The organism is Mycobacterium sp. NPDC050041 (genome assembly GCF_049541695.1).
Taxonomy (GTDB): domain Bacteria; phylum Actinomycetota; class Actinomycetes; order Mycobacteriales; family Mycobacteriaceae; genus Mycobacterium.
On the sequence record NZ_JBMVDG010000014.1, the window covers coordinates 1 to 56,134 of the forward strand.

Consider the following 56,134-nt stretch of genomic DNA (forward strand, 5'->3'; position numbering starts at 1 on the left):
CCTCCCACATCTGTGGCTCTACCGGCCAGGACCCACTTCCTGTCGGCAACCCACGTTCACATGTGAGCGAGGCCCCAGCCCCCCATACCGTCTAGTGGTCCTCGCCGCGCGGGGGTGCGTCGAGGACGCTGTGCTCGTCGACCACCTTCTGCAGCGCGCTCACCCAGTGGTCGTAGTACTGCCACTCGCCGCGTTGGCCGTCGGGGGCGTTCTCCCAGCGGCCGATGGTCTCGATCAGGCTCTGCTGGAAGTCGCTCCAGTCGTAGTGGCCGAATTCCGACAGCGCCAGCGCCAGGCCGAAGGCTCGGCGCTGCCACTCGTGGTCGAACTGCGGGGCTGCGGCGTCCGTGGTGCAGGTGTCGTGAAGCCTCATGACGCCGGTCCCGCGAGTCCCACACCCATCATCGACTCCGTCGTGACAAGGTCCATCAGCATCTCGTCGGTGAAATCGTCGGTGCCCGCCGGTCGTTCGGGTATCACGAACCAGCGTGAATGGCCGCTGCTGTCCCACACCTTGATCTCGGTGTCCGCGGGCAGGTCGACGCCGACCTCGCTGAGCACCTTGCGCGGCTCGCGCGCGGCCCGCGAGCGGAACACCGGATCCTTGTACCAGTAGGGCGGCAGGCCGAGCACCGGCCACGGGAAGCACGAGCAGAGCGTGCAGATCACCAGATTGTGCACACCGGGGGAGTTGGCCACCGCCTGCAGATGCTCACCCTCGGCGCCTGCCATCCCGTCGGGCAGGTCGAGTTCCTCGATGGCCGACGGGGTGTCGTCGACGATGCGGGCCGCGAAATCCGGGTCCGTCCAAGCCTTCACGACGATCTTGCGGCCATTGAGCGGTGTCATCTCCGACTCGAAGTAGGCCAGCACCTTGTCCACCGTCTGCGGGGTGATGATGCCCTTCTCGACCAGTAGCGACTCCAGTGCGGCGACCTTCGCCGCACTGGTCCTCACGGTCGTCGGGGTAGGAGAACTGCCCGCTCATCCGGCTCCTTCCAGGTAGGCCTCGAACAATTCGGCGTAGAACGTCTGTAGTCCCGGTTCGGCGCGCGGACCGAACATCTCCTCGGGTGTGAAGGCGACGATGTAGATCGGCATCGGGTCCCCGATGCCGTCGCCGGTGTGGGTGAAATAGCCGTAGTCGCCCTCGAAGACGCGCTCGACCGTGCCGAGCCGTCCGCGCAGATGGCCGGGTAGGCGGGTGTGCGCGCCGGCCGGGACGTTGGTGATCCGCACCTGGTCGCCGACGGCGAACTTCGGGTGGGCGACGTCGCGCCGCGGGCTGTCGCCCTGGCGCAGGTATGCCACCACCTGCTCGTCGATGGCCGGCTCGGCCGGTGAAGCATCCTGCGCTGCAACGTTTTCGGATTCGGCCTGGCGTGCTGTCAGTTCGTCTTCGGCGAGGTAGCCCTTGTCGAGGAAGAACTGCGTGATGCCGCCCAGCCATTTCTCGTAGTAGCGGAACTTGAAGTAGTCGAACGGGTTCATCGCCTCGGCGCCGGTGCGCAGATCCGCCCATGTCCACTCGTCCTTGAACGCGGTCGGCACTTCGTCGATCGGATACTGCGGCAACGCCGACCCCAGGTGGTTGGACAATCCCATCATCGCGACGTGGATGCCGAAGATCCGTTTCTCCCACTCCTCGACGAACACCCGCTTCTCGAAGTTCAGCGGCTCCGGCAGTCCTTCGAGACCGCCGAGATTGTGCTGCAGTTTCATTGTGCCGGACTACCTTCCGTTGTCGGCTCCACCGCGCTGTCGCGGGTGAGCAGCGTCGCCACATATTCCGAGAGCAACCCGAAGGACGCGCCGAGCACACATGCCGTCGCGGCCACCAGACCGGGATGGCTGATGGTCGTCACGGTGACGGCGTTACCGGTGCCCGCGACCGTCGACACGGTGGCCGCGAAGCCGATCACCACGGCCGGAGTGGTCGACAGCAGCGGCACCCAGGAGGCCTGCACCATCACCGCGCTGCCGACCCCCACCGCCAGCGCGACGGCGAACACGCTGCCGCCCAGCAGATGCCCGGCGAACAGGCTGGCCGAGGCGATCACGACGCCGACGAGGTTGCTCGACAGCGAACGCACCCAGCCGGCGACACCGCCGCCGACGAAGAAGAACGACGCCCACGTGAGGAACACCACCCAGATCGGGACGGTGATCACCTCGGCGGTCAGCGCCACCGCCACACCGCCGAGCACGCCGATACTCAGGGTGAGCGCTGATCGCGAGTCCATGCATGGACTGTGCCGCCGGTGTGTTTCCTGGCCGTGACGGCGGTTTTGCGATTGTGGTCGACCGCCCGCGAGCACTTGGATGTCGGTGCCCGCCGCCGTCGGCTACGCGCCGTGGATCGGCGAATTACGTCCGGGAAACCCGACGTGGGAAGATAGGACGCGTGTTGCGTTGGACCACTGCCGGGGAATCGCACGGCCGCGCCCTGGTGGCCATGCTCGAGGGCATGGTCGCCGGTGTGCATGTCACTTCCGAGGACATCGGCACCCAGTTGAAGCGCCGCCGCCTCGGCTACGGCCGCGGCGCCCGGATGAAGTTCGAGCAGGACCAGGTGACGGTGCTGGCCGGCGTCCGGCACGGGCTCACCCTCGGCGGGCCGATCGCCATCGAGATCGGCAACACCGAGTGGCCGAAGTGGGAGGCGGTGATGGCCGCCGACCCCGTCGACCCCGCCGAACTGGCCGACATCGCACGCAACGCGCCGCTGACCCGGCCGCGGCCCGGCCACGCCGACTACGCCGGCATGCTCAAGTACGGCTTCGACGACGCCCGCCCGGTGCTCGAACGCGCCAGCGCCCGCGAGACGGCTGCCCGGGTCGCCGCGGGCACCATCGCACGCGGCTTCCTGCGCGAGGCCCTCGGCGTCGAGGTGCTGTCCCACGTCATCTCCATCGGCGCGAGCAAGCCCTACGACGGCCCGCCGCCGCAGCCCGGCGACTTGACCGCGATCGACGACAGCCCGGTCCGGGCGTTCGACAAGGACGCCGAGGATTCGATGATCGCCGAGATCGAGGCGGCCAAGCGCGACGGCGACACCCTCGGTGGCGTCGTCGAGGTGGTGGTGTCCGGGCTGCCGGTCGGTCTCGGCTCGTTCACCAGCGGCGACAACCGCCTCGACAGCCAGCTGGCCGCCGCGGTGATGGGCATCCAGGCGATCAAGGGCGTCGAGATCGGCGACGGATTCGAGACCGCGCGCCGCCGCGGCAGCGTGGCGCACGACGAGATGTATCCCGGCCCCGACGGTGTGTTGCGCTCGACCAACCGCGCAGGCGGACTCGAGGGCGGCATGACCAACGGCCAGGCGCTGCGCGTGCGGGCCGCGATGAAGCCGATCTCCACGGTGCCCCGGGCGCTCGCCACGGTCGACATGGCCACCGGCGACGAGGCCGTCGCCATCCACCAGCGCTCCGACGTGTGCGCCGTCCCGGCCGCGGGCGTGGTCGTCGAGACGATGGTCGCGCTCGTCGTCGCGCGTGCCGCGCTGCAGAAGTTCGGCGGCGATTCGCTTTCCGAGACCCGGTCCAACATCGACTCCTACCTGCGAGCGGTCGCCGAGCGTGCGCCCTCCGATCACGCGGCGCAGGCGTCGGGCTGATGGCGCCCAAGGCGGTCCTCGTCGGCCTGCCCGGCTCGGGTAAGTCGACCATCGGACGCCGACTGGCCAAGGCGATCGGCCTGGCCCTGCTCGACACCGACACCGCGATCGAGCAGACCACCGGCCGCACCATCGCCGACATCTTCAGCACCGACGGCGAGCAGGAGTTCCGCCGCATCGAGGAGCAGGTCGTGCGCTCGGCGCTGCAGACCCACGACGGCGTGCTGTCACTCGGCGGCGGCGCCGTCACCACACCCGGGGTTCGCGAGGCGCTGGCCGGCCACACCGTCATCTATCTCGAGATCAGCGCCGCCGAGGGGGTGCGCCGCACCGGCGGCAGCACCGTGCGGCCGCTCCTGGCCGGGCCCGACAGGGCGGAGAAGTTCCGCGAGCTGATGGCCGCCCGGGCACCGCTGTACCGCCGGGTGGCCACCATGCGGATCAACACCAACCGGCGCAACCCCGGGGCGGTCGTGCGCCACATCGTGGCCCGGCTCGACGCCGCGCCCGCACCCGCCCCGTCCGGCAAGCCGGTGGCCCGCCCCCGCAGGCGCCGCCGACCGCCGTGGCGGCGCGGCCCCGCCGGGCAGCAGCAGAGCGACACCCCGCCCACCCCCGCGGTCATGGCCGCACGGCACCCGGAGCGAAGGAATGACTGACCCGGTCGTCGTCGACGTGCTCGTCGACAGGCCCTACCCCGTGATCATCGGCACCGGCCTGCTCGGCGAGCTGGGCCGCACACTGGCGGGCAGGCACAAGGTCGCGGTGCTGCACCAGCCCACGCTCGCCCAGACCGCCGAGACTATCCGGCACCACCTGGCCGAGCAGGGCATCGACGCCCACCGCATCGAGATCCCCGACGCCGAGGCCGGCAAGGAGCTGCCGGTGGTCGGCTTCATCTGGGAGGTGCTGGGCCGCATCGGCATCGGCCGCAAGGACGCCGTCGTCAGCCTGGGCGGGGGAGCGGCCACCGACGTGGCCGGCTTCGCCGCGGCCACCTGGCTGCGCGGGGTCGACATCGTCCACGTGCCCACCACGCTGCTGGCGATGGTCGACGCCGCCGTGGGCGGGAAGACCGGCATCAACACCGACGCGGGCAAGAACCTCGTCGGCGCCTTCCACCAGCCGGCCGCGGTGCTGGTCGACCTCGCCACCCTGGCGACCCTGCCCCGCAACGAGATCGTCGCGGGGATGGCCGAGATCGTGAAGGCCGGCTTCATCGCCGACCCGGTGATCCTCGACCTCATCGAGGCCGACCCGGAGGCGGCCCTGGATCCCACCAAGGACGTGCTGCCCGAGCTGATCCGGCGCTCGGTCACCGTCAAGGCCGAGGTGGTCGCCGCCGACGAGAAGGAGTCGGCGCTGCGGGAGATCCTCAACTACGGCCACACGCTGGCGCACGCCATCGAGCGGCGCGAGCGCTACCAGTGGCGCCACGGCGCGGCGGTCTCGGTGGGACTGGTGTTCGCCGCCGAACTGGGCCGGCTGGCAGGCCGCCTCGACGACGACACCGCCGCACGGCACCGCCGGGTGCTCACCGCGCTGGGCCTGCCGGTGCACTACGACGCCGACGCGCTGCCGCAACTGGTGGAGTTCATGGCCGGCGACAAGAAGACCCGCTCCGGGGTGCTGCGCTTCGTGGTGCTCGACGGGCTGGCCAAGCCGGGCCGGCTGGAAGGCCCGGACCCCGCGCTGCTGGCCGCCGCCTACGCCGAGATCGGAGCCGGATCGTGACGACCGTACGGGTGCTCAACGGACCCAACCTCGGCCGGCTGGGCCGCCGCGAGCCCGCGGTCTACGGCAGCACCACCCATGACGACCTGGTCGCGCTGATCGAACGGGAGGCCGCCGAGCTGGGGCTCGAGGTGTCGGTCCGGCAGAGCGACAGCGAGGCCGACCTGCTGGGCTGGGTGCACGACGCCGCCGATGCGGGGGAGGCCGTGGTGCTCAATGCCGGCGCGTTCACCCACACCTCGATCGCGCTGCGCGACGCGTGCGCCGAACTGAGCGCCCCGCTGATCGAGGTGCACATCTCCAACGTGCACCGGCGCGAGCAGTTCCGGCACCACTCGTACCTGAGCGAGGTCGCGACCGGCGTGATCGTCGGACTTGGCGTGCAGGGCTACGTCGCGGCGCTGCGCTACCTGGCGACGCTCGACTAGGGCTGCTGCTGCTGGCGCGGGGTGGTCGGCTCGTCGACCGCCGTCGCCGTCTGGTGCGGGGTCGTCTGCTGTCCATCGGCGTATTGCGCGTTGGACCCGTCGTCCTGCCGGTCGTCCTGCCGGTCGCCGCTGCGCACCGCGGCGAACACGTCGGTGTCGGCCCGGTCGTCGTCCGTGCCCTCACGGCGGCGGGTCTGCTCCGGCGCCTTGCGGTCCACCAGCCAGCGGCCGATGGTGGCGCCGAGGATGGCGAACAGGAACGTCATCAGCGCGGTGAAGGCCGCGAACGTGGTGAGCTCGTTCAGCAACCCCTCGACGTACAGGCTCTTGTAGAAGATCCCGATGAACCACGCGACGAAGCCGCTGACCACCCCGGCGAACAGCCCGGCCAACAGCCACACGATCGCGAGGTCGGAACGCCGCTCGGGATCGGGGTTGCTGCGTGCGTCGGCCCGGCCGTCGATCAGCCCCCAGGCGAACACGGCGATGATGAAGAGAACGACGAGGACGACGCTGATGAGGGTGGCCTTGGTCTCCCACACATTGATCGCCGCTCCCTGCACCAATCGGACGATCACCATCAGGGCAGCGAAGACCAGTCCGCGCACTAACCACTTGCTCATGAGGGCACAGCGTAGCGAGTACCGTCAGCGGCTGTGACTCATTCCCAGCGTAGAGATCGGTTGCGCGCCCGGCTCGAGGCCGCCGACCTGGCTGCCATGCTGGTCACCGACCTGGTCAACGTGCGTTATCTGTCCGGTTTCACCGGCTCGAACGCCGCGCTGCTGATTCTCACCGACACGCCGGCCGCCGTGCTGGCCACCGACGGGCGGTACCGCACGCAGGCCGCGCAGCAGGCGCCCGACGTGGAGGTGGTGATCGACCGGGCGGTGGGGCCGTGCCTGGTGGCGCGGGCCGGGGCCGCACGGATCGGCCGACTGGGCTTCGAGAGTCACGTGGTCACCGTCGACGGTCACCGCGGGCTGCTCGAGGCGGCGACGGACATCGAACTGGTCCGCGCGCCGCGGACGGTCGAAGCGCTGCGTGAGGTCAAGGACGCCGGCGAGATCGCGCTGCTGCGGCTCGCCTGCGAGGCCGCCGACGCCGCGCTGACCGACCTGGTGGACCGGGGCGGGTTGCGGCCGGGCCGTACCGAGAAGGAAGTCGGCCGGGAGCTCGAGTCGTTGATGCTGGACCGCGGCGCCGACGGCGTGTCGTTCGAGACCATTGTGGCGGCAGGCGCCAACTCGGCGATACCGCATCACCGGCCGACCGACGCGGTGCTCGCCACCGGCGACTTCGTCAAGATCGACTTCGGTGCGCTGGTGGCCGGCTACCACTCCGACATGACCCGCACCTTCGTGCTCGGCCGTGCCGAGCAGTGGCAGCGCGACATCTACACCCTGGTGTCCGACGCGCAGCGCGCCGGCCGTGAGGCGCTCGCAGCCGGGGTGACCCTCAAGGGTGTGGACGCCGCCTCCCGGCAGGTGATCGTCGACGCCGGCCACGGCGAGAACTTCGGCCACGGCCTCGGTCACGGGGTGGGTCTGCAGATCCACGAAGCGCCGGGAATCAACTCCGCAGCCGCCGGTACACTGCTTGCTGGCTCCGCGGTCACCGTGGAACCCGGTGTCTACCTACCCGGCCGCGGCGGCGTCCGCATCGAGGACACGCTGGTCGTCAGTGAGGAATCAGACACCCCCGACTTACTCACCCGGTTCCCCAAGGAACTGGCCATCCTCTGACACAGAGAGCTAGGAGCAGTACCGACCGTGGCATCGACCGCCGACTTCAAGAACGGGCTCGTCCTCAACATCGACGGCCAGCTGTGGCAGATCACCGAATTCCAGCACGTCAAGCCCGGCAAGGGGCCCGCCTTCGTGCGCACCAAGCTCAAGAACGTGCTGTCGGGCAAGGTCGTCGACAAGACCTACAACGCCGGGGTGAAGGTGGAGACGGCGACCGTGGACCGCCGCGACGCCACCTACCTGTACCGCGACGGGTCGGACTTCGTGTTCATGGACTCCGAGGACTACGAGCAGCACCCGCTGCCCGAGGCGTTGGTGGGCCGTGCCGCGGGCTTCCTGCTGGAGGGCATGGCGGTGCAGATCGCGTTCCACGACGGGGCGCCGCTGTACCTGGAGCTGCCGGTGACCGTCGAACTCCTGGTCGCCTCCACCGAGCCGGGGCTGCAGGGCGACCGCTCCAGCGCGGGCACCAAGCCGGCGACGCTTGAGACCGGCGCCGAGATCCAGGTCCCGCTGTTCATCAACACCGGCGACAAGCTCAAAGTGGACTCCCGCGACGGCAACTATCTCGGCCGGGTCAATGCCTGACCGCACCGGAGCCCGGATCGATGCCTGACCGGCCGGACAAGGGCCGGCATCAGGCCCGCAAGCGGGCGGTCGACCTGCTGTTCGAGGCCGAGGCCAGGGGCATCAGCCCGGCCGAGGTCGCCGAGGCCAGAACGGCGCTGTCGCACACCCAGGCCGACATGTTCACACTCAACCCCTACACGGTCACGGTGGCGCACGGCGTCACCGAGCACGGCGCCCACATCGACGACCTGATCTCGGCGCACCTGCAGGGCTGGACGCTGGAGCGGCTGCCTGCGGTGGACCGGGCCATTCTGCGGGTCGCGGTGTGGGAGCTTCTGCACGCCGACGACGTGCCCGCACCGGTGGCCGTCGACGAGGCCGTCGAACTCGCCAAGCAGCTGTCCACCGACGATTCGCCGAGCTTCGTCAACGGTGTGCTGGGCCAGGTGATGCTGGTGACACCACAGATCCGAGCCGCCTCCCAGGCGGTACGGGAAGCGGTGCGGGGCACCCCGGAGGGCTGAAAGGACCTCGCGCGGCGCGGCTTTTCGCTCACCGCGATTGCAATACTCCGGCTCCGCCCAGAGGTGGCGCAATGGCCGGAGGAACGGCTGATTCACCAGGTCGGCGGTGGTGTGCGACGGCGCAATGCACGGCCGCACCACGGGGTGGCCGCGCGCAGCGGGAAGGTCTTGCGGATCGCGCCCTAACGTGATTCGCGTGTCGCACGCCCCAGCCGGTCACGAAGCCGGCCACGAAGCGGAAGCCGTACCGCTGCCGGACCGGCGTGCGCGCGCGGACCGGGCCCGGCAGGTGGCCGATGTGCTGCGCCACCAGATCCACGCCGGCGCCTACGCCGACGGACTTCCCGCCGAGCAGGATCTCGCCGCCGAATTCTTCGTCTCCCGCAACACCGTTCGCGAGGCGCTCGCCGTGCTGAAGAACGAGGGCCTCATCGACCGCGGCCCACGGGTCGGCACCCACGTCGCGGTCCGCAAGTACGACCACGGACTCGACGCGCTGGCCGGCCTCAAGGAGACGTTCAAGGGCTACGGCGAGGTGCGCAACGAGGTACGGGCGGCGATGCGGCTGGCCGCCCCGCCCGCGGTGGCGCGCCGGCTGCAACTGCCGCCCGGTGCGCAGGTGGTGTTCGTGGAGCGGCTGCGCTATCTCGGCGACCTCCCGCTGTCCCTCGACCTGACCTACCTCGCCCCCGACATCGGTGAGCAGGTGCTCGAACACCGGTTGGAGAACAACGACGTGTTCGCCCTCATCGAACAGGTCAGTGGGCAGCGTCTCGGTGCGGCGACGCTGGCGCTCGAAGCGGTGTCGGCCGACCCTCATTCGGCGGCGACGCTGCAGGTGCCCGACGGCGCCGCACTGCTGATGCTCGAACGCCTCGCCAGTCTCGACGACGGCAGGCCCGTCGACCTGGAGTACATCCGCATGCGTGGCGACCGGATCACCATGCGCGGCAACCTGATCAGGAGTGACTCATGACGCTGGTGAACAACCAACGCGCCGACGTTCCGGTGACGATCGACGAATCGCTGTGCATCGAGGGCTGCACCCTGTGCGTCGACGTGTGCCCGCTCGACTCGCTGGCCATCAACCCGGAGAACGGCAAGGCGTTCATGCACGTCGACGAATGCTGGTACTGCGGCCCGTGCGCGGCCCGCTGTCCCACCGGCGCCGTCACCGTCAACATGCCCTACCTGATCCGCTAGTCCGGCTCGTCAGCCCCGACCTCCCAGGACACCGCACATGAAACGCACCATCGCCGTGGCGCTCGCCGCCGCCATCGTCGGCTCGCTGGCCGCCTGCTCGCTCGATTCGCAGTCACAATCCGACGGCACCGTCAACGTGGTCATCGGCTACCAGTCCAAGACCATCAACACCGTCACCGCCGGAACCCTGTTGAAGGCCAAGGGTTTCCTGGAACAGCGGCTCGCCGACGCCGGCGAGTCCACCGGCGTCGACTACAACGTCCAATGGCAGGACTACGACACCGGCGCGCCGATCACCGCGCAGATGGTCGCCGAGAAGATCGACATCGGCTCCATGGGCGACTATCCGCTGCTCATCAACGGCTCCAAGACCCAGGCCAACGAGCGGGCGCGCACCGAGTTCGTCTCCGTCACCGGCTACAGCCCCACCGGGTCGCTGAACATGATCGTGGTGCCGCCGGATTCGCCGATCAGGTCGGTCACCGACCTGCGCGGTGAGAAGGTCTCGGCCAGTGTGGGTTCGGCCGGCCACGGCACCCTGGTCCGGGCGCTCGACAACGCCGGCATCGACCCCAAGAGCGGCGTCGAGGTGCTCAACCAGCAGCCACAGGTCGGCGCGTCGGCCCTGGAATCGGGTCAGGCGCAGGCACTCTCGCAGTTCGTCGCCTGGCCGGGACTGCTGGTCTTCCAGGACAAGGCGAAGCTGCTCTACGACGGCGCCGAGGGCGACTATCCGACCTTCCACGGCGTCGTCGTCCGCCGTGGCTACGCCGACAGCCACCCCGAGGTGCTCGACGCGTTCCTGCAGGCTCAACTCGACGCCACCGACTTCCTCAACGAGAAGCCGCTGGAATCGGCGAAACTCGTCGCCGAGGGCAGCGGACTGCCCGAGGAGGTCGTCTACCTCTACAACGGCCCGGGCGGCACCAGCTTCGACACCACCCTCAAGCCGTCGCTGATCGAGGCCTTCAAGGGTGACGTGCCCTACCTGAAGTCCATCGGCGACTTCGCCGACCTCGACATCGACGGGTTCGTCTCCGACGAGGCCATCCGCAAGGCCTTCGCCGAACGCGGCGTGGACTACGACGCCGCCCGCGCCAGCACCGCCAACCCGTCGGTGATCCGCGGCCAGGACCCCGTGTGCAATGCCGCGGTCACCGATCCCCGCCTGGCGGGCGAACTCTGGCTCGACGGCCGCGACGCCACCCAGCCTGCGGCGAACCCGGGATGCCTGCTGCGTGCCGTGCGTGAGGCCACCGCCCGCGGCGAGAAGGTCCGTGCGGCATATGTGTCCGACACCGAGTACGGCACCCGCTGGTTCGCCGACAAGTCGGTCTGGGTGCGCTCCGGCGACCAACGGAGCCCGCAGTACCTGCCGTTCGGTACCCTCGCCGGCGCCCAGCGCTACACCGGAAGCCACCCCGGGTCGACGGTCGTGGACTACCAGCAGGCGCTGGCGGGTGCGGTGTGACCGCCCCGCCCGCGGTGCTCACCGCCGACGAACCCGCCGTCGCCGTACCGGCGGCACCGTCCCGCCCCGCGGCGCGACGCCGGCCGTTGGCCTCGTGGGCGGTGCGCATCGCCTCGGTGGCAGCCGCCATCGCACTCTGGCAGCTGTTGACCGCCAACGACGTCCGGCTGTGGCTGCGCTTCGACACCCTGCCGACCGTCACCGAGGTGATCGCCGCGTTCGACGCCCGCCTCGGCACCCCGGACTACTGGCTCGACCTGGGCCAGTCCCTGATCCGGATCCTCACCGGCTTCGCACTCGCGGCGGTCGCCGGCGTCGTCACCGGCATCATGCTCGGTCGTTCGCCGAGGTTCGCCAATGTGTTCGGCCCGCTGACCGAACTCGCCCGGCCCATCCCCGCCATTGCGATCGTGCCCGTGGCGATCCTGCTGTTCCCCACCGACGAAGCCGGGATCGTGTTCATCACCTTCCTGGCCGCGTACTTCCCGATCATGGTCAGCACCCGGCATGCGGTGCGCGCGCTGCCCACCCTGTGGGAGGACTCGGTGCGCACCCTCGGTGGCAACCGCTGGGACGTCCTCACCCGGGTCGTGCTGCCGGGCATCCTGCCCGGCGTGTTCGGCGGCCTGTCGGTCGGCATCGGCGTCGCCTGGATCTGCGTCATCTCCGCCGAGATGATCTCGGGCCGGCTCGGCGTGGGATACCGCACCTGGCAGGCCTACACCGTGCTGGCCTACCCCCAGGTGTTCGTCGGCATCATCACCATCGGTGTGCTCGGGTTCGCCACCTCGGCCGCCGTCGAGCTGATCGGCCGCCGCGTCACCCGCTGGCTGCCCCGCGGCGAGGGGGGTGCCCGATGAGCGGAATGAACCTCACACTGCGGGATCTGGTGCTCAGCTACGGCGGCGCGCCGGTGATCGACGGCCTGTCCCTCGACGTGCGGCCGGGCGAGATCCTGGTGCTCACCGGCCCGTCGGGATGCGGGAAGTCGACGGTGCTGCGGGCGCTGGCCGGGCTGCTGACACCGGACTCCGGGGAGGTGCTCGCCGACGGCCGGCCCGTCACCACGACGTCGCGGGACCGGGCGATGGTGTTCCAGGACAACGCGCTGCTGCCGTGGCGCACCGTGCAGTCGAATGTCGAACTGGCGCTCAAGCTCGCCGGCCGCCCGAGGCAGGGCCGCCGCGAGGAGGCGCTGAAGTGGATCGCCGACGTCGGCCTCACCGGCTTCGAGCGCTACCTGCCGAAGAGTCTGTCCGGGGGGATGCGCCAGCGGGTGCAACTGGCCCGCGGTCTCGCCGGCGAACCGCGCGCGGTGATGATGGACGAACCGTTCGGTGCCCTGGACGCCCAGACCCGAACCACCATGCAGGAGTTGCTGATCGACACCTGGCGCGCGCACCCCACCACCGTGGTGTTCGTCACCCATGACGTCGACGAGGCCCTGCTGATCGGCGACCGCATCGCCGTGCTCGGACGGGCCGGGCAACCGCTGCGCGCGCTGCTAGACGTCCCCACCCCACGCGACCACACCGTCGATCGCACCGCGCTGCGCGCCGAGGCGATCTCGAACCTGGGCACCGCCCCCGACCAGTCGGAGCTCGTCAGTTGATGGACATTCCCACCCTCGCCCCCGAGCCCACCCGGCTGGACTGCGACGTGCTGGTCATCGGTGGCGGCACCGCGGGAACGATGGCCGCGCTGTCGGCCGCCGAGCACGGCGCCCGGGTGCTGTTGCTGGAGAAGGCGCACGTCCGGCACTCCGGTGCGCTGGCCATGGGCATGGACGGCGTCAACAACGCCGTCATCCCCGGCAAGGCGACGCCGGAGGACTACGTCGCCGAGATCACCCGCGCCAACGACGGAATCGTCAACCAGCGCACCATCTATCAGACCGCGACCCGCGGCTTCGCCATGGTGCAGCGGCTGGAGCGCTACGGCGTGAAGTTCGAGAAGGACGAGCACGGCGAGTACGCCGTACGCCGCGTGCACCGGTCCGGTTCCTACGTGCTGCCGATGCCGGAGGGTAAGGACGTCAAGAAGGCGCTCTACCGGGTGCTGCGGCAACGGTCGATGCGCGAGAAGATCCAGATCGAGAACCGGCTGATGCCGGTCCGGGTGCTCACCGATGAGGGGAGGGCCGTCGGCGCCGCCGCGTTCAACACCCGCACCGGTGAGTTCGTGACGGTCGCGGCCAAGGCCGTGGTGCTCGCGACCGGGGCGTGTGGACGGCTGGGGCTGCCGGCGTCGGGATACCTCTACGGCACCTACGAGAACCCGACGAACGCAGGCGACGGCTACTCGATGGCCTTCCACGCCGGCGCCGAACTGTCCGGAATCGAGTGCTTCCAGGTCAACCCGCTGATCAAGGACTACAACGGCCCCGCATGTGCCTATGTCGCGAACCCGTTCGGCGGCTACCAGGTGAATGCCCTCGGCGAACGCTTCGTCGACTCCGACTACTGGTCGGGGCAGATGATGGCGGAGGTCAAAGAGGAGATCGAGTCCGCCCGCGGACCGATCTACCTCAAGGTGTCGCACCTGCCCGACGAGACGCTGTCGGCGCTGGAGAACATCCTGCACACCACGGAGCGGCCGACCCGTGGCACCTTCCACGCCAACCGCGGCCACGACTACCGCACCCACGACATCGAGATGCACATCTCCGAGATCGGGCTGTGCAGCGGCCATTCCGCGTCCGGTGTCTGGGTGGACGAGCATGCCCGCACGACGGTTCCCGGACTGTACGCGGCGGGCGACCTGGCGTGCGTGCCGCACAACTACATGATCGGCGCGTTCGTCTACGGCGATCTGGCGGGATCGCACGCCGCGGGCACGTTAGCGGATGTGCCGGTGCCGGCCGACCTGCCCCGCGACCAGTTGCAGGAGGCGCACGACCTCATCTACCGGCCGCTGCTGCATCCGGCCGGTCCGCCCCAGCCCCAGGTCGAGTACAAGCTGCGCCGGTTCGTCAACGATTATGTCGCGCCGCCGAAATCGGCCACCAAGTTGTCGATCGCCGTGCAGACCTTCGAGCGGATGCGCACCGAGATCGCCGGGATGGGCGCCACCACTCCGCACGAGTTGATGCGCGCGGTGGAGGTGTCGTTCATCCGCGACTGCGCGGAGATGGCCGCCAGGTCGTCGCTGACCCGCACCGAATCGCGCTGGGGGCTCTACCACGACCGTGCCGACCTGCCCGGCCGCGACGACGAGAACTGGCGCTACCACCTGAATCTGCGCAAGACCGCTGACGGGTCGATGGAGTTCCTGAAGCGGCCCGTGGCAGCGTATTTCGTGCCGGTGCCGGGTCTGGATCATCTGCCGTCGGACGCCCCGGTGACCACGGTGGCGCAGCCGGAGCTGGTCGGGGGTCGCGCCCCGCTGGACGAGAAGATCCGGCCGCGCGCTGTGGCCGCCGAACCGCCGTCCCCGCGCATCGCCGCGGTGCTCGCGCTGGAGGAGCCTTCGATGGCCGACCTCGCCGGGTATCTCGACGACCCCGATCCGGGAGTGCGGCGCACGGCGGTGGCCACGCTGGTCGAGGTACTGCCGGACGGCTACGCCGACGGGCTGTTCCGCGCACTGGGCGACGAGGCGCCCGAGGTGCGTGCCGTCGCAGCCGACGGCGTCCGCGAGCTCGTCGAGGTGCTACCCACCCCGGAAAAGATTGCCGTGCATCGGGTCTCGCCGGACGCCGTGGTGCGCGCCGTCGCCCTCTATCTGCTCAGCTCGCGGCGGGTGGATGCGGCGGACGCCTACCGCGAGGCGCTTTCCGACGTCGACCACCGGGTGCGCATCGAGGCGGTGCGGGCGCTGGTGTCGGTCGACGACGTCGACGGGGTGGCGGCGGGTGCCGCGGACGACAACCGCGAGGTCCGCATCGCCGTCGCCAACGGGCTGGGCACCCTCGGGGCGGGCGCCGACACCGTGCGCGCCCTGATCGACGACGCCGACCCGCTGGTGCGCGCCGCCGCGCTGGCCGCTATGGGAGCGATCGGGTGGGGCGCCGACGACGGACCGACCGTCGAGGGCGCACTGGCCGCGTCGGCCTGGCAGATCCGCCAGGGCGCGGCCAGGGCGCTGGCCGGGGCGCCGTCCCCGTCGACGGCGGTGCCGCCGCTGTCCCGGGCGTTGGCCGACCCACACCTTGACGTCCGCAAGGCCGCGGTGCTCAGCCTCACCCGGTGGGCGTCCTCGGAGCAGGCCGCCCGGGATGCCCTCGGATTGGCGCTGGACGACGGGGACGCCGACGTCCGTGCCTACGCCCGCCGGGCGCTGGCCGGCTGAGGACTCACAGGCCGAGCGCCTGATACGTCTGCCGGACGAACTTCGGTTGCACGGACTGCAGGGTGAGCAGCGACGTGTTGCCTGCCACGGCGGCCGCGGCGTCGGCGCCGAAGTTGGGCAGGTTCTGGATCAGGTAGATCAGGATCATGTCGGCGGCGGGGTCGGCCTGCCACCACGTCCCGTAGGCGCCCGGCCAGCCGAAGGTGCCCACCCCGCCGGGCCCGAACAGCTGCCGTGACTTGGCCGGGTCGGTGACCACCGACAGGTTCAGGCCGAAGCCGCGGCCGATCCAGAACGGCATGCCCAGGAACGGGTGGCTCTTCTGCTCGGGGGTCAGCCGGTCGGTGCGCATCGACCGCACCGAGTCCTCGGAGAGCACCCGCACCCCGTCCACCGTGCCGCCCTCCAGCAGCATGCGGGCGAAGCGCAGGTAGTCGTCGGCGGTGGAGAACAGATTCGCCCCACCCATGCAGAACGGCGGCGGCGTGGTGGTCGGCGGCCCCATCGCGTCGTGGCTGAGCGTCTCGTCGTCGGTGAGCTTGTACATCGTCGCGACCCGGCCCCGGTTGCGCGGATCCACGAAGAACCCGGTGTCCACCATGCCGAGCGGCCCGAGGACCCGCTCGGTCAGCACGTCGTGCAGCGTCGCGCCCTCGATGCGTTCGAGCAGCACGCCGAGCACGTCGGTGGCGTTGCTGTAGGTCATCCGGTCGCCGGGCTGATGCTGCAGCGGCAGGGCGGCGATCTCGGCGAGCCAGGCGTCCGGCGACTGCTTGGCCGAGATGCGGCCGTACGCGCGGGCCAGCGGCCCGGTGACCGAGAAGAAGTACGCGAGCCCGCTGCGGTGGGTCATCAGGTCGTCGACGGTGATCGGCCGGCGGGCCGGGTGCGTGCGGTCCAGCGGCCCGCCCGGGGTGTCCAGCACCCGCAGGTCGGCCAGTTCGGGCAGCCACTTGGTCACCGGGTCGGTCAGGGCGAGCTTGCCCTCTTCGGCGAGGGCCATGGCCGCCGCCACCGTCACCGGTTTGGTCATCGAGGCGATGCGGAACACCGTGTCGCGCCGCATCGGCAGACCGGCCTCGATGTCGCGGTGGCCGATCTCGTTGACCTGTTCGATCCGTCCGCCGCGCCACACCAGGGTGACCGCGCCGGCCAGCACCCCGGCGTCGACTGCGTCCCGGATGGAGGCCTGATTGCCACTGAGATTCACCTAGCCAGGCTAGCCAGCGCGGGCGGGGCGCCGCCGCGGTGGTAGGCTCCGCGGCAGTTTGACATCCTTTAACGATCCGTCCGGCGAGGCGGAGAAGGAGGTCTGGATCGCGCGTGGGCAGTCCTGACAACCCCGACCGGGAATTGATGACGGCGGCGGACGTGGGCCGCACCATTTCCCGTATCGCGCATCAGATCATCGAGAAGACCGCCCTCGACGGCGGCGCCGACGCGCCCCGCGTGGTGCTCCTCGGAATCCCCACCCGCGGCGTCACGCTCGCGACCCGGCTGGCAGCCAACATCAGCGAGTTCTCCGGCGTGGCCGTCGGGCACGGCGCGCTGGACATCACGCTGTACCGCGACGACCTGGCGGGCAAGCCGCCACGCCCGCTCGAGGAGACCTCGATCCCCGCGGGCGGCATCGACGGTGCGCTGGTGATCCTGGTCGACGACGTCCTCTACACCGGGCGTTCGGTGCGCTCGGCGCTGGACGCGCTGCGTGACATCGGCCGGCCGCGGATCGTGCAACTCGCGGTGCTGGTGGACCGCGGGCACCGCGAACTGCCGCTGCGCGCCGATTACGTCGGCAAGAACGTGCCCACCTCGCGTAGCGAGAACGTCAAGGTGCGGCTGGTGGAGAACGACGGCGGACGCGACGGCGTGTCCATCGCACCCCAGGGAGGGCCGAAAAGGTGAAGCATCTGCTCTCTGCCGCCGACCTGAGCCGCGACGAGGCCACGGCGATCCTGGACGACGCCGACCGGTTCAGCCAGGCGCTGCTCGGCCGCGAGGTCAAGAAGCTGCCGACGCTGCGCGGCCGCACGGTGATCACGATGTTCTACGAGAACTCGACCCGCACCCGGGTGTCGTTCGAGGTGGCGGGCAAGTGGATGAGCGCCGACGTGATCAACGTCAGCGCATCGGGGTCCTCGGTCGCCAAGGGGGAGTCGCTGCGCGACACCGCGCTGACACTGCGGGCCGCGGGCGCCGACGCTCTCATCATTCGTCATCCCGCATCCGGTGCGGCGCAACAGCTCTCGGAGTGGACGGCGGAGCCCAACGGTGGCCCGAGCGTGATCAACGCCGGTGACGGCACCCACGAGCACCCGACGCAGGCGCTGCTCGACGCGCTGACCATCCGGCAGCGGCTCGGCGGCATCGAGGGCAGGCGGGTGGTGATCGTCGGCGACGTCCTGCACAGCCGGGTCGCCCGTTCCAACGTGTCGCTGCTGCACACCCTCGGCGCCGAGGTGGTGCTCGTGGCGCCGCCCACGCTGCTGCCCGTCGGCGCGAGCGAGTGGCCGGTCACGGTGTCGCACCACCTGGACGCCGAACTGCCCGGCGCCGACGCGGTGCTGATGCTGCGGGTGCAGGCCGAACGGATGAACGGCGGCTTCTTCCCGTCGAGTCGGGAGTACTCGGTGCGCTACGGCCTGTCGCAGCAGCGTCAGGCGCTGCTGCCGGGCAACGCCGTCGTCCTGCATCCCGGTCCGATGCTGCGCGGGATGGAGATCGCCTCCTCGGTGGCCGACTCGTCGCAATCCGCCGTGCTGCAACAGGTCTCCAACGGGGTGCACGTCCGGATGGCCGTGCTCTTCCATCTGCTTGTCGGCGCCGAAAAGGAGGCGATCAGCGCATGAGTGCCAGTGTCCTGATCCGGGGTGTGCGCCTCTACGGCGAGGGTGATCCGGTCGACGTGCTGGTCGATGACGGCCAGATCGGCGAGATCGGCGCCGGCCTCGCCGTTCCGGACGACGCCGACGTGATCGACGCCAACGGGCAGATCCTGCTGCCGGGATTCGTCGACCTGCACACCCATCTGCGCGAACCCGGCCGCGAGTACGCCGAGGACATCGAAACCGGTTCGGCCGCAGCGGCACTGGGCGGATTCACCGCGGTCTTCGCGATGGCCAACACCGATCCCGTCGCCGACAGCGTGGTGGTCACCGACCATGTCTGGCACCGCGGGCAGCAGGTCGGGCTGGTGGACGTGCACCCGGTCGGCGCGGTCACCGTCGGCCTGGCCGGTACCCAGCTCACCGAGATGGGCATGATGGCGGCCGGGGCCGGGCAGGTCCGGATGTTCTCCGACGACGGCATCTGCGTGCACGACCCGTTGATGATGCGGCGTGCACTGGAGTACGCCACCGGTCTGGGTGCGCTGATCGCCCAGCACGCCGAAGAGCCCAGGCTCACCGTCGGCGCCGTCGCCCACGAGGGTCCCACTGCCGCGCGGCTCGGACTCGCCGGCTGGCCGCGCGCCGCCGAGGAGTCGATCGTCGCGCGCGACGCGCTGCTGGCCCGCGACGCCGGCGCGCGCGTGCACATCTGTCATGCGTCGACCGCGGGCACCGTCGAACTCGTCCGGTGGGCCAAGGAGCAGGGCATCGCGATCACCGCCGAGGTGACCCCGCACCACCTGCTGCTCGACGACAGCCGGCTGGCCGACTACGACGGACGCAACCGGGTGAACCCGCCGCTGCGGGAGGCCGGTGACGCCGAGGCGCTGCGACAGGCCCTGGCAGACGGCGTCATCGACTGTGTCGCCACCGACCACGCCCCGCACGCCGAGCACGAGAAGATGTGCGAGTTCGCCCATGCCCGCCCGGGCATGCTGGGCCTGCAGACCGCGTTGTCGGTGGTGGTCGAGACGATGGTGCGGTCGGGCCTGCTGACGTGGCGGGACGTGGCCCGGGTGATGAGTGAGAATCCCGCGCGCATCGTCGGGCTGCCGGATCAGGGCCGCCCGCTGGAGGTCGGTGAGCCGGCCAACCTGACCGTCGTCGACCCCGACACCACCTGGACCGTGGCGGGCTCGGATCTCGCCAGCCGCTCGGACAACACGCCTTACGAGCAGATGACGCTGCCCGCGGTCGTCACGCTGACGATGTTGCGCGGCAGGATCACGGCGCGGGACGGAAAGAGCCCAATCTCATGAACACCCCGACGCTGATCGCCTCGCTGATCATGGCGGCACTGCTGGTGCTGCTGATCGCGTTCTTCATCCGGCAGATGCTGCGCGGCTGGATGCGTCGCGCGCAACGGCAGGCCGAGCTGATCGGCAGGCTTCCGGCACTGCCCGACATGGTGGGCTCCGCGACGATCACCGCCACCCCCGGCCTGTACGTCGGCACCACACTGGCGCCGAGCTGGCAGGACCGCGTCGCCGCCGCCGACCTCGGATTCCGGGCCAAGGCCGTGCTCACCCGCTACCCGGAGGGAATCATGGTGCAGCGCACCGGCGCCGGGCCGATCTGGATCCCCGAGGACACGATCGTGGCGATCCGCACGGAGATGGGTATCGCCGGCAAGGTGATCCCGCACCGCGGGGCGGACCGTGGTGACGGCGTGCTGGCGATCCGGTGGCGGCTGCCGTCCGGAGTCGAGATCGACACCGGCTTCCGGGCCGACGACCGGCGCCGCTACGCCGAATGGGTTCAGACGCCCCCGACCGACAGCGTCGGCGACAACGTGGAAGGCAAGACAGCGTGACATCTGTAGCTCTACTGGTGCTCGAGGACGGGCGGACGTTCACCGGGACGGAGTTCGGCGCCGTCGGCCAGACGCTGGGGGAGGCGGTGTTCTCCACCGGCATGTCGGGCTACCAGGAGACGCTCACCGACCCGAGCTACCACGGACAGATCGTGGTGGCCACCGCGCCGCAGATCGGCAACACCGGCTGGAACCACGAGGACGCCGAGAGTCGCGGCGACAAGATCTGGGTGGCCGGCTACGCGGTGCGCGATCCGTCGCCGCGCCCGTCGAATTGGCGGGCCACCGGCACGCTGGACGCCGAACTGGTGGCGCAGGGCATCGTCGGGATCGCCGGCATCGACACCCGGGCGCTGGTGCGGCACCTGCGCAGTCGCGGATCGATGAAGGCGGGAATCTTCTCCGGTGACGCGCTGTCCGGCACCGACGAGCTGGTGGAACGGGTGCGCAACCAGCCTGCGATGCTCGGCGCCGATCTCGCCGGACAGGTCAGCACCGATGCGACCTACGTGGTAGAGGCCGAGGGCGGCCACCGGCTCACCGTCGCCGCCATCGACCTGGGCATCAAGACCAACACGCCGCGCAACTTCGCCCGTCGCGGCATCCGCAGCCACGTGCTGCCGTCGGAGGCCACGTTCGACCAGATCGCCGACCTGCGTCCGGACGGGGTGTTCCTGTCCAACGGTCCCGGCGACCCGGCCACCGCCGATCACATCGTCGGCGTCACCCGCGAGGTGCTCGGCGCCGGGATCCCGTTGTTCGGCATCTGCTTCGGCAACCAGATTCTCGGCCGCGCGCTGGGCCGGTCGACGTACAAGATGGTGTTCGGCCACCGCGGCATCAACGTGCCGGTGATCGACCACCAGACCGGCAGCGTCGCGATCACCGCGCAGAATCACGGTTTCGCGCTCGAAGGCGAGGCGGGGGAGGAGTTCGACACCCCGTTCGGCCGCGCCGTCGTCAGCCACACCTGCGCCAACGACGGCGTCGTCGAGGGTGTGAAACTCGTTGACGGCCGCGCGTTCTCGGTGCAGTACCACCCCGAGGCGGCGGCCGGTCCGCACGACGCCAACTACCTGTTCGACCAATTCGTCGACCTGATGGCGGAGGAGAAGTAGATGCCGCGCCGCGAGGACCTCAACCACATCCTGGTGATCGGCTCCGGTCCGATCCTGATCGGCCAGGCCGCGGAGTTCGACTACTCCGGCACCCAGGCCTGCCGTGTGCTGCGCGACGAAGGCCTGCAGGTCAGCCTGATCAACTCCAACCCGGCGACGATCATGACCGACCCCGAGTACGCCGACCACACCTACATCGAGCCGATCACGCCGGCGTTCGTGGAACGGGTGATCGCCGCGCAGGCCGAGCGCGGCAACAAGATCGACGCGCTGCTGGCCACCCTCGGCGGGCAGACCGCGCTCAACACCGCGGTGTCGCTGTACGAGAACGGCGCACTCGAGCGCTACGGCATCGAGATGATCGGCGCCGACTTCGAGGCGATCCAGCGCGGTGAGGACCGGCAGAAGTTCAAGGACATCGTCGCCAAGGTGGGCGGCGAATCCGCGCGCAGCCGGGTCTGTTTCACCATGGACGAGGTCCGTGAGACCGTCGAGGACCTCGGGCTGCCGGTGGTCGTCCGGCCGTCGTTCACCATGGGTGGGCTGGGGTCGGGCATGGCGTACTCCGCCGAGGACGTCGAACGGATGGCGGGGCACGGCCTGGCCTCATCACCGTCGGCCAACGTGCTGATCGAGGAATCCATCTACGGGTGGAAGGAATACGAGCTCGAGCTGATGCGCGACCATCGCGACAACGTGGTGGTCGTCTGCTCGATCGAGAACTTCGACCCGATGGGCGTGCACACCGGCGATTCGGTCACCGTCGCGCCCGCCATGACGCTGACGGACCGCGAGTACCAGACCATGCGGGATCTGGGCATCGCGATCCTGCGTGAGGTCGGCGTCGACACCGGCGGCTGCAACATCCAGTTCGCGGTGAACCCCGCCGACGGCAGGCTGATCGTCATCGAGATGAACCCGCGGGTGTCGCGCTCGAGTGCGCTGGCGTCCAAGGCGACCGGCTTCCCGATCGCCAAGATCGCCGCGAAGCTGGCCATCGGCTACACCCTCGACGAGATCATCAACGACATCACCAAGGAGACGCCGGCCTGCTTCGAGCCGACGCTCGACTACGTGGTGGTCAAGGCGCCGCGGTTCGCGTTCGAGAAGTTCCCCGGCGCCGACGCCACCCTGACCACCACCATGAAGTCGGTCGGCGAGGCGATGTCGCTGGGCCGCAACTTCATCGAGGCGCTCGGCAAGGTGATGCGGTCGCTGGAGACCAAACGGGCCGGCTTCTGGACCACGCCGGACCCCGACCTGACGGTCGACGAGGTGCTCACCGGGCTGCGCACCCCGACCGATGGCCGGGTCTACGACATCGAGCTGGCGCTGCGCCTCGGCGCTTCGGTCGAACAGGTGGCGGAGGCCTCCGGTGTCGACCCGTGGTTCGTCGACCAGATCAATGGACTGGTGGCACTGCGCGCGGAGATCCTCGAGGCGCCGGTGCTCGACGGGTCGCTGCTGCGCCGGGCCAAGCACAGCGGGCTGTCCGACGGTCAGATCGCGGCGCTGCGACCGGAACTGGCCGGCGAGATGGGCGTGCGCGCGCTGCGCCAGCGGCTCGGTATCCACCCCGTGTTCAAGACGGTCGACACCTGCGCTGCGGAGTTCGAGGCCAAGACGCCGTACCACTACAGCAGTTACGAACTCGATCCGTCGGCCGAGACCGAGGTCGCACCCCAGGCCGAGAAGCCCAAGGTGCTCATCCTCGGTTCCGGGCCCAACCGCATCGGCCAGGGCATCGAGTTCGACTACTCCTGCGTGCACGCCGCCACCACGCTGAGCGCCGCCGGGTTCGAGACCGTGATGGTCAACTGCAATCCCGAGACGGTGTCCACCGACTACGACACCGCCGACCGGCTCTACTTCGAGCCCCTCACCTTCGAGGACGTGCTCGAGGTCTACTACGCTGAATCGGCATCGGGGGCAGACGGTCCCGGGGTCACCGGGGTGATCGTCCAGCTCGGCGGCCAGACCCCGCTCGGGCTGGCCGAACGGCTGGAGAAGGCCGGGGTTCCGATCGTCGGCACCAGCCCCAAGGCCATCGACCTCGCCGAGGACCGCGGCGCCTTCGGCGAACTGCTGAACTCCGCGGGGCTGCCCGCGCCGCGGTTCGGCATGGCGACCAGTTTCGACCAGGCCCGCCGCATCGCCGCCGACATCGGCTACCCGGTGCTGGTGCGGCCGTCCTACGTGCTCGGCGGGCGCGGCATGGAGATCGTCTACGACGACGAGACCCTGCACGGCTACATCACCCGGGCCACCGAACTCTCACCCGAGCACCCGGTGCTGGTGGACCGGTTCCTCGAAGACGCCATCGAGATCGACGTCGACGCGCTCTGCGACGGCACCGAGGTCTACCTCGGCGGGATCATGGAGCACATCGAGGAGGCCGGCATCCACTCCGGCGACTCGGCGTGCGCGCTGCCGCCGGTGACGCTGGGCCGCAGCGACATCGAGGCGGTGCGCCGCGCCACCGAGGCGATCGCGCACGGCATCGGCGTGGTCGGGCTGCTCAACGTGCAGTACGCGCTCAAGGACGACGTGCTCTACGTGCTCGAAGCCAACCCGCGCGCCAGCCGCACCGTGCCGTTCGTGTCCAAGGCGACCTCCGTGCCGCTGGCCAAGGCGTGCGCGCGGATCATGCTCGGCACCAGCATCGCCCAGCTGCGCGAGGAGGGGTTGCTGGCCGCGACCGGCGACGGCGCGACCACACCGCGCAATGCCCCGGTGGCCGTCAAGGAGGCGGTGCTGCCCTTCCACCGGTTCCGTCGCGCCGACGGCGCGCAGGTGGATTCGCTGCTGGGCCCGGAGATGAAGTCGACCGGCGAGGTGATGGGGATCGACCACGACTTCGGCAGCGCCTTCGCCAAGAGCCAGACCGCGGCGTACGGGTCACTGCCCAAGGAGGGCACCATCTTCGTCTCGGTGGCCAACCGCGACAAGCGCTCGCTGGTGTTCCCGGTCAAGCGGCTCGCCGATCTGGGCTTTCGGGTGCTGGCCACCGAGGGGACCGCGGAGATGCTGCGCCGCAACGGCATTCCATGTGACGAGGTGCGCAAGCACTACGAGAGTCCCAGTGGAGCCGACGACAAGCGGCTGTCGGCGGTGGACGCCATCCGCGCCGGCGAGGTGGACATGGTGATCAACACCCCGTACGGCAATTCCGGCCCGCGCATCGACGGTTACGAGATCCGCTCGGCCGCGGTGTCCATGAACATCCCGTGCGTGACGACGGTGCAGGGTGCCTCGGCGGCGGTGCAGGGCATCGAGGCCGGCATCCGCGGCGACATCGGGGTGATGAGTCTGCAGGAACTGCACAGCGAGCTGGAATCGGGCTGACCGTGCCGGGATTCGGTCGTCGGCTCGCCGAGGCGGTGGCGCGCAGCGGGCCGCTGTGCCCGGGCATCGATCCGCATCCCGCGCTGCTGCGGGACTGGGGGCTGCCCGCGGGGGTGGACGGCCTGCGGTCGTTCTGCCAGACGTGTGTGGCGGCGTTCGGCGACTTCGCGATCGTCAAGCCGCAGGTGGCGTTCTTCGAGGCCTATGGCGCCGCGGGCTTCGCGGTGCTCGAGGAGACCATCGGCGAGCTGCGGGCGGCCGGCGTGCTGGTGCTCGCCGACGCCAAACGGGGCGACATCGGCTCCACCATGGCGGCGTATGCCGAGGCGTGGGCCGGTGACTCGCCGCTGGCCGCGGACGCCGTCACCGCGTCGCCGTACCTCGGCTTCGGCGCGCTGCAACCGCTGCTGGACACCGCCGCCGCCCACGACAGGGGAGTCTTCGTGCTGGCCGCGACGTCGAACCCGGAAGGTGCGTCGGTGCAACGCGCACTGGTCGACGGGCGCACGGTCGCGCAGTCCGTCGTCGACGCCGCCGCGGCCGTCAACCGGGCCACCGAGCCAGGATCGGTCGGCGTCGTGGTCGGCGCCACGCTGGCGGAACCGCCGGACGTGAGCGCCCTCGCCGGTCCCGTGCTGGTGCCGGGTGTGGGCGCGCAGGGCGGGCGGCCCGAGGCGCTCGGCGGCCTCGGGGGTGCACTGCCGGGCCAACTGCTTCCCGCGGTGTCGCGGGAGGTGCTGCGCGCCGGGCCCGACGTCGCGGCGCTGCGGGCGGCAGCCGAACGGATGCGCGACGCGGTGGCGTACCTGGCATGACGCCGGCCTACGACGCCGCGCAGTGGAACGACTTCGCGCAGACGGTCGCCGGCGGCGCGGCGGCGCTCGCCGGCCTGCTGTTCGTGGGGCTGTCGCTGAACCTGGCCGAGGTGCTGAAGTTCCCGGGAGTGCCTGCCCGCGCCGGCGCCACCCTGGGACTGACCATCGCCGTCCTGCTCACCGCGGTGTTCCTCGCCACGCCCGGCCAGCATGCCGGTGCCCTGGCCGCCGAACTGCTGGCACTGGGGTTCTGCTCGGCGGGCGGCGCGGTCCTCGCGGGCATACTCCAGCGTCGCGTGCGGGGGGCGCGGTGGGCGGCGTATACGACGCTGACGCTGTTCCTGCCCGGCGCACTGCTGATGGCAGGCGCGGTGTCGTTGTGGCTGCAGGCAGGTGGCGGGCTGTACTGGATCACCGCCGCGGTGACGGCGGGCTTCGCCGCCGCCACCGCGAACGCGTGGGTGCTGCTGGTGGAGATCAAGCGGTGAGCGCCTGACCCCCTCCGCTACAGCGGAATCCAGGTGCCGAGGAACCAGAAGCCCCACCCGTGACCGTTGCCCGCGGGCATCGGGGTGACCTGCTGGCCACGCCAGTTGAACGGACGGTGGTCGTTGCGTGCCTGGTCGACTCCGCGTCCCTGCCAGTCGTTCCCGGCGGGCGCGGGTGCGCGGTTGTCGCGCTGCTGACCGGGACCGCACGCCTGGCCGTGCTGCGCGCCGCACGGCTGCGGCGGCTGGGCGGACGCCGTACCGAGGCCGACGCCGAACGCACCGGCGAGTCCGACTCCGGCGGCCAGGGTCGACGCGTAAAGGGCTCGCTTGAAGGTCATCTCTGCCTCTCCACTTCTGCTGGGTGCGGCGCTGGTTCGCCGCACGGGGCGACGCTACGAACCGCGCATGGGTGCACCCTGTGTCCGGTCGAGGCGTGCGCTGTGCGTTCGATCACGAGATGAAAACGGTTGCGCCGCAGACATCGTCGCCTCACAGCGGGATCCACAGTCCGAAGAACCAGAAGCCCCAGTTGCGGTATTCGGGGTTGAAGATCGGCGTCACCCAGCTCCCGCGATAGTTGAACGGCTGATGGTCGTAACGTCCCTGGTCGATGCCGCGCCAGGCCTGATCGCGCGGCGGTGGCGGGGGAGCGTCCCACCTCGGCCCACCGGGGCCGTCGGGCCGGCCAGGGCCACCGGGCCCACCCGGTCCGCCGGGTCGTCCCGGGTCGCCGTGTCCGTTCTGCGCAGGTCCGCCCGGGCCGCGGCAGTCGCCGGAACGGCAGGGCTGCCCCGGCTGCGCGACGGCCACCGCCGGGGTGCCCGCCAGCGCCGCGGCGCCGATGACCACGGCTGTCGCGGTCGCATAGGTCAGACGTCTGATGTCCATGTGAGCTTCTCTCCGAGGTGAACGCCACCTCTGATGTGGGACCCCGACCAGGCCAAGCTAGTTAGCCAAGCTAGGTGTCGGCTGTCCCGACCGTGGGAGCGAGCTGGGCACACCCGACCGGGCGGAAACTGACGTGCCCGTCAGTGCAGCAACACGCCCGACACGCCACGACCTGGGAAAATTTCCCCAAACTGCGAGGTGACGGGTCGGCGGTCGGCCACCTGCAAACATCCCGGCCACCGGTTCGGCCGGGGAGCGGCGGCAAAAAGTGCACTTGTACAGGCAAAACAGGGTGGCCGCGGGTCCGCGGACATCGGTGGGGCGCGGTCCTCGCGCATGTGGCCGCGCGCCGGCGGGCGTACTACAACCTGCGGTTTTGACGCGACAACGCGGGGGGTGGGGTTAGCGTTCGTCAGACTGCGTGGGTACGGTCGTCGACGCTGGCTGGTTTGACCAGCCGAGACAAGTAAATGATGGCCCCAAGTAATTGCCAGAGACGGAGGAACACCCGTGGCCCTTCCCCAGTTGACCGACGAACAGCGCGCGGCAGCGTTGGAGAAGGCTGCTGCCGCTCGTCGAGCGCGTGCCGAGCTCAAAGACCGGCTCAAGCGTGGCGGCACCAACCTCAAGCAGGTGCTCAAGGATGCCGAGACCGACGAGGTCTTGGGCAAGATGAAGGTTTCCGCGCTGCTGGAAGCACTGCCGAAGGTCGGCAAGGTGAAGGCGCAGGAGATCATGACCGAACTCGAGATCGCCCCGACCCGCCGCCTGCGCGGACTCGGCGATCGTCAGCGCAAGGCCCTGCTCGAAAAGTTCGACCAGAACTAGGCGCCTAGGTGAGTCCCGGCCGAGGGGCCGGACGCGTCATCGTGCTGTCCGGCCCCTCAGCCGTCGGGAAATCCACCGTGGTCCGCTGTCTGCGTGAACGGATCCCCGATCTGCACTTCAGCGTCTCGGTGACCACCAGGGCTCCGCGTCCGGGTGAGGTCGACGGCGTCGACTACACCTTCGTGACGTCGGAGCGGTTCCAGCAGCTCATCGATACCGGTGCGCTGCTCGAATGGGCCGAGATCCATGGTGGCCTGCACCGCTCGGGCACGCCGAGGCAACCCGTGGTCGATGCGACCGAGGCCGGTCACCCGGTGCTGATCGAGGTGGATCTCGCCGGCGCGCGTGCCGTCAAAGCCGCGATGCCCGAGGCAGTCAGCGTGTTCCTCGCCCCGCCCAGCTGGGAGGCGCTCGAGCAGCGACTCGTCGGGCGCGGCACCGAAACCACCGAGGTGATGGCCCGCCGACTGGCCACCGCGCGCACCGAACTGGCCGCTCAGCAGGACTTCGACGAGGTCGTCGTCAACAGCCGATTGGAGTCGGCCTGCTCGGAATTGGTATCCTTGCTGGTGGGCACCGATTGACACCACGCGCCGACCGGTCCTGCTGGGCCGGTGCGAGCCGCCCCCAGGTCGCCGAACAGCCATCGAACTTGATGCACACCGCCAGGAGAATTCTTTGAGCACCCCCCACGCCGACGCGCAGCTGACCGCTGTGGAAGACCGGTCCGTCGATACGATCGCCGCCGGCTCCTACGACACGCCGTTGGGCATCACCAATCCGCCCATCGACGAGCTGCTGAGTCGCGCGTCCAGCAAGTACGCCCTGGTGATCTACGCAGCCAAGCGCGCCCGCCAGATCAACGACTACTACAACCAGCTCGGCGACGGCATCCTCGAGTACGTCGGCCCGCTCGTCGAGCCGGGGCTGCAGGAGAAGCCGCTCTCGATCGCGATGCGCGAGATCCACGAAGACCTGCTCGAGCACACCGAGGGCGAGTAAGCGCCGGGTAGGCCCGTGATGAGCCTGGTGGGCGAGAAGACGACGTGACGACAGACCGCAAGCGGATCATCGTCGGCGTCGCCGGAGGCATCGCCGCCTACAAGGCGTGCACCCTGATCCGCCAGCTCACCGAGGCCGGGCACTCCGTGCGCGTGGTGCCCACCGAGTCCGCACTGCGGTTCGTCGGTGCCGCGACGTTCGAGGCGCTGTCGGGCAATCCCGTGCACACCGGGGTCTGGGACGACGTCCACGAGGTCCCGCACGTGCGTTTCGGCCAGGAGGCCGATCTGGTGGTCGTCGCTCCGGCGACCGCCGACCTGCTGGCCAGGGCCGTCGCCGGCCGCGCCGACGATCTGCTCACCGCCACGCTGCTGACCGCCCGATGTCCGGTGCTGTTCGCGCCGGCCATGCACACCGAGATGTGGTTGCACCCGGCCACCGTGGACAACGTCGCCACGCTGCGGCGCCGCGGGGCCGTCGTCCTGGAGCCCGCGTCGGGGCGGCTCACCGGCGCCGACAGCGGTGCCGGACGGCTGCCGGAGGCCGAGGAGATCGCCACCCTGGCCCAGTTGCTGCTGGCCCGCGGCGACGCGCTGCCCTACGACCTGGCCGGCGTGAAGGTCCTGGTGACCGCCGGCGGCACCCGCGAACCCATCGACCCGGTGCGCTTCATCGGCAACCGCAGCTCGGGCAAGCAGGGCTACGCGATGGCCCGCGTACTGGCCCAGCGCGGGGCGGACGTGACCCTGATCGCCGGGAACACCGCAGGCCTCGTCGATCCCGCGGGCGTCGACGTGGAGCGCATCGGCTCGGCGGCTCAGCTCAAGGACGCCGTGTCCAAGCACGTGCCCGACGCTCACGTGCTGGTGATGGCGGCCGCCGTCGCCGACTTCCGGCCGACGCAGGTGCAGACCAGCAAGATCAAGAAGTCCGGCGACCCCGACGCCGCGGCGCCGGGGATCGAACTCACCCGCACCGACGACGTGCTGGCAGGCGCCGTGCGCGGACGTGCCGACGGTCAGCTGCCCAACATGCGGGCGATCGTCGGATTCGCCGCCGAGACCGGCGATGCGAACGGCGACGTCCTGTTCCACGCAAGGGCCAAGCTCGCTCGCAAGGGCTGCGACCTGCTGGTGGTGAACGCCGTCGGTGACAACCGGGCGTTCGAGGTGGAGGACAACGCCGGCTGGCTGCTGGCGTCCGACGGCACCGAGTCGGCCCTGGAGCACGGTTCGAAGACGTTGATGGCCAGTCGTATCGTGGACGCGATCGTGGGGTTCCTGCACAGCAACGACGAGTGATCTTCAGCGCACGCACCACAATGCGCGAAAGGGTTGCGCATGGGCGAGGGACACGCTTGGGTGCAACAGGACACGAACATAATTTGATTGACTAACTATCTCGAGAGAGCTCGAACGGAAGGATGCACCACCGTGAGCAAAGGTCGGCTGTTCACCAGTGAGTCGGTGACCGAGGGCCACCCCGACAAGATCTGCGACGCGATCAGCGACTCGGTGCTCGATGCGCTGCTCGCCGCCGATCCGCGTTCGCGCGTCGCGGTGGAGACGCTCGTGACCACGGGTCAGGTGCACGTCGTCGGTGAGGTGACCACGTCGGCCAAGGAAGCGTTCGCCGACATCACCAACACCGTGCGGGCCCGCATCCTCGACATCGGCTACGACTCGTCCGACAAGGGTTTCGACGGCGAGACCTGCGGCGTCAACATCGGCATCGGCGCACAGTCGCCCGACATCGCCCAAGGCGTGGACACCGCCCACGAGACACGCGTCGAAGGCGCGGGCGATCCGCTGGACCTGCAGGGCGCCGGTGACCAGGGCCTGATGTTCGGATATGCGATCAAGGACACCCCCGAGCTGATGCCGCTGCCGATCGCGCTGGCCCACCGGCTGGCCCGGCGGCTGACCGAGGTCCGCAAGAGCGGCGTGCTGGACTACCTGCGGCCCGACGGCAAGACCCAGGTGACCGTGCAGTACGACGGCACCACGCCGGTCCGGCTGGACACCGTCGTGCTGTCCACGCAGCACGCGGCGGGCATCGACCTCGACGGCACCCTGACCCCTGACATCCGCGAGAAGGTGGTCAACACCGTGCTGGCCGACCTCGGCCACGACACCATGGACACCTCCGACTTCCGGCTGCTGGTCAACCCGACCGGCAAGTTCGTGCTCGGCGGCCCGATGGGCGACGCCGGTCTGACCGGCCGCAAGATCATCGTCGACACCTACGGCGGCTGGGCCCGCCACGGTGGCGGCGCCTTCTCGGGCAAGGATCCGTCCAAGGTCGACCGTTCGGCGGCCTACGCGATGCGCTGGGTGGCCAAGAACGTCGTCGCCGCCGGTCTGGCGGAGCGGGTCGAGGTGCAGGTGGCCTACGCGATCGGCAAGGCTGCCCCGGTCGGGCTGTTCGTCGAGACCTTCGGCACCGCGACCGTCGATCCGGACATCATCGAGAAGGCGATCACCGAGGTGTTCGACCTGCGTCCTGGCGCGATCGTGCGCGACCTCGACTTGCTGCGCCCGATCTATGCGAACACCGCCGCGTACGGTCACTTCGGCCGCACCGACATCGATCTGCCGTGGGAGCGGCTCGACAAGGTCGACGCCCTGAAGAACGCCGTCTAGGCCGCGCTACCCGCTGAACGCGTAGTCGTCCAGCGGGAACCGGCGGCTACGCCAGGACGCCTCGAGCGTGGTCGCCGGCCGCAGCGGCACGTCGCCGTTCTTGTCGAAGTAGTAGCTGTTGGCCTTCTGGCAGCTGTCCTGCCAGAAGATCTGGCGGTGCCGCTTGCGCATCATCTCCGCGAAGTAGCGGTCGTTGGCCTCCTGCGTCACCTCGACGCGGCTGGCCTGCTCGTCGCGGGCCCGCCGCAGGCACCGCACGATGTGGCGGGTCTGCGTCTCGATCAGCGCGAAGAACGACGATCCCACGTAGCCGTAGGGCCCGCAGATGTTGAAGAGGTTGGGGAAGCCGGGGACGCTGACGCCCTCGTAGGCCTGCATCCGGTGCTCGTTCCAGAAGTCGGCGAGCGAGCGGCCCCCGATCCCGGTGACGGCGAACGTGCCCGAGTCCACGTCCATCACCCGGAAACCGGTCGCGAGGATCAGCACGTCGGCGTCGTGATGCTCGCCGTCGGTGGTGTCCACGCCGGAGGGCGTCACCTTCGCGATCGGATCCGTCACCAGCCGCACGTTGTCCCGGTTGTAGGTGGACAGGTAGCTGTTGTGGAAGCCGGGCCGCTTGCACCCGACGGCGTACTGCGGCGTCAGCTTCTCCCGCAGCACGGGATCCTTGACCTCCTTGCGCAGGTACGCCCGGCCGACCTTCTCCGCCCGGCCCGCGAGCGGGACGACGCCGTGGTACTGCGCCGAGATCGGGAACGTCACCTCGACGAAGGCCTGACTGAGCAGCCGCTGCACCGCACTGCCGCCGGGCAGCCGCATCAGCCCGCGCACCGGCGACGGCAGCGGCACGTCGAACTTCGGGAAACACCAGATCGGCGTGCGCTGGAAGACGGTGAGCTGCTCGACGATCGGGGCGATCTCGGGGATCACCTGCACCGCCGAGGCGCCGGTGCCGATGATCGCCACCCGCTTGCCGGTGAGGTCCTGACCGTGGTCCCAGCGCGCGGTGTGCAGCGTGACGCCGGCGAAGCTGTCCACTCCGGCGATGTCGGGCGGCTTCGGGACGTTCAGCACGCCGGCCGCATTGATCAGGAACCGGGCGGTGACAGTGTCGCCCGCGTCGGTGGACAGCCGCCACACGTTGTCCTGCTCGTCGAACGCGGCGCCGGTGATCTCGGTGTCGAACCGGATCTTGTCGCGGATGCCGTATTTCTCGACGCAGTGCTCGGCGTAGGCCTTCAGTTCGTGGCCCGGGGCGTAGGTGCGCGACCAGTGCGGGCTCTGCTCGAACGAGAACTGGTAGGAGAACGACGGGATGTCGACGCCGATGCCGGGGTAGGTGTTCCAGTACCAGGTGCCACCGGCCTCGGCTCCGGCTTCGACGATCAGGTAGTCACCCAACCCGGCGCGGTCGAGTTCGATCGCCGTGCCGATGCCGGAGAAGCCGGCGCCGACGACCACGGTCCGGTAGTCGGGTGCGGTCATGGCCCTCCTGTCGTCACCGTCGACGCGCATGCGCCCACGCTACCCGTGGCCCGTCGGCCACCGCCCGTCCGCTTTCGCCGCCTGCACCTGGCGCAGCCCGGCCTCGCGCATCCGGCCGGAGTCGATGAGGCGTTGGACTCGTTGCACATTCGACGCCGACCACGGGCTGCGCGGCTTGCGCGGACTGAACCGCTGGACCCGCGACACGTCGTCGTACCTGCGGGCGAGGCTGTCGATCCAGCCGAAGCACAGCGCCGCCTCCACCGCCTCGCCGTAACTCATTCCGGGTTCCGGGGCGTTCTTGTTGTAGAGCCGCAGCCAGATCTCGGTCGCCGAATCATGGTGGCGGGTCAGCCAGTCCTCCCATTCGCCGGTGGTGCGGGCGTCGAGGATCTCGGGGTCGCTCACCGGCCGTGCAGGGCGGCGCGCAGCGCCGACAGTCCGCGGTCGGTCGCCTCTGCGGCCGCGGGCACCACGGCGGCGAAACTCACGTACCCGTGCACCAGGGCAGGCTCGTTGCGCAGTTCCACCGCCACCCCCGCTGTGCGCAGATGGTCGGCGTAACGGGCGCCGTCATCGCGCAGCGGATCGTGTTCGGCGGTGCCGATGAACGCAGGCGGCAGGTCGGTCAGGTCGCCGAAGTTGGCCGGCGCCAGGGTCGGCGGCAGCCCGGCCGGCTCGCTCATCACGGTCTCGGGCAGATACCACCGCAGGAACGCCTCGGCCATGTCGCGGTCGAGGACCGGCGCGTCGGCGTTCTGCACGAACGACGGCAGCGTCATGTCCCCGGTGGTGGGCGGGTACCACAGCAGCTGAAACACCAGCGGCGGCCCGCCCTGGTCGCGGGCCAGCTGCGCCACCACCGCCGAGATGTTGGCACCCGCCGAATCGCCGGCGACCGCGATCCGCGCCGGATCGCCGCCGAGCTCGGCGGCGTGGCGGCCGACCCAGCGCAGCGCCGCCCAGGAGTCGTCGATGCCTGCCGGCCACGGATGTTCCGGCGCAAGCCGGTAGTCGACCGACACCACGATCGCCGTCGCGCCGAGGGCATGGGCCCGGGCCACCCCGTCGTGGGTGTCCAGGTCGCCGAGGCACCAGCCGCCGCCGTGGAAGTACACCACCACCGGCAACGGGCCGGACTCCTCGACGGGTGGCCAGTAGATCCGGACGGGGACGTCGGTGACGTCGCCGTACCCGACGGTGCGTTCCTCGATCCGCATGGGCGGCAACGTCTCCGGCCGCGGCCTCACCTGACGCATCTTCTCCCGGGCGACCTCGACACCCTCGGCGGCGTCGAACTTCAACGGCACCAGGTCGAGCAGCGCACGCATCGTCGGGTCGATGCCCGTGCGGTCGGTCATGGCCGCACGGCGGCGAAGGCCGCACGCAGCGCCGCCAGTCCCCGGTCCATCGCCTCCGTCGCCGCGGGCACTATGCCGGCGTAGCCGAGATAGCCGTGCACCAGGGTCTCGGCGTTGTCCAACTCGACCGGTACCCCTGCGGCGGAGAGCAATTCGCTGTAGCGGATGCCGTCGTCGCGCAGCGGGTCGTGGCCCGCGACGGCGATGTAGGCCGGCGGCAGCCCGCTCAGATCGGCCGCCCGGGCGGGCACCAGCGTGGCAGGCGGGTCCGTCAGATCCACGTCTCCGGCGTACCAGCGCGAGAATGCCTTGGTCGCCGCGGTGTTCAGAATGGGGGCGTCGGCGTTCTCCCGGAATGACGGCAACGACGAGTCCCACGTGGTGGCCGGATACCACAGCAGCTGATGGCACAGCGCCGGTCCGCCCGCGTCGCGGGCCAGCTGTGCGACCACGGCCGCGAGGTTGCCGCCCGCCGAATCGCCGGCGACGGCCAACCGGTCACCGTCGGCGCCGAGCTCGCCGGCGTGTTCGGCCGCCCATTGCGTTGCGGCCCAGACATCGTCGACGGCGGCGGGGTAGGGGTGCTCCGGAGCCAGCCGGTAATCCACCGACACCACCACGGCGCCCGCACCCGCGGCGTGCTGGCGGGCGGTGTTGTCGTAGGTGTCCAAATCGCCGACCACCCAGCCGCCGCCATGCAGCCAGACCAGCACCGGTGGCGGTGCCGAACTCACTTCGGGCGGCCAGTACACCCGGACCGGGATCGGCCCGCCCGGCCCGTCGACCGTGCGGTCCTCGACACGCAGCTCCGGCAGCACGGGCGTGCGGGGCAGTTCGCGGAACCGGCGGCGGGCGTTCTCCGGTCCGCCGTCGGTTGTCAACTGGAACGGCACCGCCTCCAGTACCTTCATCAGAATGGCGTCGACGGCCGGCTTCTCTGGCTCTTCACTACCCATGGACACGACGACACCGTACGCCCGCCGGATCCGGACACTGTGGCTGGCCGCGGCCGTCATCGGCGCCCTGTACGGGGTGTTCCTCCTCGTCACCGCGCTGCGGTTGCCCGCCGGGTCGGAGCTGACCGGACAGTTCGCGCTGCAACCGGCGCTCAAGGCGCTGCCGGCGGTCCTGCTCGCGGTGGCCGCCGCGAGCCACCGGATCGGCCGGGAGCGGCGGTGGCTGGTGCCTGCGCTGGTGTTCTCCGCTGCCGGTGACTTCCTGCTCGCCATGCCGTGGTGGGAGCCGTCCTTCGTGCTCGGCCTCGCGGCGTTCCTCGTGGCCCATCTGTGCTTCCTGCTTGCGCTGGTGCCGCTCGTCTCCCCGTCGACGCCGAGGCTGGTGGCCGCTGCGGTCACCGTCGTGGCGTGCGCGGCGCTGCTGGTCTGGTTCTGGCCGTCGCTGACCGCGGACGGGATGGCGCTGCCGGTGACGCTCTACATCTCGGTGCTCGGCGCGATGGTGTGCGCGGCGCTGCTCGCCCGGCTGCCGACACCGTGGACCGCGGTGGGCGCCGTGTGCTTCGCGGTGTCCGACGCCATGATCGGGATCGGCCGATTCGTGCTGCGCTCCGAGGCGCTCGCCGTGCCGATCTGGTGGGCGTATGCGGCGTCGCTGCTGTTGATCACCGCCGGGTTCTTCGTCGGCCGGACGTCGGCGCCGTCTGCTACACCGGTCTAAGTGACCGATCCGAGGCAGCCCGCCGAGCACGAGCCCATCGCCCGGGTGGTGCCGATGCTCACGGTGCCGCACCTGGACCGTGACTTCGACTACCTGGTGACCGCCGAGCAGTCCGACGACGCCCAGCCGGGGGTCCGGGTGCGGGTCCGGTTCCACGGCCGACTCGTCGACGCCTTCGTGCTGGAGCGCCGCTCGGACACCGACCACGTGGGCAAGCTCGGCCGCCTGGACCGGGTGGTGTCGCCCGAACCCGTGCTGACACCGGACATCCGGCGCCTCGTCGACGCCGTCGCGGCCCGCTACGCCGGCACCCGGCCCGACGTGCTGCGGCTGGCGATCCCGCCCCGGCACGCCCGGGTGGAACGCGAGTCACCGCCGCCCGCAGTGGTTTCCGCGCACCAACCGCCCGATCCGGCGGGGTGGGGGCGGTATCAGCGCGGCGAACGGTTCCTTGCCGCGCTGGGGGAGAACCGCGCCGCACGCGCGGTATGGCAGGCGCTGCCGGGTGAGCGGTGGGCCGACCGGTTCGCCGAGGCCGCGGCCGCGGCGCTGTGCGGCGGGCGCAGCGTGCTGGCCGTGGTGCCCGACCAGAAGGACGTCGACGTGCTGGAGGCGGCCGTGGTCGCCCGCTGCGGTGCCGACGACACGGTGGCGCTGGCCGCGGGTCTCGGGCCTGCCGCACGGTACCGGCGGTGGCTGGCGGTGCTGCGCGGCCGTGCCCGGGTGGTGATCGGCACGCGCAGTGCGGTGTTCGCGCCGGTGCACGATCTCGGGCTGGTGCTGGTGTGGGACGACGGTGACGACTCGCTGTCCGAACCGCGGGCGCCCTATCCGCACGCCAGGGAGGTGGCGATGCTGAGGGCGCACCAGTTGCGTTGCGCGGCGGTCATCGGCGGCTGGACGCGCACCGCCGAGGCGCAGGCGCTGGTGCGGTCCGGTTGGGCCCACGACCTGGTGGCCGCGAGGCCCGTTGTGCGGTCGTGCTCGCCGCGGGTGGTCGGACTCGAGGACGGCGGCTACGCCGAGGAACGCGATCCCGCGGCCCGCTCCGCGCGCCTGCCGTCGGTGGCGTTGCGGGCCGCGCGCACGGCGCTCGATGCGGCACGGCCGGTGCTGGTGCAGGTGCCACGCCGCGGCTACGTGCCCTCGCTGGCGTGTGCGAAGTGCCGAACCGTGGCGCGGTGCAGGCACTGCGCGGGACCGCTGTCACTGCCGGAGCGGGGCGGCGAGGGCGCGGTGTGCCGCTGGTGCGGCAGGCATGATCCGATGTTGCGCTGCACGCGCTGCGGCTCGGGTGCGGTGCGGGCGGTGGTCGTCGGCGCCCGCCGCACCGCCGAGGAACTCGGCCGGGCGTTCCCCGGGCAGTCGGTGATCACGTCGTCGGGGGAGTCGGTCGTCGCGACGGTCGGCGACGGCCCGGCACTCGTGGTCGCCACCCCCGGGGCAGAACCCGCCGCCCCCCAGGGTTACGGCGCCGCGCTGCTGCTGGACAGCTGGGCGCTGCTGGGCCGCCAGGACTTGCGCGCCGCGGAGGACACGCTGCGGCGGTGGCTGTCGGTGGCCACGCTGGTCCGCCCGCGCGGCGACGGCGGCGTGGTCGTCGTGGTCGCCGAGACGTCGCTGCCCACCGTGCAGGCGCTCATCCGCTGGGATCCGGTCGGTCACGCCGAACTGGAACTCGATTCCCGCGCCGAGGTGGGCCTGCCGCCGAGCTCGCACATGGCCGCGCTCGACGGCATGCCGCCTGCGGTGACTGCGCTGCTGGAGGAGGCCGACTTCCCGGCGGGGACCGACGTGCTCGGGCCGGTCGAGCTGCCGCCCGGTGTGCGCCGGCCGGCGGGCCTGCCCGCGGGCGTGGAGGTGATCCGGATGCTGGTGCGCGTCGATCGTGGCCGTGGCCACGAACTGGCCGCCGCGCTGCGCCGGGCGATCGGCGTGCAGAGCGCGCGGCGCGAACACGAGCCGGTTCGGGTGCAGATGGACCCGTTGCACATAGGGTGAGTCGCACGCGGCGTGTCACGCCGGACGGGAGGTTCTCATGCGGCGGCCGATCGCATGGCTGATCACCGTGGGAGTCATCGCGATCGGGTTGCTCTGGCCACTCCTGCTGGAGGCCGGCGGCGGTGGCGGCCAGGTCGACGATCCGGTGGTGTTCAGCGACTACCGCGCCGAGTACACCGTCGCCGCCGACGGCACCCTGTATGCCACCGAGATCATCACCGCCGACTTCCCCGGCGGGCGGCACGGCCTGTTCCGGTACTGGGACGTCGGCAACCGGAACAGCCCGCACGTGCGGCAGATACCGGAGGTCACGTCGATCATCCTCGACGGCGCCCCCGCGAGCTACCGGATGCTCTGGGAGAGCGGCGACCGGTTCCGGGTGGCCAAGATCGGCGACGCCGACATCACGCTCGACGCAGGCGCGCACGTCTTCGAGATCCGCTACGCGATCCCCGGTGTGCTCGACCCCGGATCGACGGGCGCGGACCGGACGTTCGCCGCGACCACCGGTGAGCCCAACTCACGTTCGGCGTTCTACTGGAACGTCATCGCGCCGGCGTGGAACAACACCATCGAGCGGGCCGAGATCTCGGTGCGACTGCCCGGGCCGGTCACCGGGGCGCAGTGCAGTGTCGGGGTGGGCGTCGGTCAGGCCTGCCGCGACCTGGCGGTCGTCGGTGACACCGTGACCCTTCGGGCGCTGAACCTCGAGCCGGGCACGCCGGTGACGTTGCGCGCGGGCGTCGACGTCGCGCCGCCCGCCCGTGCCGAACTGCCGTGGAACTACCACTGGGACCGCATCTTCGGACGCTCGCTCAGCACTGCTGCCTGGGTCGCCGCGCTGACCGGACTGGGTGCCGCAGGCGGGTGGTTCTGGTCACGCAGGACACGCGAGGCGCCGCCGGGGTTCCCCCTGCAGTACGCGCCGCCGCCGGGTCTCGGGCCGGTGCAGGTGGAGTACATCCGCACCGAGGGCGTCCCCAAACACGGGTTGACGGCGACGCTGTTCCACCTGGCCGATCGCGGTCTGGTCGACCTGCGGCAGGTCAACGCCGACCAGTGGAACGTGCGGGGGGTGGCCGAACGCGGCGCCTGGGCCGACGTCGACCCGGTGAGTGTCGCGGTCGGATCGGCGCTCAAGGTGACGTCGCCCGGATCGGAGTTCGAGGCCAAGAAGGCCGTCTCCGCGGGCAAGAAGCTCGAGAAGGCCAAGAAGGAGATGGCCGACGCGGTCGAGAAGTGGGCGTTCGACGGCGGGCTGCTGGTGAAGCAGAAGAAAGAGCTGTGGGCCACGGCCGCCAGCGGTTTCGCATTCGTCCTCGCCGTGTGCGGGTTCTTCCGCTGGGGCTTCCCGGCCACGATGTGGGGGCTGCCGTTCGCCGCGTTCTTCCTGTTGTCACTGCAGTCGTGGAGGAAAGGGGTGGGCACCCGGCGTACCGCCGCCGGTCGCGAACTGTGGTCACAGGCGGGCGGATTCCACCGGATGCTGGCCACCGACTCGGCCGAGACCCGGTTCGACTTCGCCGCACGAAAGGACCTCTACACCGCCTACATGCCGTTCGCGGTCGCCGCGGGCGCCGCGGCGCTGTGGGCGGCGAAGTATCAGACCACCATGGGAATGCCTGCGCCGCAACCGGACTGGTACAACTCGTCGTCGTCGACGGGTTCTGCGTTCACCGGCTCCGCCGGCGGCGGCTTCGACAGCTTCGAGTCGGCGCTGTCGTCGTCGATCGGGGCCTACACTGCCTCGCAGGCGTCCTCGTCGTCGAGTAGCGGCAGCAGCAGCTCCAGCGGTGGAGGCGGCGGCGGCGGTGGTGGCGGCGGGGGCGGAGGAGGCGGCTCATGGTGAGATTCCTGCTCGTCCTGATCCTGGTGCTGGCCGTCGCGGTGCTGGTGGCATTCGTGATGGGCTACAACCGGCTTCGGGCCGCCGACGTCCGCGTCGCCGAGGCCCTCGCCGGCATCGACGTGGAGCTGACCCGGCGGGCCTCGCTGATCCCCGGCCTGGTGCACACCGTCACGACGTTCGCGGCGCACGAGAAGGCGATCCTCGACCACGTCACCGCGGCGCGCGCGGCACTGACGGCGGCCACCGGCAGCACATCCGTGACACAGCGCAGCACGGCCGAACGCGATCTCGACACCGCGGTGCGCGAAGTGGTCGCACTGGGACAGAACTATCCGCAGCTCTCGTCGTCGGGCATTTTCCTGCAGCTGCAGGAGAACCTCGCCGACACCGAGAACAAGCTGGCGTTCGCGCGCCAGTACTACAACGATGCGGTGGCCACGCTGAACCGGCTGGCCACCACCATCCCGTGGATGTTCGTCGCGCCGCTCGCGGGCACCACCGCGCGCGAGTACTACCAGACGCCGAGATGAGCCGGCGCTTCCCTAGACTGTCGCGGTGCGCATCGTCTTCGCCGGCACCCCGGATCCCGCCGTGCCGTCGTTGCGACGGTTGCTCGCCTCCCCGCGTCACGAGGTGATCGCCGTGCTCACCCGCCCGGACGCCGCCTCGGGCCGGCGCGGGAAGCCCTCGCCGTCGCCGGTCGCCGAGGTGGCGCTGGAACACGGCGTACCGGTGCTGCGCCCACAACGGCCCAACTCCGAGGAGTTCGTCGCCGAACTGAGCGCCCTGCAGCCGGACTGCTGCGCGGTGGTCGCCTACGGCGCCCTGCTGCGCGAGCCGCTGCTGGCCGTGCCCGCGCTCGGCTGGATCAATCTGCACTTCTCCCTGTTGCCCGCATGGCGGGGCGCCGCGCCCGTGCAGGCCGCGATCGCCGCGGGTGACACGGTGACCGGCGCCAGCACCTTCCTGATCGAGCCTGCGCTGGACTCCGGACCGGTCTACGGGGTGGTGACCGAGACCATTCGGCCCACCGACACCGCCGGTGCGCTCCTCGAACGCCTCGCGGTGTCGGGCGCCGCCCTGCTGGAGACCACCCTCGACGGCATCGCCGACGTTACCTTGACCGCGGTGCCGCAGCCCTCCGACGGGGTGACGGTGGCGCCGAAGATCACCGTGGACGAGGCCCGGGTGCGCTGGGACCTGCCCGCCCACGCCGTCGACCGCAGGATCCGCGCGGTCACGCCGAATCCCGGCGCCTGGACCATGATCGGTGACCTCCGGGTCAAGGTGGGGCCCGTCTCGATCGACGAGGCGGAGGCGGAGGCGCTCGCACCCGGCGAGATCCGGGTGTCGCGGGACGGCGTGCTGGTCGGCACCGGGTCGGCGGCCGTCCGGCTGGACCTGATCCAGCCACCGGGCAAGAAGATGATGAGCGCCGGCGACTGGGCCAGGGGCGCCCGCCTCGACGGGTCGGTCCGCGCGCAATGACCCGCCCGAAGAACACCAAGCGGCCCCGCCGGACTCCGCTCGATCCCGCTCGCCGGGCCGCCCTCGACGTCCTGCGGGCGGTGTCGGAGCGCGACGCGTACGCCAACCTGGCGTTGCCCGCCATGCTGCGGGAACGCGGGATCACCGGCCGCGACGCCGCTTTCGCGACCGAACTGACCTACGGCGCCTGTCGCACCCGCGGCCTGCTCGACGCCGTGATCGAGCACGCGGCCGGCCGGCCGGTCGACCGCATCGACCCGATGCTGCTCGACCTGCTGCGGCTGGGCGCCTACCAGTTGCTGCGCACCCGGGTGGAACCGCATGCCGCGGTGTCCACCACCGTCGAACAGGCGGGCATCGAATTCGACACGGCGCGAGCCGGTTTCGTCAACGGTGTGCTGCGCACCATCGGCAGGCGCGACGAACAGTCCTGGCTCGGCGAACTCGCGCCGTCCGCGGACACCGACCCCGTCGGCCACACGGCGTTCGTGCACGCCCACCCGCGCTGGATCGCGCAGGCGTTCAGCGATGCGCTCGGTGCGGACGCCGCACAGCTCGACGCCGTACTCGCGGCGGACAACGATCGACCGGTGGTGCACCTGGCCGCCCGCCCGGGTGTGCTCGGCGCCGACGCGCTGGCCGAGGCCGTCGGCGGCACCGTCGGCCGCTACTCGCCGTACGCCGTGCACCTGCCCGGCGGCGACCCCGGCGCCCTGCAACCTCTGCGCAACGGCACCGCCCTGGTCCAGGACGAGGGCAGTCAACTCGTGGCGCTGGCCCTGACACGCGCTCCGGTCGACGGCGACACCGGCCGCTGGCTCGACCTGTGCTCGGGACCGGGCGGGAAGACCGCGATGCTGGCGGCCATCGGCGCCGAGTCGGGCGCCCGGGTGACGGCCGTCGAACCCGCACCCGCCCGCGCCGACATGGTGCAGCAGAACACCCTTGGCCTGGGGGTCGACGTGGTGCGCGCCGACGGCCGCGACAGCGGGCTGACGCCCGGGTTCGACCGGGTGCTGGTCGACGCGCCGTGCACCGGCCTCGGCGCGCTGCGCCGCAGACCCGAAGCCCGCTGGCGCAGGCAACCCGGCGACGTGCCCGCCCTGGCGAAACTGCAGCGTGAACTCCTCGCCGCGGCGATCGCGCTCACCCGCCCCGGCGGCGTGGTGCTCTACGCCACCTGCTCGCCGCACCTGGCCGAGACAGTGGGCGTGGTGGCCGACGCGCTGCGCCGTCACCCGGTCACCGCGCTGGACGCCCGGCCGCTGTTCGCCGCGGGCCGCGAGCCGCTGCCCGACCTCGGCGACGGCCCGTACGTCCAGCTGTGGCCGCACCGGCACGGCACCGACGCGATGTTCGCCGCGGCGCTGGAAGTAGGGTGAAATCCATGCCGGAGCAACCGATGATCGCGCCGTCGATCCTGGCCGCCGACTTCGCCCGACTCGCCGACGAGACCGCCGTCGTGACGGGTGCCGACTGGCTGCACGTCGACGTGATGGACAACCACTTCGTGCCGAACCTCACGCTCGGCCTGCCGGTGGTGGAGTCGCTGCTCAAGGTCACCGACATTCCGATGGACTGCCATCTGATGATCGAGGACCCGGACCGCTGGGCGCCGCCGTACGCGGAGGCCGGCGCGTACAACGTCACGTTCCACGCCGAGGCGACGGACAACCCGGTGGGCGTGGCCCGTGACATCCGCGCCGCAGGCGCGAAGGCCGGACTCTCCGTCAAGCCGGGCACACCGCTGGAGCCGTACCTGGAGATCCTGCGCGACTTCGACACCCTGCTGGTGATGTCCGTCGAGCCCGGTTTCGGCGGCCAGAAGTTCATCCCCGAGGTGCTCGCGAAGGTCGCCACCGCCCGCCGGCTCGTCGACGCGGGCGAGTTGACGATCCTGGTCGAGATCGACGGCGGCATCAATGCCGACACCATCGAGGCGGCCGCCGAGGCGGGGGTGGACTGCTTCGTCGCCGGGTCCGCGGTGTACAGCGCCGACGATCCCGCGGCCGCCGTGGCGTCGCTGCGCCAACGGGCCGCAGGGGCATCCCGACACCTGGTGCTGTGACCCCCGAGGCCGCGATGCGGCTCGCCGTCGAACATGCCGACCGCGTCAAGGGCAGCACCTACCCGAACCCACCGGTCGGTGCGGTGATCCTCGACGCAGACGGCGAGGTCGCCGGCGTGGGTGCCACCGAGCCGCCGGGTGGGCCGCACGCCGAGGTGGTCGCGCTGCGGCGGGCCGGTGCCCGGGCGGCGGGCGGTACCGCGGTCGTCACGCTGGAACCCTGCAACCACCAGGGCCGCACGCCGCCCTGTGTGGACGCGTTGCTCGCGGCCGGGGTGTCCGCGGTCGCCTTCGCGGTCGCCGACCCCAACCCGGTGGCGGCCGGGGGAGCGGAACGGCTCGCCGCGGCCGGTGTCGACGTCGCGACCGGGTTGCTCGCCGACGTCGTCGCCGGTGGACCGCTGCGGGAGTGGCTGCACAAACAGCGGACCGGCCGCCCGCACGTCACCTGGAAGTTCGCCGCCAGCATCGACGGCCGCAGCGCCGCGGCCGACGGCAGCAGCCAGTGGATCACCGGTGAGGCGGCCCGCGCGGACGTGCACCGCAGGCGGGCCCGTGCGGACGCCATCGTGGTGGGCACCGGCACGGTGTTCGCCGACGATCCCGCGCTGACCGCCCGCAGGCCCGACGGCAGCCTGGCCGACCGGCAACCGCTGCGCGTCGTCGTCGGGGTGCGGGAGATCTCCTCCGAGGCGCGGGTGCTCGACGACGACTCGAGAACGATGGTGATCCGCACCCGCGACCCGCACGAGGTGATCCGCGCCCTCTCTGACCGCACCGACGTCATCCTGGAGGGCGGGCCGACGCTGGCCGGCGCCTTCCTGCGGGCCGGCGTCGTCGACCGGATCCTGGCCTACATGGCCCCGATCCTGCTGGGCGGGCCGATCACCGCGGTCGACGACGTCGGTGTGCCGACCATCACGGCGGCCCGCAGGTGGCGATTCGACGGCACGGACGCCGTCGGGCCCGACCTGCTGGTGAGCCTGATCCCGGCCTAGTCGATCGCCAAGCGGGCGGGCGGTGTCAGCGCTCCGACCTGATACAGCACGTCGAGTTCGTCGCGGATACCCCAGTGCTCGCACAACCGACCGCCTCGCGATCGGAAGAAGTGCGCCGTCTTCATGGCGAACGGCCTGCCGGTGACCGTCACACCCTCCGGCGACACCGCGTTGACACCGTGCGCGGTGGCCCGGATCGCGACAAAGTCGCCGGACTCCACGATGTCGTGGATCTCGTAGCGGACGCCGAGCACCTCCGTGACGAATGTGAGGATCGCGATGTACCCGTCGGGGCCCGGCGGCAGCGGCACCGGCGAGCCGTGGTCGACGAAGTCGTCGGTGACCAGGTCGTGGAGGCGGTCGAGCTGCCGGGTGTTGAGGGCGTCCATCACATGGGCGGCCAGGGCCGCGGTCGAGTTCGTCACCTCTTGTCGACGGGAGGGCGCTCGAAAAGGTTCACCCGGCGGGCAGCCGCTTCCGCCGGACTGTGGGCTATCTCGCCCTCGACGCGCGGCCACGGCAACTAAATGAGGTGCGACTCTCGGTACACTCGTGGCAGAGCGCTGTCACCGACGACCCACGCGCTGGTGACCCCGAGCAAAGGACTTGAGCGTGACTGCACTGCAGGACTGGCTCAGTATTCCCACCGTGACCCCGCAATCGGTGAAGACCTTCGTCTTCGCACCCCTCCGCAGCGTCCTGCCTAGCAAAAGGGAGGACCGCGGCGAGCCGACGCTGTTGCGCCCCGGCCTCGAGCGCTGCTGAGTCAGTCGGCCCGGTGCCGGCCCAGCTGCGGCTCCGCGCCCGCGGTGGCCGGGTCGCTGAGCACCGGCTCGTCGGCGCGTGGCGCTGAAGGCTCGTCGGCAGGGGGCGGCGCCGACTGCGCTTCGCCCGTCTCGTCGGCGTGCTGGTGGCGGCCCGCGATCAGCAGACCCAGCAGGGCGCCGATGATGCAGACGACGGCCGTCGCCAGGAAGATGTCGTGGAACTGCATCACGTACGCCTCGAGCGTCGCCTTGGTGTAACGGGTCGCCTGGGCGACCGCCTGCTCTCTGGGCGAGCTCACGACGGGCTGCGGCAGCTCGGCCAAGCGCTGGGCCAGCGCCTGGTTGAACCGGTAGAGGCCCCACGCCGAGAGCGCGGCGATACCGACGAGCATGCCGATCATGCGCGCCACCACCACCGCGGCCGAGGCGATGCCGTGCTGGGCGGCCGGCACCACCCGCAGCGTCGCCGAGGTCAGCGGACCGATCACCAGGCCCAGGCCGACGCCGGCGATCGCCAGGTCGGTGTCGAGCACCGGCAGTGACACGAACCCGAGGTCGTGGCGCGCCGAGAACAGGTCCACCGGCCACTTCGAGATCAGGAAGAACCCGCCTGCGGCGATCACCAGGCCGGCGAACGCCACGATCCGGTCACCGACCCGGCTGGCGATCCACCCGCCCAGCAGCGCGCCGACAGGAAGCGCGATCAGGAATCGGAGCAGCAGGAACGCGGCCTCGTTCTGGGACTGGCCGAGCACGCCCTGCCCGAACAATTCGACGTTGACCAGCGTCACCATCAGCGCTGCGCCCGCCGTCAGGGACGCCCCGAGTGCGGCCAGGAACGGCCGGAACCGCACGCCGGCCGGTTCGATCAGCCTGGTGCGGGCGAACCGCTCCCAGACGAAGAAGCCGACGGCGACCACCGCCGCGGCGATCAGCAGCGGCGCTCCGTAGTCGGGGAGGATCTTCTTGCCGTCCGGCGCGGGGTTGTAGAGCCCGATGACCACCAGGCCGAGCGTGACGGCGAGCAGCACTCCGCCGAACACGTCGACCTTCTGCGGCTCGTCGGTCTGTGCGCGCCCGGGCAGGCTGAAGTGGATCATCACCATCGCGATGACCGCCAGCGGCACGTTGACCCAGAACACCGCCTGCCAGTGGTGGAACGCCCAGACCATGGCGATGCCGTACACCGGGCCCAGCACGGCGCCGAGTTCCTGGGCGGCACCCACCCCGCCGAGCACGGCCGCGCGTTGGCGGCTGGCCCACAGGTCGGCGGCCAGCGCGAGGGTGACCGGCAGCAGTGCGCCGCTGGCGGCGCCCTGGATGGTGCGGCCGATGACCATCAGCACGAGGTCGGTCGACATCGCGGTGATCACCGACCCGACCGCGAACCCGGCGAGGCTGACCTGCAGCATCAGCTTGCGGCCGAACCGGTCGGAGGCCCGGCCGAGCAGCGGCATCGCGGCGATGTAGCCCAGCAGGTACCAGGTGATGATGGGCGTCACCCGCTGGATCTGATTGATCGCGATCCCGACGTCCATCATGATGTCGCGGATGATGGTGATCACGACGTAGGTGTCGAGCGCGCCCAGCAGCACCGCGAGGCTGCCTGCGCCCAGCGCGATCCCGCGGCTGCGCACCGTCGTTCTGGGCGTGGCTTCCACTGAAGGAGAAGTCATCACACCGCGGGCTTGGTGACGGTGACCGGCTTACCCCAGTCGGTGAACGTCATCGTGATGCTCACGCCGTCCTTGGGTTCCAGCCGGGCCTGGACCAGTTCCTTCTTGTCGTTCTCGGCGATCCATGCGGTGGCGGGCACCTGGCCGGTGGCGCCGAGCTGCGGGGCGATCGAGTTCACCGCTTCGGCGCTGACCGTGCCGGTCACCCGGACGGTGTCGGTGCCTGCGATGTTCTCGCGGCCGTCGGCCTTGGCGTCGGTGAAGTTGGCCAGCAGGTTGGCCAGTCCGCGGTTCGGGTCGAGGATCGCCGAGACGTCGAAGATGTCGGCGGCCGGACCGAAGTCCTGCAGACCGCTGCCCGGCGTGAGCGCGGCGTAGAGGGTGCCGTCGACGACGGCGAACTGCACACCTTCGAGGCGCTGACCCATCAGGGCGAGGTTGGTGGTGCCCTGCGCGGCCACGGCCGGGGTGTTGGTCAGGTCGCCTTCCAAGGTCTCGATCGGCAGCTCCGGGATCTCGCCCGTGGTCGAGAGCTGCAGGTGCGCACTCTGGTTTTCCCGGGTGGTCTTCGCGGAGTCCTGCAGCAGCGTCGTCGCGTCGGGGAGCGGCTCGCTCGACTGTTCCGGCGACGACGAACAGCCGGTCACCACCAGTGCGGTGGCGAAAAGGATTGCGATGAAGGCATGCAGGGCATGGCGTGGGCGCAGACGCATGACTTGCATCGTAGAGGTTCGCCTCGCGGCGACGAGTTTGCCGCCCGCACCGGCGATCCGACGGCGCACCGGAATAGGCTGGTCGACGTGTTCACAGGAATCGTCGAAGAGGTGGGCGAGGTCGTCGACAAGCAGGACCTCGGTGACGCCGCCCGGCTGGTCATCCGCGGTCCGGTCGTCACGTCGGACGCGGGTCACGGCGACTCGATCGCCGTCAACGGGGTGTGCCTGACGGTGGTCGACGTGCTGGCCGACGGAGCGTTCTCGACCGACGTGATGGGCGAGACCCTCAACCGGTCGAGCCTGCGCGACATCGCCAAGGGCAGCCGGGTCAACCTGGAGCGCGCCGCGGCGGTCAACAGCCGGCTCGGCGGACACATCGTGCAGGGCCACGTCGACGGCACCGGGCATGTGATTGCGCGCACACCGTTCGAGCACTGGGAGGTGATGCGGGTCGGCCTGCCCGAGTCGCTGTCCCGCTACGTCGTCGAGAAGGGGTCGATCACCGTCAACGGGGTGTCGCTGACCGTGTCCGGCCTGGGAGACGACTGGTTCGAGGTGTCGCTGATCCCGACCACCCGGGAATTGACGACACTCGGCGCCGCGAGCATCGGTGACCCGGTCAACCTGGAGGTCGACATCATCGCCAAGTACGTCGAACGACTGATGGGTCCCACGGCGGGCTAGCTGGCAATAATCGCCGTCTCCGAGTGGTTCATACTGATGATGTGGACCCGGTCTCCGAACTGATCGACCGAGGTCCTGGATCCGGTGAAGGTGGCAGCAGATGACCAGGCTCGACTCTGTCGAACGGGCGATCGCCGATATCGCCGCGGGTAAGGCCGTGGTCGTCATCGACGACGAGGACCGCGAGAACGAAGGCGACCTCATCTTCGCCGCCGAGAAGGCCACCCCCGAACTCGTTGCGTTCATGGTCCGCTACACCTCGGGCTACCTGTGCGTGCCGCTGAGCGGCGAGGTCTGCGACCGGCTCGGCCTGCTGCCGATGTACGCGGTCAACCAGGACAAGCACGGCACCGCGTACACCGTCACGGTGGACGCGAAAGTCGGTGTCGGAACCGGTATCTCGGCCTCCGATCGGGCGACGACGATGCGCGCGCTCGCCGACCCGGCCGCCGTCTCCGAAGACTTCACCAAGCCGGGCCATGTGGTCCCGCTGCGCGCCAAGGACGGTGGCGTGCTGCGCCGGCCCGGGCACACGGAGGCCGCGGTCGATCTGGCGCGGCTGGCGGGGCTGCAGCCCGCGGGGGCGATCTGCGAGATCGTCAGCCAGAAGGACGAGGGCGCGATGGCGCAGACCGACGAGCTGAGGGTCTTCGCCGACGAGCACGAGCTCGCGCTGATCTCGATCGCCGATCTGATCGAGTGGCGGCGCAAGCACGAGAAGCACATCGTCCGCATCGCCGAGGCCCGCATCCCGACCCGGCACGGCGAGTTCCGTGCCGTCGGCTACACCAGCATCTACGAGGACGTCGAACACGTGGCGTTGGTCCGCGGTGACGTGGCCGGCCCGCACGGCGACGGTCACGACGTGCTGGTCCGGGTGCACTCCGAATGCCTGACCGGTGACGTGTTCGGCTCCCGGCGCTGCGACTGCGGGCCGCAACTGGACGCCGCCATGGCGATGGTGGCCCGCGAGGGCCGCGGCATCGTGCTGTACATGCGTGGCCACGAGGGCCGCGGCATCGGGCTGATGCACAAGCTGCAGGCCTACCAGTTGCAGGACGCCGGCGACGACACCGTCGACGCGAACCTCAAGCTCGGCCTGCCCGCCGACGCGAGGGACTACGGCATCGGGGCGCAGATCCTCGTCGACCTGGGCGTGCGGTCGATGCGGCTGCTGACCAACAACCCCGCCAAGCGCGTCGGCCTGGACGGCTACGGGCTGCACATCATCGAGCGGGTGCCGCTGCCGGTGCGGGCCAACTCCGAGAACATCCGGTACCTGATGACCAAACGCGACCGCATGGGCCACGACCTGATCGGCCTGGACGACTTCGAAGAGGCGCACACGATGGACGGCTACGACGAGGCGGTGTACCTACTCGGCGACCGCCGCCCGCCCGCTGCCGACCCGCGCGACTCCGGCGGCGCCCTGTGAGCCCGGCGGCCGGGGTTCCCGACCTGCCGGAGCTCGACGCGTCGGACATCACGCTGGCGATCGTCGCGAGCACCTGGCACCAGCAGATCTGCGACGCGCTGCTCGACGGCGCCCGCAAGGTCGCCGCCGAAGCCGGGATCGACGACCCCACCGTGGTGCGTGTGCTGGGCGCGATCGAGATACCGGTGGTGACACAGGCTTTGGCCGAGAGTCATGATGCGGTGGTGGCGCTCGGTGTGGTGATCCGCGGCCAGACACCGCATTTCGACTACGTCTGTGATGCGGTGACCCAGGGGCTGACCCGGGTGTCACTCGATGCGTCGACCCCGGTCGCCAACGGGGTGCTGACCGTGAACACCGAGGACCAGGCCCTCGACCGGGCGGGCCTGCCGTCCTCGACCGAGGACAAGGGTGCGCAGGCCGCCGCGGCGGCGCTGTCGACCGCGCTGACGTTGCGTGAGCTGCGCGGGCGGTCATGAGCGACGCGACCGGTGACGAGGTCGAGGTCGAGGTGCGGCCGCATCTGACGCCGTACTTCGCCTATGCAGCCGCGGCGATCATCGTCGCCGCGCACGTCACCGTCGGCCTGCTGCTGAAGGTGAGCTCGACCGGGGTGATCTTCCAGACCGCCGACCAGGTGGCGATCGCCCTGCTCGGTGTCGTGATCGGCGGGGTGGTGCTGCTCTTCGCCAGACCTCGGCTGCGCGTCGGTGCTTCCGGCATCGCGGTCCGTAACCTGTTGGCCTACAAGCTCATCCCATGGTCCGACGTGGTGGGTGTGTCGTTCCCGGTGGGTGCCCGGTGGGCCCGCATCGACCTGCCGGACGACGAGTACATCCCCGTCATGGCCATCCAGGCGATCGACAAGGGGCGCGCCGTCGACGCGATGGACCGGGTGCGTGCCGCGCTGTCGCGCCACCGGCCCGACATCACGTCACACTGAGCGCCATCGCGAACTCGGGGCGTGACTTCTCCGCCGTCACCGACTTCACCGTGAATCCCACGCTCTCGTAGACGCTGCGGGCCACCGAGTTGTCGGCGGCCACCCGCAGTGTCACCGTGCGGGCGCCCTGCCTGCTCGCCCAGTCGACCGCGGCCTCGACCAGGGGGCGGGCCAGGCCGTGTCCGCGTGCCTCCGGGTCGAGCCACAACGAGTAGAGGTACACGGTGTCGACGCTCTCCTTCTGCGCGCCGATCAGCCCGACCGGACGGTCGTCGACGAATGCGGCGAACTGTGCGTGGTCACGCAGCCGGCGCCGCCACTGCGCCGCGGTGAACGCCGACTCGTTGACGAACTGCGGGTCGTCGGAACCCAGCGAATCGGTGAGCGCCCGCAACCGGATCACGGCGAACGTGCGCCAGTCGGATTCGGCGAGCCGGGCCACCCTGGCGGTCGTCACCGGGCGTCGCCCATCACCAGCCCTTCGCGACGCGGATCGGCGCCGCCGGTCAGGCCCGACTGGTCCCGCACGATCGCGGACAGCCCACTCGACTGGTCGGCCAGGTCGACGTCATGGCCGAGCTTGCGCAGGCCCTGCACCAGCGGGTCGTCGTCGCCGTCGTTGGCCGTGTTGATGTTCGGATGCTCGCCGCCGACATTGGTTTTCGGCGTGTTCGCCGCCCCGAAGTCGACCATTCCGACCGCCTGCTGTGGATCGAGGCCCCAATCGGTCATGCCGACGACGGTCTTCACGACGAACTGGATGATCACCGAGCCGCCGGGGGAGCCGAGCACGGCGTACAACGGGCCCCGTGCCCCCGGCGCGCCACCGCCCTCGTCGAACACCAGCGTCGGGGCCATCGTGCTGCGCGGCCGCTTGCCGGGCTGGATGCGGTTGGCGACCGGCGCGCCGTCGGGACCGGCGGGCTCCGCCGAGAAGTCGGTGAGCTGGTTGTTGAGGATGAACCCGTCGACCATGTGGAACGAGCCGAACGCCGACTCCACCGTGGTGGTCAGCGATGCGGCGTTGCCGAACGAGTCGACCACGCTGATCTGGCTGGTGCCGTGCTCCGGTGTGGGGGGCACCGGCGAGGTCTTCGGGCCGAACTCGCCGGGCTTGGCGGTGCCCATCGTCCGCTGCTCGGAGATCAGCGCCGCGCGGCCGGCGAGGTAGTCGCTGTTGAGCAGGGTGTTCGGCGTGCCGCCCGGCAGCGGGACGAATTCGGTGTCGGCGACGTACTTGTCGCGATCGGCGTAGGCCAGCCGCTCGGCCTCGGAGATCAGGTGGACACCCATCACCGTCGGCCGGCCGCCGTTGAGGTCGAGGTCGGTGGGCTTGTGATCGCCCATCGAGAAGCGCTCCAGCATGCCGAGGGTGGCCAGTACCGCGATACCGCCCGAGGACGGCGGCGGCATCCCGCACACCTCCCGGCCGCGGTACGACTTGCACAGCGGCTCACGCATTTTCACCGTGTAGCCGGAGAGGTCCTGCACGGTCATCAGGCTGGGGGTGCGGCCGCCCGCGGTGTCCGCGGCGGCTTCCACGATCGCCTGGGCGATCGGTCCGGTGTAGAACGCCTGCGCCCCGTCGGTGGCCAGGGCGCCAAGGGTCTTGGCGTACGCCGGGTTCGTCAGCCGGGTGCCCGCGGTCTTGGGGCTGCCGTCGGCGTTGAGGAAGTAGGCGGCGGCCTCGGGGTCGACCCGCAGTTCCTTGGCGACGTCGGCGATGGCCGCGGCCAGCCGGGGGCTGATGTCGAAACCGCGGTCGGCCAGCCCCACGGCGGGCTGGAACAGGTCACGCCAGGTGGACTTTCCGTGCTCCCGGTGGGCGTCCTCGAGCATCCGCACGATGCCGGGCACGCCGATGGACCGGCCCGACGCCCTGGCGTCCGGCTTCGGCTCGGTGCGGTCGGTGTCGGAGATCCAGCGCAGGTAGTTCTCGGTCGCGGCGGCCGGGGCCACCTCGCGCCCGTCGTAGGCCTGCACCTTGCCCGACGCGGCGTCGAAGTAGAGCAGGAAGCCGCCGCCGCCGATGCCCGAGGCCTGGGGTTCGACCAGGCCGAGCACCGACTGCGCGGTGACCAGCGCGTCGGCCGCGGTGCCACCGTCACGCAGCACCCGGCAGGCCTCCTGCGTGGCCAGTGGATTGGCCGTCGCGACCGCGTAGCGCGCGGTGTGCACCGCCGTCATGTCCTTGCGGTAGCCGGTGGCGACCTCGGGATTGGTGCCGAGATTCCGTGAGGTGGGAGCGTCGGGCGCGGCGGTCGGCGTCTTGGGCGCCGGTGTGCCGTTGGACACGATCTCGCACGGGCTCGCCACGGGGGTGGGAGGGGACTCGTCGTCGCTGCCGCAGCCGGCCACGACCAGTCCGACACCCGCCAACAGGGCCGCGAGCTTCTGCGGGCATACCGGGATGCGCACCCCTCGACGTTAGCGGAGTCACACAGGTCTGCGGCAGTAACCTGGAAACCGTGCCCGATCCAGCGACGTACCGGCCCGCGCCCGGGTCGATCCCCGTCGAACCGGGTGTCTACCGCTTCCGTGACCCGCACGGCCGGGTGATCTACGTCGGCAAGGCCAAGAGCCTGCGCAGCCGGCTGAACTCCTACTTCGCCGACATCGCCGGCCTCGCGCCGCGCACCCGGCAGATGGTGACCACCGCGGCCAAGGTCGAGTGGACGGTGGTCACCACCGAGGTCGAGGCGCTGCAGCTGGAGTACCTCTGGATCAAGGAGTTCGATCCGCGGTTCAACATCCGCTACCGCGACGACAAGTCCTACCCGGTGCTGGCGGTGACCCTGAACGAGGAGTACCCGCGGCTGATGGTCTACCGCGGGCCGCGCCGCAAGGGGGTGCGGTACTTCGGGCCGTATTCTCACGCCTGGGCGATCCGGGAGACTCTCGACCTGCTCACCCGGGTGTTCCCGTCCCGCACCTGCTCTGCCGGAGTGTTCAAGCGGCACAAGCAGATCGACCGGCCGTGCCTGCTCGGTTACATCGACAAGTGCTCGGCGCCGTGCGTCGGCAGGGTCAGCGCCGAGGAGCACCGCCGGATCGTGCTGGACTTCTGCGACTTCCTGGCGGGCAAGACCGACCGGCTGGCGCGTGACATGGAACACCAGATGGCCGAGGCCGCCGAACAGCTGGACTTCGAACGCGCAGCGCGGTTGCGGGACAACATCGGCGCGCTCAAGCGTGCCCTGGAGAAGCAGACCGTGGTGTTCGGCGACGGCACCGACGCCGACCTGGTGGCGTTCGCCGACGACGAGCTCGAAGCGGCGGTCCAGGTGTTCCACGTCCGTGGCGGACGGGTGCGCGGCCAGCGCGGCTGGATCGTCGAGAAGTCCGGCGACCCCGGCGAATCCGGCGAGGAGCGGTTGGTCGAACAGTTCCTCACCCAGTTCTACGGCGACCAGGCGGAGCTGGGCGTGGCCGGCGACGGCGGCAAGGACGAGGCGACCAACCCGGTGCCACGTCAGGTGCTGGTGCCGTGCCTGCCCGACAACGCCGACGAACTGGCGGAATGGCTGTCGGGGCTGCGCGGGTCGCGGGTATCGCTGCGGGTGCCCCAGCGCGGCGACAAGCGCGCGCTGGCCGAGACGGTCAGGCGCAACGCCATGGACTCGCTGGCGCAGCACAAGCTGAAGCGAGCCGGTGACTTCACCGCGAGAAGTGCTGCGCTGCAGAGTATCCAGGACACGCTCGGGCTCGCGGACGCACCGCTGCGCATCGAGTGCGTCGACATCAGCCACGTCCAGGGCACCGACGTGGTGGCCTCGCTGGTGGTGTTCGAGGACGGGCTGCCGCGCAAGTCCGACTACCGCCACTATGCGATCCGGGAGGCGGCCGGGGATGGCCGCTCCGATGACGTGGCGTCCATCGCCGAGGTGACCCGGCGGAGGTTCTACCGTCACCTGCAGGACACCCGGCCTCCGACGGATGCACCCGAACCGGCGACAGCGGCGGAGCCGACCGGGGCCGTGGGCACGGGCAGGCCGCGGCGCTTCGCCTACCCGCCGAACCTCTTCGTCGTCGACGGCGGCGCACCTCAGGTGAACGCCGCGCAGGCGGTGCTCGACGACCTCGGCGTCAGCGACGTCGCCGTCGTCGGGCTGGCCAAGCGGCTGGAGGAGGTGTGGGTGCCCGCCGAACCCGACCCGGTGATCTTCCCGCGCAACAGCGAGGGGCTCTACCTGCTGCAGCGCGTCCGCGACGAGGCGCACCGGTTCGCCATCGCCTATCACCGCAGCAAGCGGTCCAAGCGGATGACGGCGTCGGCTCTCGACTCGGTGCGCGGTCTGGGTGAACACCGGCGCAAGGCGCTGGTGACGCACTTCGGTTCGGTCGCCAAGTTGAAGGAGGCCACGGTCGAGGAGATCACCGCGGTGCCGGGGATCGGCGCGACGACGGCGAAGGCGGTGCTGGAGGCTCTCGGCGGCGCAGCGGCCGATTCCGCTGTGCCCACAGCCGTTGTCGAGGATGATCAGGCCAGGGCATCGGGATGACAGAGTCAGGGATGAGCGGACAACTGCAGGACGACGGGGTGGTTCACGAGTCGGGCGGGGAATCGGGCATCGACGTCGTGTTGGTGACCGGACTGTCCGGGGCGGGGCGCGGAACGGCGGCCAAGGTGCTCGAGGACCTCGGCTGGTACGTCGCCGACAACCTGCCGCCGGAGTTGATCGCGCGGATGGTGGAGCTGGGTCTGGCCGCCGGCTCCCGCATCACCCAACTGGCCGTGGTGATGGACGTGCGGTCGCGGGGCTTCACCGGCGACCTCGACTGGGTGCGCAGCGACCTGGCGACCCGCAACATCCGCCCGCGGGTGCTGTTCCTCGAGGCGTCCGACGACATCCTGGTGCGGCGCTACGAGCAGAACCGCCGGAGTCATCCGCTGCAGGGCAACCAGACACTGGCCGAGGGCATCGCGGCCGAACGGGCGCTGCTGGCTGCGGTGCGCGCGACGGCCGACCTGGTGATCGACACCTCAAAGTTGTCGGTGCCGGCACTGCGGGAGAGCATCGAGCGGGCGTTCGGCGGCGAGACCGTCGCCCACACCAGCGTCACGGTGGAGTCGTTCGGGTACAAGTACGGGCTGCCGATGGACGCCGACACGGTGATGGACGTGCGGTTCCTGCCGAACCCGCACTGGGTCGACGACCTGCGCCCGCACACCGGTCAGCACGAGGCGGTGCGCGACTACGTGCTCGGGCAGCCCGGCGCCGCCGAGTTCCTCGACACCTACCATCGATTGCTGGACGTCGTGATCGAGGGATACCGCCGGGAGGGAAAGCGCTACATGACGGTCGCCATCGGGTGTACGGGCGGCAAGCATCGCAGCGTCGCGATGGCCGAGGCGCTGGCCGGGCGGCTGCAAGGCGGTGACGGCTTGACGGTGCGGGTGCTGCACCGGGATCTGGGGCGCGAATGAGCCCGCGGATCGTCGCGCTCGGAGGTGGGCACGGCCTGTACGCGACGCTGTCCGCGGCCCGCCGCCTCAGCCATCACGTCACCGCGGTGGTGACGGTCGCCGACGACGGCGGCTCGTCCGGGCGGCTGCGCAGCGAACTGGACG

General features: G+C 70.6%; 57 protein-coding genes and 2 pseudogenes (1 of these 59 cut by a window edge). 42 read left to right on the top strand and 17 right to left on the bottom strand.

Annotation, left to right across the window (positions count from 1 at the left end):
* Window positions 1-91: 91 nt before the first annotated feature.
* The 4 genes and pseudogenes from ACPCHZ_RS27800 to ACPCHZ_RS27815 form a co-directional block, all read right to left on the bottom strand.
* The gene (locus ACPCHZ_RS27800; protein ID WP_423487704.1) at window positions 92-373 is read right to left on the bottom strand and encodes a nitrile hydratase accessory protein; all 282 of its coding nucleotides are present in this window, start codon (window positions 371-373) and stop codon (window positions 92-94) included.
* Window positions 370-988: pseudogene (nthA, locus tag ACPCHZ_RS27805) on the bottom strand (nitrile hydratase subunit alpha). Before nthA ends, ACPCHZ_RS27800 begins: the two are co-directional and overlap by 4 nt.
* On the bottom strand, window positions 985-1,722 hold the full coding sequence (gene nthB / locus ACPCHZ_RS27810) for a nitrile hydratase subunit beta (protein WP_423487705.1): 738 nt from the start codon (window positions 1,720-1,722) through the stop codon (window positions 985-987). Before nthB ends, nthA begins: the two are co-directional and overlap by 4 nt.
* On the bottom strand, window positions 1,719-2,243 hold the full coding sequence (locus tag ACPCHZ_RS27815) for a DUF1097 domain-containing protein (RefSeq protein WP_423487706.1): 525 nt from the start codon (window positions 2,241-2,243) through the stop codon (window positions 1,719-1,721). Before ACPCHZ_RS27815 ends, nthB begins: the two co-directional genes overlap by 4 nt.
* Before the next feature lie 161 nt (window positions 2,244-2,404).
* On the opposite strand from ACPCHZ_RS27815, the gene aroC reads away from it, so the two are divergent.
* The 4 genes and pseudogenes from aroC (at window position 2,405) to aroQ (ending at window position 5,778) form a co-directional block, all read left to right on the top strand.
* Entirely contained in the window at window positions 2,405-3,616 is a 1,212-nt protein-coding gene (gene aroC / locus ACPCHZ_RS27820; RefSeq protein ID WP_423487707.1) for a chorismate synthase, read from the top strand.
* Window positions 3,616-4,140 (top strand): annotated as a pseudogene (locus ACPCHZ_RS27825) (shikimate kinase); the annotation flags it as partial. The gene aroC and the pseudogene ACPCHZ_RS27825, both read left to right, overlap by 1 nt.
* Before the next feature lie 127 nt (window positions 4,141-4,267).
* Window positions 4,268-5,350: a 3-dehydroquinate synthase gene (gene aroB, locus ACPCHZ_RS27830; protein WP_423487708.1), complete on the top strand. Its 1,083-nt coding sequence runs from the start codon at window positions 4,268-4,270 to the stop codon at window positions 5,348-5,350.
* Entirely contained in the window at window positions 5,347-5,778 is a 432-nt protein-coding gene (aroQ, locus tag ACPCHZ_RS27835) for a type II 3-dehydroquinate dehydratase (RefSeq protein WP_423487709.1), read from the top strand. Before aroB ends, aroQ begins: the two co-directional genes overlap by 4 nt.
* Here aroQ and ACPCHZ_RS27840 read toward each other — a convergent pair.
* On the bottom strand, window positions 5,775-6,401 hold the full coding sequence (locus ACPCHZ_RS27840) for a B-4DMT family transporter (protein WP_423487710.1): 627 nt from the start codon (window positions 6,399-6,401) through the stop codon (window positions 5,775-5,777). The two genes, aroQ and ACPCHZ_RS27840, sit on opposite strands and share 4 nt — an antisense overlap.
* A 33-nt stretch (window positions 6,402-6,434) precedes the next feature.
* Between ACPCHZ_RS27840 and ACPCHZ_RS27845 the strand changes: the two genes are divergently transcribed.
* The 9 genes from ACPCHZ_RS27845 to ACPCHZ_RS27885 all read left to right on the top strand — a co-directional run bounded on the left by ACPCHZ_RS27845 (window position 6,435) and on the right by ACPCHZ_RS27885 (window position 15,584).
* Window positions 6,435-7,523: a M24 family metallopeptidase gene (locus ACPCHZ_RS27845; protein ID WP_423487711.1), complete on the top strand. Its 1,089-nt coding sequence runs from the start codon at window positions 6,435-6,437 to the stop codon at window positions 7,521-7,523.
* 27 nt (window positions 7,524-7,550) lie between these two features.
* Entirely contained in the window at window positions 7,551-8,114 is a 564-nt protein-coding gene (gene efp, locus ACPCHZ_RS27850) for an elongation factor P (protein ID WP_364979646.1), read from the top strand.
* A 20-nt stretch (window positions 8,115-8,134) separates the two neighbouring features.
* Window positions 8,135-8,620, top strand: a complete 486-nt coding sequence (gene nusB / locus ACPCHZ_RS27855) for a transcription antitermination factor NusB (protein WP_423487712.1) — start codon at window positions 8,135-8,137, stop codon at window positions 8,618-8,620.
* 250 nt (window positions 8,621-8,870) lie between these two features.
* Window positions 8,871-9,596 carry a GntR family transcriptional regulator gene (locus ACPCHZ_RS27860; protein WP_423487749.1) on the top strand — a complete coding sequence of 242 codons (726 nt, stop codon included), beginning with the start codon at window positions 8,871-8,873 and terminating at the stop codon, window positions 9,594-9,596.
* Window positions 9,593-9,823, top strand: coding sequence for a 4Fe-4S dicluster domain-containing protein (locus tag ACPCHZ_RS27865; RefSeq protein WP_264015696.1), 231 nt, complete (start codon window positions 9,593-9,595; stop codon window positions 9,821-9,823). The genes ACPCHZ_RS27860 and ACPCHZ_RS27865 overlap by 4 nt, the downstream gene beginning before the upstream one ends.
* 37 nt (window positions 9,824-9,860) lie before the next feature.
* Window positions 9,861-11,294: an ABC transporter substrate-binding protein gene (locus tag ACPCHZ_RS27870; RefSeq protein WP_423487713.1), complete on the top strand. Its 1,434-nt coding sequence runs from the start codon at window positions 9,861-9,863 to the stop codon at window positions 11,292-11,294.
* An 86-nt stretch (window positions 11,295-11,380) separates the two neighbouring features.
* Window positions 11,381-12,154: an ABC transporter permease gene (locus tag ACPCHZ_RS27875; protein WP_423487750.1), complete on the top strand. Its 774-nt coding sequence runs from the start codon at window positions 11,381-11,383 to the stop codon at window positions 12,152-12,154.
* On the top strand, window positions 12,151-12,906 hold the full coding sequence (locus ACPCHZ_RS27880; RefSeq protein ID WP_423487714.1) for an ABC transporter ATP-binding protein: 756 nt from the start codon (window positions 12,151-12,153) through the stop codon (window positions 12,904-12,906). The genes ACPCHZ_RS27875 and ACPCHZ_RS27880 overlap by 4 nt, the downstream gene beginning before the upstream one ends.
* Window positions 12,906-15,584 carry a fumarate reductase/succinate dehydrogenase flavoprotein subunit gene (locus ACPCHZ_RS27885; protein WP_423487715.1) on the top strand — a complete coding sequence of 893 codons (2,679 nt, stop codon included), beginning with the start codon at window positions 12,906-12,908 and terminating at the stop codon, window positions 15,582-15,584. The genes ACPCHZ_RS27880 and ACPCHZ_RS27885 overlap by 1 nt, the downstream gene beginning before the upstream one ends.
* 4 nt (window positions 15,585-15,588) lie before the next feature.
* Here ACPCHZ_RS27885 and ACPCHZ_RS27890 read toward each other — a convergent pair whose 3' ends face one another.
* Window positions 15,589-16,794 (bottom strand): serine hydrolase domain-containing protein, encoded by a 1,206-nt coding sequence (locus ACPCHZ_RS27890; protein ID WP_423487716.1) that lies wholly within the window; start codon window positions 16,792-16,794, stop codon window positions 15,589-15,591.
* Between the two features lie 113 nt (window positions 16,795-16,907).
* Between ACPCHZ_RS27890 and pyrR the strand changes: the two genes are divergently transcribed.
* The 8 genes from pyrR to ACPCHZ_RS27930 are packed head-to-tail and all read left to right on the top strand — an operon-like array spanning window position 16,908 to window position 26,051.
* On the top strand, window positions 16,908-17,489 hold the full coding sequence (pyrR, locus tag ACPCHZ_RS27895; protein WP_423487717.1) for a bifunctional pyr operon transcriptional regulator/uracil phosphoribosyltransferase PyrR: 582 nt from the start codon (window positions 16,908-16,910) through the stop codon (window positions 17,487-17,489).
* Window positions 17,486-18,433: an aspartate carbamoyltransferase catalytic subunit gene (locus ACPCHZ_RS27900; RefSeq protein WP_423487718.1), complete on the top strand. Its 948-nt coding sequence runs from the start codon at window positions 17,486-17,488 to the stop codon at window positions 18,431-18,433. The genes pyrR and ACPCHZ_RS27900 overlap by 4 nt, the downstream gene beginning before the upstream one ends.
* The gene (locus ACPCHZ_RS27905) at window positions 18,430-19,731 is read left to right on the top strand and encodes a dihydroorotase (RefSeq protein ID WP_423487719.1); all 1,302 of its coding nucleotides are present in this window, start codon (window positions 18,430-18,432) and stop codon (window positions 19,729-19,731) included. Before ACPCHZ_RS27900 ends, ACPCHZ_RS27905 begins: the two co-directional genes overlap by 4 nt.
* Window positions 19,728-20,285, top strand: coding sequence for a transporter (locus ACPCHZ_RS27910; RefSeq protein ID WP_423487720.1), 558 nt, complete (start codon window positions 19,728-19,730; stop codon window positions 20,283-20,285). Before ACPCHZ_RS27905 ends, ACPCHZ_RS27910 begins: the two co-directional genes overlap by 4 nt.
* Window positions 20,225-21,403, top strand: a complete 1,179-nt coding sequence (gene carA / locus ACPCHZ_RS27915; RefSeq protein WP_423487721.1) for a glutamine-hydrolyzing carbamoyl-phosphate synthase small subunit — start codon at window positions 20,225-20,227, stop codon at window positions 21,401-21,403. Before ACPCHZ_RS27910 ends, carA begins: the two co-directional genes overlap by 61 nt.
* Entirely contained in the window at window positions 21,404-24,748 is a 3,345-nt protein-coding gene (gene carB / locus ACPCHZ_RS27920; protein ID WP_423487722.1) for a carbamoyl-phosphate synthase large subunit, read from the top strand.
* A 2-nt stretch (window positions 24,749-24,750) separates the two neighbouring features.
* Entirely contained in the window at window positions 24,751-25,563 is an 813-nt protein-coding gene (gene pyrF, locus ACPCHZ_RS27925; protein WP_423487723.1) for an orotidine-5'-phosphate decarboxylase, read from the top strand.
* Complete coding sequence (locus ACPCHZ_RS27930) at window positions 25,560-26,051, top strand: hypothetical protein (protein WP_423487724.1); 492 nt, start codon at window positions 25,560-25,562, stop codon at window positions 26,049-26,051. Before pyrF ends, ACPCHZ_RS27930 begins: the two co-directional genes overlap by 4 nt.
* Window positions 26,052-26,068: 17 nt before the next feature.
* On the opposite strand, the gene ACPCHZ_RS27935 is transcribed toward ACPCHZ_RS27930, so the two are convergent.
* Both ACPCHZ_RS27935 and ACPCHZ_RS27940 read right to left on the bottom strand, forming a co-directional pair.
* The gene (locus ACPCHZ_RS27935) at window positions 26,069-26,392 is read right to left on the bottom strand and encodes a hypothetical protein (protein ID WP_423487725.1); all 324 of its coding nucleotides are present in this window, start codon (window positions 26,390-26,392) and stop codon (window positions 26,069-26,071) included.
* Between the two features lie 151 nt (window positions 26,393-26,543).
* Complete coding sequence (locus ACPCHZ_RS27940) at window positions 26,544-26,942, bottom strand: hypothetical protein (RefSeq protein WP_423487726.1); 399 nt, start codon at window positions 26,940-26,942, stop codon at window positions 26,544-26,546.
* 510 nt (window positions 26,943-27,452) lie between these two features.
* Between ACPCHZ_RS27940 and mihF the strand changes: the two genes are divergently transcribed.
* The 5 genes from mihF to metK all read left to right on the top strand — a co-directional run bounded on the left by mihF (window position 27,453) and on the right by metK (window position 31,414).
* The gene (gene mihF, locus ACPCHZ_RS27945; RefSeq protein ID WP_264016205.1) at window positions 27,453-27,770 is read left to right on the top strand and encodes an integration host factor, actinobacterial type; all 318 of its coding nucleotides are present in this window, start codon (window positions 27,453-27,455) and stop codon (window positions 27,768-27,770) included.
* A gap of 8 nt (window positions 27,771-27,778) precedes the next feature.
* Entirely contained in the window at window positions 27,779-28,354 is a 576-nt protein-coding gene (gmk, locus tag ACPCHZ_RS27950) for a guanylate kinase (RefSeq protein ID WP_423487727.1), read from the top strand.
* A 94-nt stretch (window positions 28,355-28,448) separates the two neighbouring features.
* The gene (gene rpoZ / locus ACPCHZ_RS27955) at window positions 28,449-28,772 is read left to right on the top strand and encodes a DNA-directed RNA polymerase subunit omega (protein ID WP_423487728.1); all 324 of its coding nucleotides are present in this window, start codon (window positions 28,449-28,451) and stop codon (window positions 28,770-28,772) included.
* 44 nt (window positions 28,773-28,816) lie between these two features.
* Window positions 28,817-30,073 (top strand): bifunctional phosphopantothenoylcysteine decarboxylase/phosphopantothenate--cysteine ligase CoaBC, encoded by a 1,257-nt coding sequence (gene coaBC / locus ACPCHZ_RS27960; RefSeq protein WP_364979694.1) that lies wholly within the window; start codon window positions 28,817-28,819, stop codon window positions 30,071-30,073.
* A gap of 132 nt (window positions 30,074-30,205) precedes the next feature.
* A complete protein-coding gene (gene metK / locus ACPCHZ_RS27965) occupies window positions 30,206-31,414 on the top strand; it encodes a methionine adenosyltransferase (RefSeq protein ID WP_423487729.1) in 1,209 nt (402 codons plus the stop codon).
* A 6-nt stretch (window positions 31,415-31,420) separates the two neighbouring features.
* Here metK and ACPCHZ_RS27970 read toward each other — a convergent pair whose 3' ends face one another.
* The 4 genes from ACPCHZ_RS27970 to ACPCHZ_RS27985 are packed head-to-tail and all read right to left on the bottom strand — an operon-like array spanning window position 31,421 to window position 35,216.
* Window positions 31,421-32,899 carry a flavin-containing monooxygenase gene (locus tag ACPCHZ_RS27970; protein WP_423487751.1) on the bottom strand — a complete coding sequence of 493 codons (1,479 nt, stop codon included), beginning with the start codon at window positions 32,897-32,899 and terminating at the stop codon, window positions 31,421-31,423.
* A gap of 39 nt (window positions 32,900-32,938) precedes the next feature.
* Window positions 32,939-33,307: a YdeI/OmpD-associated family protein gene (locus ACPCHZ_RS27975; RefSeq protein WP_364979700.1), complete on the bottom strand. Its 369-nt coding sequence runs from the start codon at window positions 33,305-33,307 to the stop codon at window positions 32,939-32,941.
* Window positions 33,304-34,260, bottom strand: a complete 957-nt coding sequence (locus ACPCHZ_RS27980; protein ID WP_423487730.1) for an alpha/beta hydrolase — start codon at window positions 34,258-34,260, stop codon at window positions 33,304-33,306. Before ACPCHZ_RS27980 ends, ACPCHZ_RS27975 begins: the two co-directional genes overlap by 4 nt.
* Window positions 34,257-35,216, bottom strand: a complete 960-nt coding sequence (locus ACPCHZ_RS27985) for an alpha/beta hydrolase (protein ID WP_423487752.1) — start codon at window positions 35,214-35,216, stop codon at window positions 34,257-34,259. Before ACPCHZ_RS27985 ends, ACPCHZ_RS27980 begins: the two co-directional genes overlap by 4 nt.
* On the opposite strand from ACPCHZ_RS27985, the gene ACPCHZ_RS27990 reads away from it, so the two are divergent.
* From ACPCHZ_RS27990 to ribD, 8 genes are read left to right on the top strand one after another with little or no spacing between them, the layout of a single operon-like run.
* A complete protein-coding gene (locus ACPCHZ_RS27990; RefSeq protein ID WP_423487731.1) occupies window positions 35,215-35,937 on the top strand; it encodes a lysoplasmalogenase in 723 nt (240 codons plus the stop codon). The two genes, ACPCHZ_RS27985 and ACPCHZ_RS27990, sit on opposite strands and share 2 nt — an antisense overlap.
* 54 nt (window positions 35,938-35,991) lie before the next feature.
* Window positions 35,992-37,938: a primosomal protein N' gene (locus tag ACPCHZ_RS27995; RefSeq protein WP_423487753.1), complete on the top strand. Its 1,947-nt coding sequence runs from the start codon at window positions 35,992-35,994 to the stop codon at window positions 37,936-37,938.
* Window positions 37,939-37,975: 37 nt separating this feature from the next.
* Window positions 37,976-39,787 carry a DUF2207 domain-containing protein gene (locus ACPCHZ_RS28000; protein WP_423487732.1) on the top strand — a complete coding sequence of 604 codons (1,812 nt, stop codon included), beginning with the start codon at window positions 37,976-37,978 and terminating at the stop codon, window positions 39,785-39,787.
* A complete protein-coding gene (locus ACPCHZ_RS28005) occupies window positions 39,781-40,317 on the top strand; it encodes a LemA family protein (RefSeq protein WP_423487733.1) in 537 nt (178 codons plus the stop codon). The genes ACPCHZ_RS28000 and ACPCHZ_RS28005 overlap by 7 nt, the downstream gene beginning before the upstream one ends.
* Before the next feature lie 25 nt (window positions 40,318-40,342).
* The gene (gene fmt / locus ACPCHZ_RS28010) at window positions 40,343-41,275 is read left to right on the top strand and encodes a methionyl-tRNA formyltransferase (RefSeq protein ID WP_423487734.1); all 933 of its coding nucleotides are present in this window, start codon (window positions 40,343-40,345) and stop codon (window positions 41,273-41,275) included.
* Entirely contained in the window at window positions 41,272-42,657 is a 1,386-nt protein-coding gene (locus tag ACPCHZ_RS28015) for an RsmB/NOP family class I SAM-dependent RNA methyltransferase (RefSeq protein WP_423487735.1), read from the top strand. The genes fmt and ACPCHZ_RS28015 overlap by 4 nt, the downstream gene beginning before the upstream one ends.
* A 5-nt stretch (window positions 42,658-42,662) precedes the next feature.
* Entirely contained in the window at window positions 42,663-43,343 is a 681-nt protein-coding gene (gene rpe, locus ACPCHZ_RS28020; RefSeq protein WP_423487736.1) for a ribulose-phosphate 3-epimerase, read from the top strand.
* Window positions 43,340-44,341 carry a bifunctional diaminohydroxyphosphoribosylaminopyrimidine deaminase/5-amino-6-(5-phosphoribosylamino)uracil reductase RibD gene (gene ribD / locus ACPCHZ_RS28025; RefSeq protein ID WP_423487737.1) on the top strand — a complete coding sequence of 334 codons (1,002 nt, stop codon included), beginning with the start codon at window positions 43,340-43,342 and terminating at the stop codon, window positions 44,339-44,341. Before rpe ends, ribD begins: the two co-directional genes overlap by 4 nt.
* On the opposite strand, the gene ACPCHZ_RS28030 is transcribed toward ribD, so the two are convergent.
* The gene (locus ACPCHZ_RS28030) at window positions 44,338-44,766 is read right to left on the bottom strand and encodes an ester cyclase (RefSeq protein WP_423487738.1); all 429 of its coding nucleotides are present in this window, start codon (window positions 44,764-44,766) and stop codon (window positions 44,338-44,340) included. The two genes, ribD and ACPCHZ_RS28030, sit on opposite strands and share 4 nt — an antisense overlap.
* Before the next feature lie 187 nt (window positions 44,767-44,953).
* Here ACPCHZ_RS28030 and ACPCHZ_RS28035 point away from each other — a divergent pair, with 187 nt between their 5' ends.
* On the top strand, window positions 44,954-45,106 hold the full coding sequence (locus ACPCHZ_RS28035; RefSeq protein ID WP_423487739.1) for a hypothetical protein: 153 nt from the start codon (window positions 44,954-44,956) through the stop codon (window positions 45,104-45,106).
* Window position 45,107: 1 nt separating this feature from the next.
* Here the strand turns inward: ACPCHZ_RS28035 and ACPCHZ_RS28040 are convergent, their stop codons facing one another.
* The gene (locus tag ACPCHZ_RS28040; protein ID WP_423487740.1) at window positions 45,108-46,784 is read right to left on the bottom strand and encodes an MFS transporter; all 1,677 of its coding nucleotides are present in this window, start codon (window positions 46,782-46,784) and stop codon (window positions 45,108-45,110) included.
* Window positions 46,784-47,497, bottom strand: coding sequence for an LppX_LprAFG lipoprotein (locus tag ACPCHZ_RS28045; protein WP_364979732.1), 714 nt, complete (start codon window positions 47,495-47,497; stop codon window positions 46,784-46,786). Before ACPCHZ_RS28045 ends, ACPCHZ_RS28040 begins: the two co-directional genes overlap by 1 nt.
* Before the next feature lie 87 nt (window positions 47,498-47,584).
* Between ACPCHZ_RS28045 and ACPCHZ_RS28050 the strand changes: the two genes are divergently transcribed.
* From ACPCHZ_RS28050 to ACPCHZ_RS28065, 4 genes are all read left to right on the top strand, one after another.
* On the top strand, window positions 47,585-48,184 hold the full coding sequence (locus ACPCHZ_RS28050; RefSeq protein WP_423487741.1) for a riboflavin synthase: 600 nt from the start codon (window positions 47,585-47,587) through the stop codon (window positions 48,182-48,184).
* A 100-nt stretch (window positions 48,185-48,284) separates the two neighbouring features.
* Window positions 48,285-49,619 carry a bifunctional 3,4-dihydroxy-2-butanone-4-phosphate synthase/GTP cyclohydrolase II gene (locus ACPCHZ_RS28055; RefSeq protein WP_364979738.1) on the top strand — a complete coding sequence of 445 codons (1,335 nt, stop codon included), beginning with the start codon at window positions 48,285-48,287 and terminating at the stop codon, window positions 49,617-49,619.
* Window positions 49,616-50,098 (top strand): 6,7-dimethyl-8-ribityllumazine synthase, encoded by a 483-nt coding sequence (ribH, locus tag ACPCHZ_RS28060; RefSeq protein ID WP_423487742.1) that lies wholly within the window; start codon window positions 49,616-49,618, stop codon window positions 50,096-50,098. The genes ACPCHZ_RS28055 and ribH overlap by 4 nt, the downstream gene beginning before the upstream one ends.
* Window positions 50,095-50,562 (top strand): PH domain-containing protein, encoded by a 468-nt coding sequence (locus tag ACPCHZ_RS28065; RefSeq protein WP_423487743.1) that lies wholly within the window; start codon window positions 50,095-50,097, stop codon window positions 50,560-50,562. The genes ribH and ACPCHZ_RS28065 overlap by 4 nt, the downstream gene beginning before the upstream one ends.
* On the opposite strand, the gene ACPCHZ_RS28070 is transcribed toward ACPCHZ_RS28065, so the two are convergent.
* A complete protein-coding gene (locus tag ACPCHZ_RS28070) occupies window positions 50,549-51,019 on the bottom strand; it encodes a GNAT family N-acetyltransferase (protein ID WP_423487744.1) in 471 nt (156 codons plus the stop codon). The genes ACPCHZ_RS28065 and ACPCHZ_RS28070 overlap by 14 nt on opposite strands.
* The gene (locus ACPCHZ_RS28075; protein ID WP_423487745.1) at window positions 51,016-52,980 is read right to left on the bottom strand and encodes a gamma-glutamyltransferase family protein; all 1,965 of its coding nucleotides are present in this window, start codon (window positions 52,978-52,980) and stop codon (window positions 51,016-51,018) included. Before ACPCHZ_RS28075 ends, ACPCHZ_RS28070 begins: the two co-directional genes overlap by 4 nt.
* 50 nt (window positions 52,981-53,030) lie before the next feature.
* On the opposite strand from ACPCHZ_RS28075, the gene uvrC reads away from it, so the two are divergent.
* The 3 genes in view from uvrC to yvcK are tightly spaced (at most 11 nt apart) and all read left to right on the top strand, a layout consistent with a single transcriptional unit that may run on beyond the window.
* A complete protein-coding gene (gene uvrC, locus ACPCHZ_RS28080) occupies window positions 53,031-55,064 on the top strand; it encodes an excinuclease ABC subunit UvrC (RefSeq protein WP_423487746.1) in 2,034 nt (677 codons plus the stop codon).
* Window positions 55,065-55,075: 11 nt separating this feature from the next.
* The gene (rapZ, locus tag ACPCHZ_RS28085) at window positions 55,076-55,990 is read left to right on the top strand and encodes an RNase adapter RapZ (RefSeq protein ID WP_264013806.1); all 915 of its coding nucleotides are present in this window, start codon (window positions 55,076-55,078) and stop codon (window positions 55,988-55,990) included.
* A protein-coding gene (yvcK, locus tag ACPCHZ_RS28090) for a uridine diphosphate-N-acetylglucosamine-binding protein YvcK (protein ID WP_364979756.1) crosses the window boundary here: on the top strand, window positions 55,987-56,134 show its 5' end (the start). 878 nt of this gene lie beyond the right edge of the window; the window shows 148 of its 1,026 coding nt (coding positions 1-148); its start codon is at window positions 55,987-55,989; its stop codon lies beyond the right edge, outside the window. Before rapZ ends, yvcK begins: the two co-directional genes overlap by 4 nt.

Coding starts and splice junctions, on each gene's coding strand:
- ACPCHZ_RS27800 (WP_423487704.1), bottom strand. CDS start 373: ATGAGGCTTCACGACACCTGCACCACGGACGCCGCAGCCCCGCAGTTC.
- nthB (WP_423487705.1), bottom strand. CDS start 1,722: ATGAAACTGCAGCACAATCTCGGCGGTCTCGAAGGACTGCCGGAGCCG.
- ACPCHZ_RS27815 (WP_423487706.1), bottom strand. CDS start 2,243: ATGGACTCGCGATCAGCGCTCACCCTGAGTATCGGCGTGCTCGGCGGT.
- aroB (WP_423487708.1), top strand. CDS start 4,268: ATGACTGACCCGGTCGTCGTCGACGTGCTCGTCGACAGGCCCTACCCC.
- ACPCHZ_RS27840 (WP_423487710.1), bottom strand. CDS start 6,401: ATGAGCAAGTGGTTAGTGCGCGGACTGGTCTTCGCTGCCCTGATGGTG.
- nusB (WP_423487712.1), top strand. CDS start 8,135: ATGCCTGACCGGCCGGACAAGGGCCGGCATCAGGCCCGCAAGCGGGCG.
- ACPCHZ_RS27865 (WP_264015696.1), top strand. CDS start 9,593: ATGACGCTGGTGAACAACCAACGCGCCGACGTTCCGGTGACGATCGAC.
- ACPCHZ_RS27870 (WP_423487713.1), top strand. CDS start 9,861: ATGAAACGCACCATCGCCGTGGCGCTCGCCGCCGCCATCGTCGGCTCG.
- ACPCHZ_RS27880 (WP_423487714.1), top strand. CDS start 12,151: ATGAGCGGAATGAACCTCACACTGCGGGATCTGGTGCTCAGCTACGGC.
- ACPCHZ_RS27885 (WP_423487715.1), top strand. CDS start 12,906: ATGGACATTCCCACCCTCGCCCCCGAGCCCACCCGGCTGGACTGCGAC.
- ACPCHZ_RS27905 (WP_423487719.1), top strand. CDS start 18,430: ATGAGTGCCAGTGTCCTGATCCGGGGTGTGCGCCTCTACGGCGAGGGT.
- ACPCHZ_RS27910 (WP_423487720.1), top strand. CDS start 19,728: ATGAACACCCCGACGCTGATCGCCTCGCTGATCATGGCGGCACTGCTG.
- carA (WP_423487721.1), top strand. CDS start 20,225: ATGGGTTCAGACGCCCCCGACCGACAGCGTCGGCGACAACGTGGAAGG.
- carB (WP_423487722.1), top strand. CDS start 21,404: ATGCCGCGCCGCGAGGACCTCAACCACATCCTGGTGATCGGCTCCGGT.
- ACPCHZ_RS27930 (WP_423487724.1), top strand. CDS start 25,560: ATGACGCCGGCCTACGACGCCGCGCAGTGGAACGACTTCGCGCAGACG.
- ACPCHZ_RS27935 (WP_423487725.1), bottom strand. CDS start 26,392: ATGACCTTCAAGCGAGCCCTTTACGCGTCGACCCTGGCCGCCGGAGTC.
- ACPCHZ_RS27940 (WP_423487726.1), bottom strand. CDS start 26,942: ATGGACATCAGACGTCTGACCTATGCGACCGCGACAGCCGTGGTCATC.
- ACPCHZ_RS27970 (WP_423487751.1), bottom strand. CDS start 32,899: ATGACCGCACCCGACTACCGGACCGTGGTCGTCGGCGCCGGCTTCTCC.
- ACPCHZ_RS27980 (WP_423487730.1), bottom strand. CDS start 34,260: ATGACCGACCGCACGGGCATCGACCCGACGATGCGTGCGCTGCTCGAC.
- ACPCHZ_RS27990 (WP_423487731.1), top strand. CDS start 35,215: ATGGACACGACGACACCGTACGCCCGCCGGATCCGGACACTGTGGCTG.
- ACPCHZ_RS27985 (WP_423487752.1), bottom strand. CDS start 35,216: ATGGGTAGTGAAGAGCCAGAGAAGCCGGCCGTCGACGCCATTCTGATG.
- ACPCHZ_RS27995 (WP_423487753.1), top strand. CDS start 35,992: ATGCTCACGGTGCCGCACCTGGACCGTGACTTCGACTACCTGGTGACC.
- ACPCHZ_RS28000 (WP_423487732.1), top strand. CDS start 37,976: ATGCGGCGGCCGATCGCATGGCTGATCACCGTGGGAGTCATCGCGATC.
- ACPCHZ_RS28005 (WP_423487733.1), top strand. CDS start 39,781: ATGGTGAGATTCCTGCTCGTCCTGATCCTGGTGCTGGCCGTCGCGGTG.
- ACPCHZ_RS28015 (WP_423487735.1), top strand. CDS start 41,272: ATGACCCGCCCGAAGAACACCAAGCGGCCCCGCCGGACTCCGCTCGAT.
- rpe (WP_423487736.1), top strand. CDS start 42,663: ATGCCGGAGCAACCGATGATCGCGCCGTCGATCCTGGCCGCCGACTTC.
- ACPCHZ_RS28040 (WP_423487740.1), bottom strand. CDS start 46,784: ATGACTTCTCCTTCAGTGGAAGCCACGCCCAGAACGACGGTGCGCAGC.
- ACPCHZ_RS28045 (WP_364979732.1), bottom strand. CDS start 47,497: ATGCGTCTGCGCCCACGCCATGCCCTGCATGCCTTCATCGCAATCCTT.
- ACPCHZ_RS28055 (WP_364979738.1), top strand. CDS start 48,285: ATGACCAGGCTCGACTCTGTCGAACGGGCGATCGCCGATATCGCCGCG.
- ACPCHZ_RS28065 (WP_423487743.1), top strand. CDS start 50,095: ATGAGCGACGCGACCGGTGACGAGGTCGAGGTCGAGGTGCGGCCGCAT.
- rapZ (WP_264013806.1), top strand. CDS start 55,076: ATGAGCGGACAACTGCAGGACGACGGGGTGGTTCACGAGTCGGGCGGG.